We start from the raw sequence: 54,495 nt of genomic DNA on the forward strand, positions 1-54,495 counted from the left end.
TTCGATGCCTTCATGCGTTTCCGCTCCTCTCCCAGCCAGGAAAGATTAGCCGAAAACTCCAGCTTCAAACGGTCCAGTTTTCAGGGAACAGAGCACACGCTGTATGAAGATTATCCCGCTCAACACCCGTCGGTCATCGATCCAGGGCGTCCCGCGGGAGTTCGGGAGTTTGGAGGGTCAGAAAACAGTCCGGGGGACTGTTTTCCCGACAAACGGACGCAGCCGCGCCATCTGCGCTTCTGTCAGCCGGAAAAGCTCGCTCATGATCCCTCCCGAAATCGGAAGATGGAATCACGCGGCGAGCCCGCGCTCAAGCGGATTAATGTGTCCTGACTCTAGGACAGGCCGATCCGGGTCAGGCCCCAGACAAGTGCGATCAACAGCGGCTGATGGATCAGATAGATCGCAAGGCTGTTCCGTCCGGGCCAGGCAAGCCAGCGGGTCAGGCGGCCGGGCGACCCCGAGAGCCGGTCCCAGAGCCCGTGGCGGCGGCCCAGCCCGGCCAGCGCCATTCCGGCAAGGAAGGCGGCCGCCCAGGGAAAGAGGGGCTCGAAATCGACGCTCGGGCGCGGGGTCGCGGTCAGCCCGGTCCAGTCGAGCCAGCCCAGGTCGGGGATCGGGGCCGGGCGGGGAGCCAGCAGGACCGCAAGCGCCAGCAGGGCAGGGACGAAAGGCGGCAGGCGCAGCAGCAAAAGCCCCAGAAGGCTGGCGGCCGCAATGGCATGCAGGATGCCGAAATAGACGAAGGCGGCCGGAAACACGGCCCAGGTCCCGAGGCTGACCGCCCCGGCTGCGGCCGCGATCCGCAGCAGGCGGCGCAGGACGGCGCGGGGGCGGACGCGCGCGCCATGGGCCAGCTGCAGGCTGACCCCGGCCAGCGCCAGAAAGGCCGCCGCGACCGTGACCGACAGCACCCGGAAGCCGCCCGAGACGACCGTGCCCGGGGGCAGATGGCCGAACATCTCGAGATCGTAGCTGAAATGAAAGACCACCATCCCGGCCAGAGCCGCGCTGCGGGCGAGGTCGATGGCGGCAATGCGGGGCAGGGGGCGGGCCGGGCCGGTCAATCGGGCTGGAACCCCGCGATCAGCCGGCGCAGCCCGAAGACCGCCCCCGCCGAAATCGCCGCCAGCGTCACCGGCGCCGACCAGGCCAGGGTCGCGAAGGCGGTGATCCCCTGGCCCACCGAACAGCCCAGCGCCACCACGCCGCCGACCCCCATCAGCGCCGCGCCGCCGACCTGACGGCCCAGCTCGCGCGGGTCTTCGCAGGCCTCCCAGCGGAACGAGCGTTTGCGGCGCGACCCGAGCCAGGCGCCCGCCAGAACCCCCAGAACCGAGCCGACGGAAAACGACAGCCCGCCCGCCGAGGAGGTCATCATCCACAAAAGCGTGCGGCCCAGCGGGGCGGTGAAGGTATGGCCCTCGACCGCGACCGCGCCGAGCGTCGCGTGGCTGATCGCCGAGGTCCCCCACAGCGCCGCCGTCACCGCCAGCCCGACCGCGACCGCCCAGCCGATCCGGTGCGGCTCGGCCCGCATCGGGCGGTGCAGGATGCCCCAGCCGAAGGCCGCGGCGGCCAGCGTCAGCGCCACGGCCAGCGCGGGCAGGCCTGTCAGTTCGGCGGTCGAGACCGCCAGGCTTTGCAGCCCGTCCGAGGGCTCTTGCGGGAAGGCCAGATCGCGCAAGGGCGCCAGCGGGCCCGACAGGGTGACGAAGCCGCAGATCGAGATCACCACCACGATCACCAGCGATCTGAGGTCGCCGCCGCCGAACCGCGCCAGCGCGCCAAAGCCGCAATTGCCCGCCAGCGCCATGCCATAGCCGAAGGCCAGCCCGCCCAGCACGCTGGCAGCCGGGTTCCAGCGGATCGCGTGATAGATGGTGGCGCCGGTGTCGATCTGGCCCGCGGCGGCCAGCAGCGAGGTCGCGGCGATGGCGGTGCCGAGGATCACGCCCCACATCCGCAGCCGCCGCTGGTCGCCGCCCCAGATCGCGGTCTCGAGCGCGCCGAGCGTGCAGAAATCGCCCAGCCTGGCGGCAAGCCCCAGCACCGAGCCGGTGACAAGGCCGATCAGCGCGGCCCAGGCGCCCGGCGGTATCGTCTCCATCGCGTCTTCCCCCCTCGGCGGGACCGCCTCTGCGGGCGCCCGCCCCCTTCGTCAGTCGCGCGCCTCCGCCGCCCGGGGCGGCGCCTTGGCAGTGCAGAACATGTCATGCATCAGCTCGAGCAGCCGACGCGCCTTTTCGTCGGCCAGCGAATAGTAGATCGCCTTGCCCTCGCGCCGGTAGGACACGAGCCCTTCCAGCCGCAGCCGCGCCAGCTGCTGGCTGACCGCCGCCTGGCGCGAGGACAGAAGCGTTTCCAGCTCGGTCACCGATTTCTCGCCGGTCGACAGGTGGCACAGGATCATCAGCCGGCCCTCATGCGACAGCGCTTTCAGAAAGCTCGACGCGGTTTCGGCATGCTGGACCATATCCTCGGCCTGCACCTCATCCATCGACGGCACGGGGCCGTCCCGGCCGCCGTCGCGGCCATCGTCCTCTGGCGGGGCAGCCTCTGTCGTCATCGCATCACGGGGCATCAGCACCACCCCGTCTTCTCCCCGGTTGCGGCCGCGCCCGCCGCGCGTCGGGGTCCGGCCTGCCTGTTGCACATCCTCACTCACCCTCGTCCGTCTGTGCCCATTCGGGCTGTCCCTGCACCATGGCTCCGATCAGGCCCCAGAAGAAATCCTCGCCCGGATAGCCTTCGAGACGACCGATTTCCACCCCGTCGCGCAACAGCACGAAGGTCGGCGTGAATTGGGGTCTGGAGACAAGCCGCACGTCCTCTGGCAGCTTGGCGTCCAGATCGATCCGGCGCAAGGGGGCGGTGCGGCCTTCGCGGGTCTTCGGCCAGATCGGCGCGATTTCGCGGTTCCACATCACGCAATAGGCGCAGCCCGTGCGCTCGACCATGCCCAGCACCAGATCGGCGCGCGCCGACGCTCCGGCGATCAGCGCCAGCCCCGCCGCGCAGATCCATGCCGCAAGGTCAGGTTTCATTTTGGGCTATCCTATCACATAGACAAATCGTAATATGTTTTCGCGTCATCGGCAAGGGAGGGCTGGGATGCTGGAGATTTCCTACGGGGGTGCGGCGCTGGCGGGGCTTTTGTCCTTTCTGTCGCCCTGCATCCTGCCGATCGTTCCGTTCTACCTGTGCTACATGGCGGGCATCTCGATGACCGAGCTGCGCGGGTCCGACCGGATCCCGCCCGGCGCGGTCCGCCGCCTGGTGGTGTCGGCCATCGCCTTCGCGCTGGGGGTGACCTCGATCTTCGTGCTTCTGGGCATGGGGGCGACGGCGCTGGGGCAGGGCTTCCGCGAATGGAAGGACGAACTCAGCTATGTCGCCGCTGCGATGCTGTTCCTGTTCGGGCTGCATTTCCTGGGTGTGCTGCGCATTCCGCTGCTCTATCGCGAGGCGCGGATCGAAAGCCGGGCCGAGCCGACGACGGTTCTGGGCGCCTATCTGATGGGGCTGGCCTTCGGCTTTGGCTGGACGCCCTGCGTGGGCCCGGCGCTGGCGGCGATCCTGATGGTGGCCAGCGGCATGGGCGACATTGCCCGAGGGGCGCTGCTGCTGCTGGTCTACGGGCTGGCGATGACGCTGCCCTTCGTGCTGGCCGCGGCCTTCGCCCGGCCGTTCCTGGCCTGGATGCAGCGCAACCGCCGGCATCTGGGCCATGTCGAAAAGGCGATGGGGGTGATGCTGGTCGTCTTCGCCGTGCTCATCGCCACCAATTCGGTCGGCTACCTCGCGCAGGTGCTGATCGACACCGTGCCGTGGTTCACCACGCTCGGCTGACCGTTCTGCAGGGAGGACAACCATGAAACTGACGACGCTTCTGGCCGCAGGCTTTGCGGCCCTTGCAGCCCCGGTGCTGGCCTCGCCGATGGGCGATGACGGGTTGCACAAGCCCGACTGGCTGCGCGAGACCTTCCGCGACATGCGCGAGGATCTGGGCGAGGCGCAGGCCGAGAACCGGCGGATGCTGGTGATCTGGGAACAGCGCGGCTGCATCTACTGCACGAAGATGCATGAAGAGGTGTTTCCCGATCCCGAGATCGAGGCGCTGATCCGGAAGAACTATTTCGTCGTCCAGATGAACCTGTTCGGCGATGTCGAGGTCACCGATTTCGACGGCACCGTGCTGCCCGAGAAGGAGATGGCGGCGCGCTGGGGGGTGATGTTCACGCCCACGCTGATGTTCATGCCCGAGACCGTGCCCGAGGGCGGCACCGCGGCCCAGGCGGCGGTGGCGACCATGCCCGGCGCCTTCGGCAAGGGCACGACCCGGGCGCTGCTGCAATGGGTGCTCGACCGCGGCTATGAGGGCGACGAGCATTTCCAGAAATACGTGGCCCGGACCATGGCCGACCCGTCCAACTGACCGGGGCAGGGGGTGCCGGAAAGTCGTATGCAAAAAACTATATTTGTTGTTGCGTCGCGCCGGGCCGCTCCGCTACAGTCGGGTCAAGGGAGAGAAAAGGGAGGAGTCTCAGCAATGGGAAAGGTGGGTCTGACCGCCTTCTGCCTCGCCGTCTGGGCGGGCGCAGGGCTGGCATCCGAGGTGGCGCCGGGCGACGTCGCGATCGACGGGCAGGGCCATGTGGCCGCGCCCCTGACCGATGCGCCGGGCGATCCGGCGGCCGGGCGCAGCCTGATGACGAACCGGGCTGTGGCCAATTGCATCGCCTGTCACCAGGTCACCGAAATGTCCGACGCGCCGTTCCCCGGCACGGTCGGCCCGTCGCTCGACGGGGTCGCCGCGCGCTATTCCGAGGCGATGATCCGGGGCATCCTGGTCAATTCCAAGAACGTGTTCCCCGATACCGTGATGCCCGCCTATTACCGGGTCGAGGGCTTCAACCGCCCGGGCATCGAGTTCACCTCGAAACCCATAGAGGGCGAGATCCAGCCGCTGATGACGGCCGCGCAGATCGAGGATGTCGTCGCCTATCTGATGACGCTGACGCAATGAGCGCCCCGGCCGCCGGGCGCGCCTGAGCAAGGAGGAAGAGATGGAGTTCACCAGACGAGGCGCGATGGCTCTGGGCGCGGGGCTCGCCGCGGCGCTGATGCTGCCGGCGCAGGCGCTGCGCGCGGCTGCCGATGACAAGATCGCCGAATTCACCGGCGGCGCCGCGATGGGCGAGGGCGGGATCACCCTGACCACGCCCGAGATCGCCGAGAACGGCAACACCGTCCCGATCGAGGTCAGCGCCCCCGGCGCGGTCGAGATCCTGGTTCTGGCCTCGGCCAACCCGACGCCCGACGTGGCACGGGTCAGCTTCGGCCCGCTCGCGGGCGCGCAGCGCCTGTCGACCCGCATCCGGCTGGGCGGCACGCAGGACGTGATCGCCATCGCGAAGATGGCCGATGGCAGCTTCCAGCGCGCGGCGAATACCGTGAAGGTCACCATCGGCGGCTGCGGCGGCTGAGACGAGAGGAGAAAGACACATGGCAGAAGGCGTCAAACCCCGCGTCAAGGCCCCGAAGACGGCCGCTGCGGGCGAAACCGTGGTCATCAAGACCCTGATCAGCCACCAGATGGAATCCGGCCAGCGCAAGGACAGCGACGGCACCCCCATTCCGCGCTCGATCATCAACCGCTTCAGCGTGGCCTTCAACGGCCAGAACGTGATCGATGTGGCGCTGGCCCCGGCGATCTCGACCAATCCCTATTTCGAGTTCGAGGCGGTGATCCCGGAAGCGGGCGACATGGTGTTCACCTGGTACGACGACGACGGGTCGGTCTACGAGGACGTGAAGTCGATCGCCATCGGCTGAGCCGCCCGCGCCTCAGGCGCGCTGTTTCGAGGGAGGGGAGCAGATGAAGACCAACAGACTGACAGGCATGGCTGCGGCACTGGCCTGCGGCGCCCTGCTGGGCGGCGGGGTCGCCTCGGCCGGGCCGGACGATCCGCTGATCATCAACGGCGATCTCGAGATCGTCACCCGCACCGCGGCGCCGCCGCATCTCGAAGGCCATCTCGACGAGATCCGGTCCGGCTGGACCTTCCGCAGCGACGATACCCAGGCGCTGGAGCTGGACGATTTCGACAATCCGGGCATGATCTTCGTCGAGGCCGCGCGCGAGGTCTGGGACACGCCCGAGGGCAGCGCCGGCAAGTCCTGCGCCGACTGCCATGGCACGGTCGACGAGGGCATGCTGGGGGTCCGCGCGCATTACCCGAAATGGGTCGAAAGCGCGGGCGAGGTCCGCACGGTCGAGCAGATGATCAATGCCTGCCGCACCTCGCGCATGGGTGCCGACGAGTGGAAATACATCGGCAGCGACATGACCCAGATGGTCGCGCTGATCGCCTCGGTCTCGCGCGGGATGCCGGTCGATGTGGCCATCGACGGCCCGGCCCGGTCGACCTGGGAGAAGGGCAAGGAAATCTACTATACCCGCTACGGCCAGCTCGACCTGTCCTGCGCCAACTGCCACGAGCAGTATTTCGACCATTACATCCGCGCCGACCATCTGAGCCAGGGCCAGATCAACGGCTTTCCCAGCTACCGGCTGAAGAACACCAAGCTCAATGCCGTGCAGGACCGGTTCAAGGGCTGCATCCGCGACACCCGCGGCGTGCCCTTCGCGGTCGGCTCGCCCGAATTCGTGGCGCTGGAGCTTTACGTCGCCTCGCGCGGCAACGGGCTGTCGGTCGAGGGGCCGTCCGTCCGCAACTGATCCCGGGGCCCGCGCCGCTGACCCGGCGCGGGCCCCGTCGGATCTAAAACATTCGGTTTCGTGCATGTGATGCGCAGGCCGCGATCCGGAAAGGATGCCGAAACGATGATTTCGCGAAGGGATTTCCTGCAGGCCGCGCTGGCCGCCTCGGCGGTCTGGGGCGCGTCCGGCGCGGGCAACTGGGCGCGGCTCGCGGCTCAGCAGGCGCTGACCCAGGACCGGCTGCTGGAGTTCGACACCTTCGGCAACGTGACGCTCATCCATGTCACCGACATCCACGGCCAGCTGGTGCCGCTTTGGTTCCGCGAACCCGAGATCAATATCGGCGTCGGCGCCGCAGCCGGACAGCCGCCCCATGTGACGGGCGCCGATTTCCTCAAGCTTTACGGCATCGCCCCCGGCACGCCCGAGGCCTATGCGCTGAGCTATGTCGATTTCGTCTCGCTGGCCAAAGGCTATGGCCGGATGGGCGGGCTCGACCGGGTGGCGACGGTGATCAACGCCATTCGCGCGGACCGGCCCGAGGCGCTGCTGCTCGATGGCGGCGACACCTGGCACGGGTCCTATACCTGCCTGCGCTCGGATGCGCAGGACATGGTCAACGCCATGAACCTGCTGAAACCCGACGCGATGACCAGCCACTGGGAATTCACCCTCGGCGTCGACCGCGTGACCGAGATCGTGGACGGGCTCGACTTCGCCTTCCTCGGCGCCAACATCTTCGATGCCGAATGGGACGAGCCCGCCTACGAGCCCTACAGGATGTTCGAGCGGGGTGGCGCGCAGATCGCGGTGATCGGCCAGGCCTTCCCCTACCTGCCCATCGCCAACCCGAAATGGATGTTCCCCGGCCTCAGCTTCGGCGTCCGCGAAGAGCGCATGGCCGAGGTGGTGCAGGAAGTCCGCGGCAAGGGCGCCGATCTTGTCGTTCTGCTCAGCCATAACGGCTTCGATGTCGACCGCAAGATGGCCGGCAACGTCCCTGGCATCGACGTGATCCTGACCGGGCACACCCATGACGCGCTGCCCGAGCCGGTGATGGTGGGCCAGACCCTTCTGATCGCCTCGGGCTCGAACGGCAAGTTCGTCACCCGGCTCGATCTCGATGTGCGCGAGGGACGGATGATGGGCTTCCGCCACAAGCTGATCCCGGTCTTTTCGGACGCGATCGCCCCCGATCCCGAGATGGCCGCCCTGATCGACCGCGAGCGCGCGCCCTACCGCGACGAGATGGCCGAGGTTCTGGGCACGACCGACAGCCTGCTTTACCGGCGGGGCAATTTCAACGGCACCTGGGACGATCTGATCTGCAATGCGCTGATCGACGAGCGCGAGGCCGATATCGCGCTCAGCCCCGGGTTCCGCTGGGGGCCGAGCCTGCTGCCGGGCGATCCGATCACCCGCGAGGATCTGTATAGCGCCACCGCCATGACCTATCCGAACGCCTACCGCTCCGAGATGACGGGCGAGATGCTGCACACCATCCTCGAGGACGTGGCTGACAACCTCTTCAACCCCGATCCCTATTACCAGCAGGGCGGCGACATGGTCCGGGTCGGCGGCATGGGCTACCGGATCGACGTCACCAAACCCCAGGGCAGCCGCATCACCGACATGACGCTGCTGAAGACCGGCGAAGCGGTCGATCCGGCCCGGTCCTACGTGGTCTCGGGCTGGGCCAGCGTGGGCGAGGGCACCGAAGGGCCGCCGATCTGGGAGGTGGTCGAAAGCTACGTCAAGCGTCAGGGCACGGTCCGCGTCGACCCAAACACGTCGGTCGTGGTCAGCGGCGCATGAGCGGCACGAAGGAGGAGACACCGATGACCGACCGGCCGGGCGCCCCCACGCGGCGCGGATTTCTGAAGGCGGGACTGGCGGGCGGCGGCGCGCTGGTCGCGGGCGGCGCCGTGGCGCAGGAACCCGATCCGCTGATCACCGAGAAACAGCCCTGGGCGCAGATGTGGGGCGACGGGGTCGACGTGACCCCTTACGGGATGCCCATCGAATACGAAGCCGACGTGATCCGGCGCAATGTCGGCTGGCTGACCGCCGACACGATTTCCTCGGTCAACTTTTCGCCGATCCACGCGCTTGACGGTACCATCACGCCGCAGGGCTGCGCCTTCGAGCGGCATCATTCCGGCGCCATCGACCTGCCCAAGGAAGATTACCGGCTGATGATCAACGGGCTGGTCGAGACGCCGCTGGTCTTCACCTATGCCGATCTCGAACGCTTCCCGCGGGTGAACCACACCTATTTCCTCGAATGCGCGGCCAATTCCGGGATGGAATGGGCGGGGGCGCAGCTGAATGGCGCGCAGTTCACCCATGGCATGATCCACAACATGGAATATTCCGGCGTGCCGCTGCGCACCCTGCTGGAAGAGGCGGGCGTCAAGCCCGAGGGCAAATGGATCTATGTCGAGGGGGCCGATGCCTCCTCGAACGGCCGCTCGATCCCGCTCGACAAGGCGCTCGACGATTGCCTGGTGGCGTTCAAGGCCAATGGCGAGGCGCTGCGCAAGGAGCATGGCTATCCGGTCCGGCTGTGTGTGCCGGGCTGGGAAGGCAACATGTGGATCAAGTGGCTGCGCCGGGTCGAGGTCACGACCGAGGCCGTCCAAAGCCGCGAGGAGACCTCGAAATACACCGACACGCTGGCCGACGGCACCTCGCGCAAATGGACCTGGGTGATGGATGCGAAATCGGTCATCACCTCGCCCAGCCCGCAATCGCCCATCACCCACGGGCCGGGGCCGCTGGTCATCACCGGGCTCGCCTGGTCGGGGCGGGGCGCGATCTCGCGGGTCGATGTCTCGCTTGATGGCGGCACGTCCTGGCAGACCGCGCGGCTGGCGCAGCCCGGGCAGAAGATGGCGCTCAGCCGCTTCTATCTGGATATCGACTGGGACGGCTCCGAGATGCTGCTGCAATCGCGCGCGATGGACGAGACCGGCTATGTCCAGCCGACCAAGAACGCGCTGCGCGAAATCCGCGGGCTGAACTCGATCTATCACAACAACGGCATCCAGACCTGGTGGGTCAAGGCCAACGGGGAGGCGGAAAATGTCGAAGTCTCGTAACCTGTCCGCGGTCGCCCTGCTGCTGGCCCTGACCGGTCCGGCCCAGGCGGACCGTTTCGGGCTGGGCCGTCCGGCGCTGCCCGAAGAGGTCGCGGCCTGGAACGTCGATGTGGCCCCCGACGGGGTGGGCCTGCCCGAAGGCTCGGGCTCGGTCGAGGATGGCGAAGAGATCTTTTCGGCCAATTGCGCGATCTGCCATGGCGAATTCGCCGAGGGCGTGGGCAATTACCCCAAGCTTGCGGGCGGCGACGGCACGCTTGACCGCGACGACCCGCTCAAGACCGTGGGGTCCTACTGGCCCTATCTTTCGACCGTCTGGGACTATGTCCACCGCTCGATGCCCTTCGGCGCGGCGCAGGTGCTGACGGTCGACGAGGTCTATGCCATCACCGCCTACATCCTTTATTCGAACGATCTGGTCGACGACGATTTCGTGCTGTCGAACGAGAACTTCCTCGAGGTCGCGATGCCCAATGCCGACGGCTTCATCGTCGACGACCGCGAGACGACCGAACTGCCGCGCTTCTCGCAGCCGCCCTGCATGACCGACTGCAAGCCGGAGGTTAAGATCACCATGCGCGCCGCCGTGCTGGACGTGACCCCGGACGAAGGTCACTAGCGACGCGATCTGCGGGCAGGGGATATGGGGCGGCCGTCGGGTCGCCCCTTTTCCGTTTCAGGGTCCGCCCGCGTCATTCCGTCCCTGCCCTTGGGCGAGTCGAGGGGTCGAATCATCTTGCTAGACGCATAGCGGAATTGCATTATTTGCATATGAGGGAGGAACTAAGTCTGGTCCTCGCGCTCGCCTTGGGAGGGGCGGGCGCGGGGCGGGCCGAGACGCATGTCGAGGCCATCGGCGACCCGGTGCGCGGCGCCGAGATTTGGGTCTATTGCAGCGGTTGCCATGAAATCGGTCCCGAGGCGCAGGCCAGCATCGGGCCGCCGCTGACAGGGCTTTTCGGACGGCGCGCGGCGACGGTCGCGGGCTTTCCCTATTCGAGGTCGATGCAGCGGGCGGGCCAGGACGGGCTGACCTGGACGTTCGAGACGCTCGATGCCTATCTGGAAAATCCGGTGGTGCTGGTCTCGGGCACCAGGATGAGCTTTCCGGGGCTCGAGGATGCGGGCGAGCGGGCCGATCTGCTGGCCTTCCTGCGCCAGTATTCCGACAAGCCCTCGAACATCCCCGAGGCGGCGCCGACCGCGCGCGCGGGCGATCCGGAGCTGAGCGAGGCGACGCTGGCGCTGGCGGGCGACCCGGGCTGGGGCGAATACCTGTCGAGCGAATGCACGACCTGCCATCAGCGCGACGGGTCCGATCAGGGCATCCCTTCGATCACGCTCTGGCCCGAGCGCAAGTTCGTGCTGGCGATGCATGCCTACAAGCAGCATCTGCGCCCGCATCCGGTGATGCAGATGATGGCCGGGCGGCTGTCGGACGAGGAAATCGCGGCGCTGGCGGCCTATTTCGGGGCGCTCGGCCTCTGACGGCCCGCCGTCATTCACGAAAACGACCGGAGACGCGCGAAATCATGTCCAGGGAGGAGACAGAGACATGAGCCTGAACAGACGAAGCTTTCTGGGAACCGGGCTGGCGCTGGGCGCGGCCCTGTCGGCGCCCTCTGCCCTCGGCCAGGCCCGGCCGAGGGTGGTGATCGTGGGCGGCGGCGCGGGGGGCGCCACGGCCGCGCGCTACATCGCCAAGGACAGCGGCGGCGCCATCGACGTGGTGCTGATCGAGCCCGGCAAGACCTATTACACCTGCTTCTTCTCGAACCTCTATCTGGGCGGGTTCCGCGACCTCGCCTCGATCGCCCATGACTACGGGCGGCTTGCCAGCCAGTACGGCATCAACGTGATCCACGATCTCGCCGTCGATATCGACCGCGAGGCCCGGTCGGTCGCGCTCGCCTCGGGCCATGCGCTGGGCTATGACCGGCTGATCGTGTCGCCGGGCATCGACTTCGTCGACGGTGCGGTGCCGGGCTGGGATCTGACGGTTCAGAACCGCATGCCCCATGCCTGGAAGGCGGGCAGCCAGACCCAGCTGCTGAAGGCGCAGATCGAGGCGATGCGCGAGGGCGGCGTCTTCTGCATGGTGGCCCCGCCCGACCCCTATCGTTGCCCCCCCGGCCCTTACGAGCGGATCTCGATGGTGGCCCATGTCCTGAAGGAACGGAACCCGACCGCCAAGATCCTGATCGTGGACCCCAAGGAGAAGTTCTCGAAGCAGGCGCTGTTCGAGGAGGGCTGGGGGCGGCACTATCCCGGCATGATCGAGCGGATCGGCCCCGATTTCGGCGCCGCCAATGTCGAGGTGCGGCCGGACAGCATGGAGGTCGTGATCGACGGCACACCCGAGACGGTCGATGTCTGCAACGTGATCCCGGCGCAGAAGGCGGGTCATATCGCGGGTATCGCGGGGCTTGCCAATGACAGCGGCTTCTGCCCCATCGTGCCGGGGACGATGCAAAGCCGGATCGACGAGAATATCTACATTCTGGGCGACGCGACCATCGCGGGCGACATGCCGAAATCGGCCTTCTCGGCCAACAGCCAGGCCAAGGTGGCGGCGATGCAGGTGCGCGCGGCGCTGATCGGGGCACGGGCCTTCCCGGCGAAATACTCGAACACCTGCTGGTCGCTGATCGACACCGGGGACGGCGTCAAGGTCGGCGCCTCCTATCAGGCCGCCGAGGACAAGATCGCCAAGGTCGACGGCTTCGTCAGCCAGACCGGCGAGGATGCGGCGCTGAGAAAGGCGACCTTCGAGGAAAGCCTCGGCTGGTATGCGGGCATCACTGCCGACATCTTCGGCTAGGTTCGGAGGGGCGCCCCCGGACGGTCCGAAGGGCCGCCCGGGGGGCGCCTTGCGGGCCAGGCGTGGCTCCCAAGATGCTGTGGTGCAGCGTAATGCTGCGGCGCGGTGTGGCGAAATCCCGCCGGCGAGTCGCGGAAAGGTTGTCGTCAAGAGGAGAAAATTCCCTGAGGACGTGGTATATCTTTCCGTAGGGTCGCCCGTCGTCCTGCCAGGCGATGAGGACGGCCCGTACGGCAGGGACGAATTGGGAGGAGTCGGCCGTGAACATGATTCAGGAACCCAGAAACACCGCCCGCCGGCTGGCGATGCGCCCGCGTGTGCATCCCGTCTTCGGCAAGCTCGGCCCGATGCCGGCGGCCTCGCTGCGCGCGATGGTCGGCTACGGCCTGAACGAGGCCGAGATCGGCCGCTATTTCGGAGTGACGCCGTCTTCGGTGCGGCGGCTCAAGCGCAGCCTCGGGGTCTGTGACGCGGCGGCGGACTGATCGTCCGCCCCGCCGTCAGGGGCGCCTGCCAAGCCATCGCCATTGCCAGCGCCAGCGCAACCCGGTCCGGTCCGGGCCTTGCCTTCGGGGAGGCCCTCCGGCCGGGCGCCCGGAGGGCGGCTCAGCCCAGCGGGCTGAAATCGCCATAGGCCCCGCCCGCGAAAACCAGCGGCGGGCCTTCGCGCCGGGCGCAGTCCTCGACATGACCGACCACGATGGCGTGGTCCCCGGCCTCGTGCAGCGCGACCCGGCGGCAGACAAAGCGCGCGATCCAGCCCTGCTCCAGCAGCGGCGGGTCGTCCCCGCTCTCGGGGCCGAGCCCCTCGAAATCGGCGCCCGACCGGGCAAAGCGCGCGGCGAGGTTCTCTTCGCCCGCGCCCAGTACATGGATCGCGAAACGCTCTGCGCCCGACATCGCCGGATAGCGCGTCGAGGCGCGCGCGGGCGACCACAGCACCAGCGGCGGGTCGAGCGAGACCGAGGAAAAGCTGTTCGCGGTCATGCCGACCGGACCGTGTGACCCGAGCGCCGTGACCACCGTCACGCCGGTCGCAAAGCTGCCCAGCGCGTCGCGATAAAGCCGCTGGGTGTCCGGGCCGGGAATGAATCGTTCCATGCGTCCTGCCGTCTTTTCCGGTCTGTTGCGGGCCGCACAATGCGCCAGATGGCGGGCGGCGGCAACCTCGGCCCGGCGGCTGTTACCGGTCGGCCCCGGTCGTTCCCGGTTCGGGCCGTGTCACCAAAGCTTCACCCCGTCGCAACATTTCCGTTTCCCTCCGCCTCTACCCACCCCGGCAAGGACCAGCACCCGGGGGGCAGATGCTGCTTAGCGTTGACAATCTGACACGGCATTTCGGCCGGATCGCCGCCGTCGACCGCGTCAGCTTTTCGGTCGAGCGTCCGGCCTTCATCGGAATCATCGGCCGGTCCGGCGCGGGCAAGTCGACCTTGCTGCGCATGCTCAACCGCCTGACCGACGCCACCGCGGGCGAGATCCGCTTCGAGGGCCGCAACGTACTGGCGCTGAAGGGCGCGGCCAAGCGCGCCTGGCAATCGGACTGCGCGATGATCTTCCAGCAGTTCAACCTGGTGCCGCGGCTCGATGTGGTCTCGAACGTGCTGCACGGCACGCTGAACCGCCGCTCGGCGCTGGCCACGGTCTTCAACCTCTATCCGCGCGCCGACATTTACCGCGCCATCGACATTCTCGACCGGCTGGGCATCGCCGAACAGGCGGCGAAGCGCGCCGAGGCGTTGTCGGGCGGCCAGCAGCAGCGCGTGGCCATTGCCCGCGCCCTGATGCAGGACCCGAAGATCATCCTCGCGGACGAGCCCATCGCCAGCCTCGATCCGATGAATGCCCAGGTGGTGATGGATGCGCTGCGCCGCATCCACGAGGAGGACGGCCGCATGGTGATCGCCAACCTGCACACGCTGGACACCGCGCGGCGCTATTGCGACCGGGTGATCGGCATGCGCGAGGGCCGCATGGTGTTCGACGGCCGCCCCGAACAGCTGACCACCGGCGTCGCCCGCGACATCTACGGCGCCGACGCCACGTTCTCGGAACAGGCGACTTCGACCTCGATCGAGGCGCTGGACCGGGTCGCGCGCGCGGCGATGGCCGAGACCGAACTGATCTGACAGCTTTCCCGCCCCCCGGGCCTGACCGACGGGGCATTTCAACCGAAAGAAAGAGTAAGACCATGACCCGACTGCTTGCCGCTCTCGTCGCGACCTCCGCGCTGGCCGCGCCCGCCTTCGCGCAGGACAAGATCGACGAATTCCGCATCGGCATCCTCGGCGGCGAGAACGCCCAGGACCGGCTGAATTCCTACGAATGCCTGCGCGTCAAGTCCGAGGACCTGCTGGGCGTGCCGACCAAGCTGTTCGCGCCCGCCGATTATGACGGCGTGATCCAGGGCCTTCTGGGCGGCACCATCGACATGGCGTGGCTGGGCGCCTCGGGCTATGCCAAGATCTATCTGGAAGACCCGACCGCGGTCGAGCCGGTGCTGGTCAAGGTCAACACCGACGGGTCCTACGGCTATTACGCCATCGGCTTTGCCCGCAAGGACAGCGGCATCGCCTCGCTCGACGACATGCAGGGCAAGAAATTCGGCTTCGGCGATCCGAACTCGACCAGCGGCTATCTGATCCCCTCGATCGAGATCCCGGCCCAGACTGGCCATTCGATGCAGTCGGGCGACTTCTTTGGCGAGGTCGTCTTCACCGGCGGCCACGAACAGACCATCGTCGCGGTCAGCAACGGCGATGTCGATGCGGGCGTGACCTGGGCCGACGGCCAGGGCAACTGGGAAGACGGCTACAACTCGGGCGCGCTCCGCAAGGCCGTCGATGCGGGCATCGTCGACATGAATGACATGGTCGAGATCTGGCGGTCCAAGCAGATCCCGGAAGGCCCGATCGTGCTGCGCACCGCGCTGCCGGAAGATGCCAAGGTGAAGATGACCGCCCTGGTGGCGTCGCTGGCCTCGATGGACCCCGACTGTTCCTATGGCGTGCTGGCGGGCGAGGCGAAGGGCGTGATGCCGATCACCCATGACGCCTATCTGTCGATCGTCGAGGCCCGCAAGGCGCAATCGAACTGAGCCGGATCACCGGCGGCGGCGGACCCCTGTCCGGGTCCGCCGCCTTCACGTGAAAGCACCCCCGTCATGGCCGACAGCTTCCCCGCCTCCCGGACCGATCCGATCCGCAGCCGCTATCTCGATCTGGTGCGGCGCCGGCAGCTTTATTCGGGCCTGACGCTGACCATCTTCGCGGTGCTGATGGCGTCGGGCTTCGGGCTTGCGAATGACCGCAATGCCGGCGGGTTCCTGGACGGGATCGGCAACATCTTCGCCTTTCCGGCCAATGTGATCGAAGAGGCCGCCGCCAAGATCGCCGACATGCCCGCCAACCTGCTGCGGTTCTTTCCGGCACTGGTCGAGACGGTCAATATCGCCGCGGTCTCGACCCTTGTGGGCGGGACGGCAGGCTTTGCGCTGGCGCTTTTGTCGACCCGGGGGCTGGCGCCCTGGGCGCTGGCGATCCCGCTCTTTCGCCGGGCGATGGACGTGATGCGGGCAGTGCCCGAGATCGTCATCGCGCTGGTGCTGATCTACGTGCTGGGCGGCGGGCCGGTGCCCGCGATGATCGCCATCGCCTTTCATACCGCGGGCGCGCTGGGCAAGCTGTTCTCGGAGGTCAACGAGAATGCCGACCTGAAGCCGGTCGAGGGGCTCGCCTCGGTCGGCGCGGGCTGGGCGCAGCGGATGTGGCTGGGGGTCGTGCCGCAGGTCGCGCCGAATTACCTCAGCTATGCGCTGTTGCGCTTCGAGATCAATATCCGCGCCTCGGCGATCCTGGGCTTCGTCGGCGCGGGGGGGCTCGGCTACGAGCTGAAGAACGCGATGTCCTGGGGGCAGGGGCGGTTCGACCAGGCGGCGGCGATCTTCCTGCTGCTCTTCGCGGCCATCGTCGTCTTCGACCAGGTGTCGAGCCATGTCCGCGACCGCCTGACAAAGGGAGCCGCCGCATGAGCGATACCGCCCTGCTGAAACGGGGCGCGGTCGGCCTGATCGGGCGCAAGCGCCTGACAGCCTTCGCGTTTCCGGGGCTGGTGCTGGCCTATCTGGCCTATGTCGCCATCGCCTTCGACGTGGCCGGGCTGGCCGAGAGGGCGCGGCTTGACAATGGCCGGACGCTGCTGGCCGACAGCTACAGCTACAAGACCCATGTCACCCGCGACAACCGCTCGGGCGAGGTCACCGTCGCGATCGAGGGCGAACGGAAGGGCACCTATGCCCCCGATGCGCCGCCCGACTGGGTCGAGCGCAAGGGCGCGCGCACCGAAATCGACCTGGGCGATGGCCATCTGGTCAGTTTCGGGCCGGAGATGGTGAGCTATAGCGTCCCGGGCTACGGGCTGATCGAGGCGCGGCCGAGCCCGTCCGCCGGGGTCGAGACCAACCTGACCGGGCCGCTGCCGGACTGGATCAGCCTGTCGCGCAACCGGCTTGCGGTGACGACCGAGGCCGGGCGGCTGACCGTGACCCGCAACCGCACCGAGGTGTTCCGGTATTTCGTCGGATGGGAGCTGTTCTTCTTCACCCTCGACAGCCCCTATCACGGGCACTCGGCAGCAAGCCTTCTGTTCGGGCCGCAGATCGATCCTGATCGCAGCAATCTCGCGGGCGCTTGGCACGATTTCTGGCGCAACCCGATGTGGCGCCATGCGGACGTCGCCTGGGCGCTGTTCGAAACCGTGCTGATGGCCTTTCTCGGCACCATGGGGGCCGCGCTGGTGGCGCTGCCGCTGGCCTTTCTGGCGGCGCGGAACTTCACGCCTGTGATGGCGATCCGCTTCGGCATAAGGCGGGTCTTCGACTTCGTGCGCGGGGTCGACGGGCTGATCTGGACCATCGTTCTGGCGCGTGCCTTCGGGCCGGGGCCGATGACCGGGGCGCTGGCGATCCTGTTCACCGACAGCGGCACCTTCGGCAAGATGTTCTCGGAGGCGCTGGAAAATGTCGACCGGCGGCAGATAGAAGGCGTGCAGTCGACCGGGGCGCCGCTCTTGGCGCGCTACCGCTTCGGGGTGATCCCGCAGATCACGCCGGTGCTGCTGTCGCAGGCGCTGTACTATCTGGAATCGAATACCCGCAGCGCCACCGTGATCGGCGCCATCACCGGCGGCGGCATCGGGCTTTTGCTGACCCAGGCGATCATCACCCAGAAGGACTGGGAAGAGGTCAGCTATTACATCGTTCTGATCGTGCTGATGGTGTCGGCGATGGACTGGATCTCGGGGATCCTCCGCCGCCGCCTGATCCGCGGCGCCTGATCCCGCACCTTCCCCGCGGGGACGATGCGTCCCGCTTTCCGAGGAGCCCGCCGATGCCCCGCCTGTCCGCCGAGACGCCGGTCGTTCATCCCGAGTGTTCGGTCACGGGCTGTACCCTTGGCCGCTATGTCGAGATCGGGCAGGGCGCGCGGCTGCTCAACGTCGCCATGGGCGATTATTCCTATTGCGACCGCTATGCCGACATCGCCAATGCCGATCTGGGCAAGTTCGCCAATATCGCCGCCTTCACCCGGATCGGGCCCACCGATCACCCGATGCAGCGCGCGAGCCTGCACCATTTCCTGTATCGCTCGGCCGATTACTGGGAGGATGCCGGGGACGACCCGGCCTTCTTCGCCCATCGTGCCAGCCGCCGCGCCCGGATCGGACATGATACCTGGATCGGTCATGGCGCCATCGTCCGCCCCGAGGTGACGGTGGGCGACGGAGCGGTGGTGGGGGCGGGCGCCGTGGTGACCCGCGATGTGGCGCCCTATACCATCGTGGCCGGGGTCCCGGCGGTGCCGATCCGCGACCGCTTTGCCCCCGCCATCGCCCGGCGGCTGCAGGCGCTGGCCTGGTGGGACTGGGACCATGCGGCGCTGCGGCGCGCGCTGGAAGACTTCCGCACCCTCTCTGTCGAGGCCTTCCTCGAGGCCCATGGCGGCTGAGCCCGCCGCGCGGGCCGCCGGACAGCAAAAGGGGGACGGGCCGAAGCCGCGTCCCCCTGAGCCTGCTGAAATCGAAACTGAAATCCCCGGTCGCCTGACGGCGGAACAACCTCTACCGAAAACCCCGATCACACCGTTTAACGGTTTTTAGTATAGCTCGTCTTTGTGGCGAAAGCCCATGGAATTGGTTGCCGGTAGGTGAATTTTCTGCGACGCGGCTATAAATTTTGCTGCGTTGCGGCTATTCCGCCGCCATATCCAGCGCATGGATGCGATGGGCGAAGCGATGCGCCGCCTCGCCGGCCAGATAGGTCAGCCGCCCGCCCGCAATGGTCATCTCGACCGCGCGAGTCTCTTCGTTGATCACGCACAGATCCGCCCGGCGTCCGAAATCGAGCCGGCCGCGGTCGGGCAGGCGCAGGATCTCGGCCGGGTGCTGCGAGATCATCGCCCAGGCCTGCGGCAGCGACCTGAGACCCAGATCGACGAGCCGCCAGACCGCATGGGGCAGCGCCGGATAATAGAAGTCGGACACCAGCGCGTCGCAAAGCCCCTGGGCGATCAGATCGGTCGCCGAGGCGTTGCCCGCCTGCGAGCCGCCCCGCGCCACATTGGGCGCACCCAGCAGCACCGGATCGTTCATCGCCTTGGCGGCGGCGGCGGCGCGGCGGGTGGTCGGGAACTCGGCGATCCGGGCCCCGATCATCGAAAACCGCTCGCGGGTCTCGCCGTCGGGGTCGTCATGCGACCCGTAAAGCACACCCATCGCGTCGAACGCCTCGGCCAGCCGGCACAGATAGCGCGGCACGTCGGGCGCCATTGCCTGCGCGGCGGCGACCGCGGCCATGTGATCCCGCACGGACCGGCCGTTTTCGGTCGCCCAGTGGTGCAGCCGCTCGGGCCGCGCGCGCGCCAGCTCTTCGGCCTCTTCGAGGTGGTTGTTGAAGACGACATAGTCGATGCCGTGCCGTTCGACCGCCTCGAGCAGGCGTTGGGCGGTGCCCACGGTATGGGTTTCGCAGCGCAGCTGGATGCGCAGGTCGGTCAGCATCCGCGGCCGGTAGGCGTCGAGCGCGGCCATCAAGGCCTCGGCCTGATCGGGGGCACGGCGTCCGCCCTCCCAGGACCAGCCCTGCGCAAGCCAGCCGGTGGTGATGCCGTTCGCGGCCGCCTCGCGGTCGGTCGCGGCCAGCCCGACCTCCAGCGCGAAGGGCGCGGCAGGGCGGGGCGCGATATGCCGTTCGAAGGCGTCGCCATGCAGATCGACGATGCCCGGCAGGATCAGATAGCCCGACAGATCGACCTCGGGCAGCGGGCCCTTGGTGATCCGGCCATCGGCAATGGCAAGCGAGCGCCGCTGCAGCTCGCCGTCGCGCAGGATGGTGGCGCCGGTAAAGCGCAGGGGCTGAAGGTACTGGGGCATGTCGCTGCTCGGGCGGTTATGAGGTGACGTAGCGAGCGAAATACCCCGTCACTGTATCGCCGGTATGACAAGGGTTGCAGCTCTGCCCTCAATTCGATCAAATGCGGTACTCAATCGGGCGCGACGATCAGGCTGACGCGGTCGCCCGCGAACCAGGTGCGGCCGTATTCGACCGGTTGGCCCCCGGCATCGACATTGACCGACACGCTGCGCAGGATCGGGTCGCCCGGGCGCAGGTCCAGATGCAGGGCCTGGGTCGGCGTCGCGCGCTTGGCGGTCAGCCGGGTCGAGGCGCGGGTGTAGTCCGCGACGCCCGCGCGCGCCAGCGCCCGGGTCACCGACGGGTCCTCGGCCAGCGCGTCGAGCAGCCCGGGCAGCCGGTCGGCCGGGAACACGCTGCGGAAAAGCGCGAGCGGCTGGCCATCGGCCAGCGAGATGCCCTCGTAGACATGAACGGCCGCGCCTTCGGGCAGGGCCAGCGCCTCGGCCTCGCGCCGGTCGGCCTTGCCGGTCGTGCGCAGCAGCACCTTGCGGTCGGCGCTGCGCCCGGCCGCGGCGAGGTTCTGGTGAAACCGCACCCGGCGGCCCAGCGGATAGTCGGTCGGCCGGGCCGCGACATAGACGCCCGAGCCGCGCCGGGCATGCACCAGCCGCGCCTCGGCCAGATCGGCCAGCGCCCGCCGGACGGTGTGGCGGTTGACCCCGAACCGGCGCGCCAGGTCGGCCTCGGTCGGCAGCTTGTCGCCCGGCCGGTAGCGGCCCGCGGCGATTTCGTCGCGAAGCGTCGCGGCGATCGAGATCCAGAGCGCGGTCGGGGTCATGTCATCGAAACTTCATCCAGGTGCCGCTTGCGCGACTCGGGAAGCGCGCGTAGGGATTTGTCTAGTTGTATAGTGTCTGTGTAGAGATCGGACAAGCCTGTGGACAAATCGGCAAGCAGTCGGATGACCGAACCGGGAACGCGTCGCGAATGGATGGGTCTGTTGGCCCGCGCGCCTGCGGCGACGCTGGAGCGCCTGTGGATAAGTCTGGGGCCAGATCCCGAATTCGCATGGCTTCGACCCCCCGAAACCGGAGGGGTGATGGTGCGCGGCCGGATGGGGGGCACGGGCGCGCCCTTCAACCTCGGGGAGGTGACGGTTACCCGCTGTGCGCTGCGGCTGCAAGAGGGGCGCGCGGTCGGCCATGCCTGGGTGCAGGGGCGCGACAAGGCCAAGGCGCGCCGGGCCGCGCTGGCCGATGCGCTGATGCAGACCGGGCGGGCGGACGATGTGCGCGCCCGGCTGCTGGACCCGCTGGCCGAAGAGATGGCGGCGGCCGAAACGGCGCGGGCGGCGCGGGCCGCCGCGACCCGGGTCGAGTTCTTCACCATGGTGCGCGGAGAGGATTGAGGCGATGGACGTTCAGGCCCTGTCAGGCGGCTTTGCCGACACCCCGCGCGAGGCGGCGCAGGCGTTTCGCGCGGCGCTGACCGCGATGGCCCGGCCCGGGCGCATCGAGGACGTCGCGGGCGCGCGGCCGCCCGCGCCGCTGTCGGTTGCCGCCGGCACGCTTTTGCTGGTGCTGGCCGATCCCGCGACCCCGGTGCATCTGGCCGGGCCGCTCGACCGGCCCGAAATCCGCGACTGGCTGCGGTTTCACACCGGGGCGCCGCTTTCGGACCGCGCGGGCGCCGTCTTTGCCGTCGGGCGCTGGGCCGATCTGCTGCCGCTCGATGCCTACAGCCTCGGGACGCCCGATTATCCCGACCGCTCGGCCACGCTGATCGTCGAGATGGACGCGCTTGACGCCACGGGGGCGCGGCTGACCGGCCCCGGCATCGAGACCAGCCATGGGCTGTCGCTGCCCGAGATCTCGGCCTTCCGGGCCAATCGGGCGCGGTTTCCGCTGGGGCTCGACTTCTTCTTTACCGCGGGCGTCCGGCTGGCCGCGCTGCCCCGCAGCACGCATGTGGAGGCCGTCTGATGTATGTTGCCGTCAAGGGGGGCGAGCGGGCGATCGACAATGCCCATGCCTGGCTGGCCGAGGAACGCCGGGGCGATGCGGCGGTCCCGGAACTCGCCGTCGCCCAGATCCGCGAACAGATGACGCTGGCGGTCAACCGGGTGATGGCCGAGGGGTCGCTGTACGATCCCGATCTGGCGGCGCTGGCGATCAAGCAGGCGCGCGGCGATCTGATCGAGGCGATCTTCCTGATCCGCGCCTATCGCACCACCCTGCCGCGTCTGGGCGCGTCCGAACCGGTCGAGACCGGCGCGATGCGCTGCGACCGCCGGATCTCGGCCACCTTCAAGGACGTCCCCGGCGGGCAGGTGCTGGGGCCGACCTTCGATTATACCCACCGGCTGCTGGATTTCGCGCTGGCCGCCGAGGGCGAGGTGCCGGAGGCCGCGACCGCCGCCCCGGACCCGGCGCCGAAGCCCCGGATCACCGGGCTTCTGGACCGCGACGGGTTGATCGAGACGGAACCGGCCTCGGACGAGACCCCGCCCGACCTGACCCGCGAACCGCTGGGCTTTCCCGCGGGCCGCGCGCTGCGGCTGCAGGCGCTGACCCGCAGCGACGAGGGCTTTGCGCTGGGCATGGCCTATTCGACCCAGCGGGGTTACGGGCGGAACCACCCCTTCGTGGGCGAGCTGCGTCTTGGCCGGGTCGGCGTCGAGGTCGAGATCCCCGAACTGGGCTTTGCCGTCGAGATTGCCGAGATCGAGCTGACCGAATGCGAGACCGTGAACCAGTTCGCGGGCTCGAAGACCGAGCCGCCGCAATTCACCCGGGGCTATGGCCTGGTCTTCGGCCAGTCCGAGCGCAAGGCGATTTCGATGGCGCTGGTCGACCGGGCGCTGCGCTGGGAGGACCTGGGCGAGGATTTCACGGGCGCCCCGGCGCAGGATGCCGAATTCGTCATCTCGCATGGCGACAACATCCAGGCCTCGGGGTTTCTGGAACATATCAAGCTGCCGCATTACGTGGATTTCCAGTCCGAGCTGGAGCTGGTGCGGCGGATCCGGGCCGAAGCCGCAGCCAGCGCGGCCGAGCGGGAGGCGGCGGAATGACCCAGGCGGAAATCCGGGGCGAGGCCCCCGGGGCGGACTACACCTTCGCCTATCTCGACGAACAGACCAAGCGGATGATCCGGCGGGCGCTTTTGAAGGCGCTGGCAGTGCCGGGCTATCAGGTGCCCTTCGCCAGCCGCGAGATGCCGATGCCCTATGGCTGGGGCACCGGGGGCGTGCAGGTCTCGGCCGCGGTGCTGACGCCCGAGGATACGCTGAAGGTGATCGACCAAGGCGCCGACGACACCACCAACGCCGTCTCGATCCGCAAGTTCTTCCAGAAGACGGCGGGTATTGCCGTGACCGAGCATACCGGCGAGGCGACGGTGATCCAGACCCGTCACCGCATCCCCGAAGCGCCGCTGACCGAGGGGCAGATCCTTGTCTATCAGGTGCCGATCCCGGAACCCTTGCGGTTTCTGGAACCGCGCGAGACCGAGACCCGCAGGATGCATGCGCTGGAAGAGTACGGGCTGATGCATGTGAAGCTTTACGAGGACATCGCCCGCCATGGCGAGATCGCGACCGCCTATGCCTATCCGGTGAAAATCGAGGGGCGCTATGTGATGGACCCCTCGCCGATCCCGAAATTCGACAACCCCAAGCTGAGGATGGCGGCGATCCAGCTGTTCGGCGCCGGGCGCGAGCAGCGGATCTATGCGCTGCCGCCCTACACGGAGGTGGTGAGCCTCGATTTCGAGGATCATCCCTTCGTGCCGGGCAAGGCCGAAGGGGCCTGCGCGCTGTGCGGGTCGGAGACAAGCTATCTGGACGAGGTGATCGTCGATGACCGGGGCGGGCGGATGTTCGTCTGTTCCGACACCGATTACTGCGCCGGGCGGCGGGCCGCAGGATATCGCGGTGAGATGGCCGCAGAGGAGGGCGGGGCATGAGGGCGGGTGCTTTCCGGGCCGAGGCGCCGGTGGCGCCGATCCTGTCGGTCAGGGGGCTGACGAAACGCTATGGCGGGCGGGTCGGCTGCGAGGATGTGGGCTTCGATCTTTATCCCGGCGAGGTGATGGGGATCGTCGGCGAAAGCGGATCGGGCAAGTCGACGCTTCTGAACTGTCTGGCCGGCCATCTGCGGCCCGATGCGGGCGAGGTGCTGTTCGATCTGGGCAAGGACGGAATGCGCGACACGCTGGCCCTGTCCGAGCCCGAGCGGCGGCGGCTTGCGCGCACCGACTGGGCCTTCGTGCATCAGAACCCGCGCGACGGGCTGAGGATGACGGTCTCGGCGGGCGGCAATGTCGGCGAGCGGCTGATGGCGGTCGGTGCGCGGAACTACGGGGCGATCCGGGCCTCGGCGCTGGACTGGCTGGGCCGGGTCGAGATCGCGGCCGACCGGATCGACGACCGGCCCGCGGCCTTTTCCGGCGGCATGCAGCAGCGGCTGCAGATCGCGCGCAATCTGGTGACGGGGCCGCGGCTGGTGTTCATGGACGAACCGACCGGCGGGCTCGATGTCAGCGTGCAGGCGCGGCTTCTGGATCTGTTGCGCGGGCTCGTGCGGGACATGGGGCTGTCGGCGGTGATCGTGACCCATGATCTGGCCGTGGTGCGGCTGCTGGCGCATCGGCTGATGGTGATGAAGGGCGGGCGGGTGGTCGAGACCGGGCTGACCGATCAGGTGCTGGACGATCCGCAGCATGGCTATACCCAGCTTCTGGTGAGTTCGGTGCTTCAGGTCTGAGGGTGCGCCCATGGCGGGCGGCGCGGCAATGGGTATTTGGGCCAAGAAGAAGGACCAAGCGATGATCGAGCTTTCGGGCGTGGCCAAGAGTTTCACGCTGTATAATCAGGGGGGCGCCGCGATCCCGGTGATGGCGGGGGCGGCGCTGTCGGTGGCGCCCGGCGAGTGCGTGGCGCTGACCGGGGCCTCGGGCGCGGGCAAGTCGACCCTGATGCGGATGATCCATGGCAATTACCTGGCCGCCTCGGGGCGGATCGTCGTCGGCGGGCTCGATGTGGCGGCGGCCGAGCCGCGCGAGATCCTGGCGCTGCGGCGCCATGTGCTGGGCTATGTCAGCCAGTTCCTGCGGGTGGTGCCGCGGGTGCCGACGCTCGATGTCGTGGCCGAGCCCTTGCTGGCGGTGGGCGTGCCGGTCGAGGCCGCGCGGGACCGGGCGGCGGCCCTGCTGGCGCGGCTGAACATCCCGCGCCCGCTTTGGGATCTGAGCCCGACCACGTTTTCGGGCGGCGAACAGCAGCGGGTCAATATCGCGCGCGGCTTTGCCCATGACTATCCGGCGCTTTTGCTGGACGAGCCGACGGCGAGCCTCGATCCCGGCAACCGCGAGGTGGTGCTGGAGCTGATCGAGGCGGCCAAGGCGCGGGGCGCCGCGATCCTCGGGATCTTTCATGACGCGGGCGCGCGCGCGCGGGTCTGCGACCGCGAGGTCGATGTCTCGGCCTTTGCGGTGGCGCCATGAGCGGGGTTGGGCCGGGGCGGCTGTTCGCGGTGGTCGGCCCCTCGGGCGCCGGCAAGGACACGCTGATGGCGGCGGCCTGGCTGCGCCGGCCCGATCTGCATCTGGTCCGCCGGGTGGTGACCCGGGCGCCCGGGGCCGGGGGCGAGGACTGCGATTGCGTCAGCGCGGCCGCGTTCGAGCGGATGCGCGACGAGGGTGCCTTTGCGCTGTGGTGGCGCGCGCACGGGCTGAGCTATGGCATCCCGCGCAGCGTCGACGAGGCGCTTTGGGAGGGGGAGGACGTGATCTTCAACGGGTCGCGCGCGATGCTGGCCGAGGCGCAGGCGCGGTTTCCCGATCTGACCGTGCTGCATGTCACCGCCCGGCCCGAGACGCTGGCGGCGCGGCTTGCCGGGCGCGGGCGCGAAAGCGCCGAGGAAATCGCGGCGCGGCTGGGGCGCGCGGGCTATGCGCTGCCCGAGGGGATCGTGGCGGTCCGCATCGACAATGACGGCGCGCTTGACGACGCCGTCGCCGCGTTTCTGGCCGCGCTTCAGCCCGACAGGCGATAGCGGTGCAGGTTGTGAAACTTCCCGTCCTCGGCCTCGCCGAAGAGGCACAGGCTTCTGATGCGGATCGGCCGGTCGATCAGCGGGTCGAGCACCGGACCCAGCACCATCCGCGTCGCCTCGGCTTCGGGCGGCTTCAGCGGGCCGGTCAGGGTCAGATGGAAGCGGTATTCCTCCATCACGTAGGGATAGCCCCATTTTTCAAGGAGCTTGCGCTGGCGGGCGCTCAGCCGGTCGGGATTGCGGCGGGCGAGGTCTGCGGCGGTGGGCGGCGCCCGGAAGCCGTCGAGCGCCTCGACCACGCTGCCCGCCAGCGCCGCCAGAGCGCGGGTGTCGCCGCGCGGGGTCAGGGCCAGGAAGCCGCTCAGAAGCGAGAGCCGCAGCCCTTCGATCAGCACCGGCCGCAGCTGGCCCGAGAGCGCCACGGCCGAGGCATGCAAGAGCCCGATATCGCTGCCCGTGGCCAGCCGGAACGGCGCCTTGACGGTGGCGTGGAACCCGTATTTGCGCGGCACCTCGGTCAGATCCTCGACCGGCCGCGGCAGCCCGCGCAGCCGGGGATGCGCCCGCGGCGCCCCGGCCTCGGCATCCCAGCCGAGCCAGGCCTTGCCGAAATCACCAAGCGCGCCCTCTTCGGGCGCATAGTAGATCGCGTAGCGCCGGTAGCCTTCCATTGCCCCCTCCGCACTGGGATGCCGCGCCGTTTCCCCCCTTGTCCTGCCCCAATCCTCCCCGCGCATCAAGAAGGAGGCGCCCATGTCCCCGGTTTCCGAGACCGTTCTTGCCAATGCCACGCTGGTTCTGCCCGATGAGACGCTGACCGGATCGGTCCGCGTCGCGGACGGGCGCATCGCCGGGATCGACGCGGGCGCGGCGGTGCCCGCGGGGGCCATCGATTGCGGCGGCGATCTGGTGATGCCGGGGCTGATCGAGCTGCATACCGACAATCTGGAGCGGCATATCCAGCCGCGCCCCTCGGTCGACTGGCCCCATGCCAGCGCCATCGTCGCCCATGATGCCGAACTGGCCGGGGTCGGCATCACCACCGTCTTCGATGCGATGCGGGTGGGCTCGATCCCGTCCGGCAAGGCGCGCTACCGGGCCTATGCGCGCGGACTGGCCAGCGAGATGCTGGATCTGAGGGCGCGGGGCGCGCTGCGGATCAGCCATTTCCTGCATCTGCGCGCCGAGGTCTGTTCCGAGACCCTGGCCGAGGAGATGGCCGAATTCGGTCCCGAGGACCGGGTCGGCATCGTCAGCCTGATGGACCACACCCCCGGCCAGCGGCAGTTCCGCGATCTGGACAAGCTGAAGGCCTATGTGATGGGCAAGAACAACTTTTCCGAGGCCGATTTCGAGGCCCATGTCGCGACGCTGAAGGCGTTGCGCGACCGTCATGGCGAGCGCCACGAAGAGGTCGCCGTGGCCGAGGCCCGGCGCTGCGGGGCGATCCTTGCCAGCCATGACGACACCACCGAGGCCCATGTCGCGGTTTCGGCCGGGCATGGTATCCGGCTGGCCGAGTTTCCGACCACGCTCGAGGCGGCCCGGGCCTGCCGGGAACAGGGGATCGCGGTGATGATGGGCGCGCCCAACCTGATCCGGGGCGGGTCGCATTCGGGCAATGTGGCGGCGGCCGAGCTGGCCGGTCTGGGGCTTCTCGACATCCTTTCGTCGGATTACGTGCCCTCGGCCTTGCTGATGGCCGGGGTGATGCTGGGCGATCTCTGGGACGACATGGCGCGGGGCATCGCGACGGTGACCCGGGCGCCCGCCGATGCGGTAGGGCTGAGGGATCGCGGCCGGATCGCGCCCGGCGCGCGGGCCGATCTGATCCGGGTGGCGCGGATCGACGGCGTGCCGGTGGTGCGCGGCGCCTGGGTGCAGGGGACCCGTGTCGCCTGACGTCGGGACTGCGGGTCGGGGACGGCGGCGCGGTTGCGCCGCAGTCCGGGCCTTTGACCCGGCCCCCGGTTGTTCCTATTTTCAGATCCGTACCACCCGGTTTGCGTGTGAGGAGATCCGCCATGCCCAAGACCCCCGAGACGCCGTCTGCCGCCGCCGCGCTTGAGGCGGCCTTGCGTGCCCAGGCCGAGGGCTGGGGGCTGATGGCCTGGGTGAGTGCCACCATGGTCGATCACGTCCGCCGCACCAGCAGCGAGATGGCGGCCTTTGCCCGCGACGAGGCCCGGCGCAACGCCGACGCGATGCAGCGCCTGGCCGCCTGCCGCACGCCCGAAAGCCTGACCGACTGGCAGGGCGACTATCTGGGCGAGACGGTCGCGGTCTGCCGCGACGAGGCCGAGCGGCTGGCGCGGATGAATGCCGAGGTCTGCGACCAGACCCTGACCCGGATGACCTCCTGGCGCGACTGAGGCAGGCGCGTCCAGACGAAAGCCGGGCGCGCGACCGGCGGGGCCGCGCCCGGCCGGACGCGATGCGGCAAGGCCGATCCCGCTGGCCACGAAGATCCCGCCCGTCGTCTTGTGGATCCGCGTCACCGCGCGTTGCGACAGCTCCAGCCGCCGCAGCCAGGCGCCGAGACCGCCGTAGATGGTGGCAACGGCAAAGGCGCTGAGGCAGACCACCGCGACCATGCCCGCCAGTTGCCCGACGCCCGTGCCCTCCGGCGACAGGAATTGCGGGAAGAGCGCCGTGAAGAAGGCGATGGCCTTGGGGTTGCTCGCGGCCACGGTGAAGCCCCCGGCGAACAGCTTGCGCGCGGGCTCGGGGAGGTTGTGGGTTCTATCGGAGAGGCTGACGCGCCGGGCGGCGCTGCGTCAGAGCTGGATGTCGACATAGGCCAGATAGGCCGCCCCGGCATAGTTCAGCGTCAGGAACAGCGTTGCCGACCCGGTGAGGACCTGCCCCGGTCCGGCCGAGGCCGCGATGGCCTGACAGGCAGAGGCCACGGCATTTCCGCTGGCCGTGATCGTGCTGCGCAGCCAGCCATGGCTTGCCCCATGCGAAAAGGCGATCAGGGTACTCGGCCCCGGAATCATCGAGACGGCGATGACGGTCCCGGCAAAGACGGCCCAATAGGTCAGGTCCATTTCCTGCGCTCCGCTGCGATGGGGGCACAGGACCCTGGGCCGAGGCCCCCGTTGCGGCAAAGGGGGGCTGCGCGGACCATTTGCCGTTCCGGCGCCGGTCTTTCGACAGGAAGGGCCTGCGGACTGTCCCGGCGGATGTCAGGCCCCGTTGCGTCAAGCCGTTGCCCGACCGCTCCTTTTCCCGTGTCGTAAAGGTTTTGTTTACCTTTGACGCTGCGTTGACGGCGGTCCGCGATCCTCGAGTCGTTGAGGGAAAACGGTCAGGGAGTCGAGGGAAGATGTTGCCGCTTCAAAGCCAAGAATGCCCCGCGACCCGTGCGCGACCCGCCCCCGATGAGGCGGGAACCGCCTGCCTCCGGAGCGCCACCATCGATGCGTTTTCCTATCCGGTCTGGCCCGAGGCCCCGCATGGCCCGTTCGGCTATCTTTTTCCCGACGCGGCCGAGGCGCGGGGCGGGGTGGCGGCGGCCGCCGCGCTGCGCGATCTGGCCTCGGCGATGGCGGGCCGGGGGACGGGCGGCGGGGACGATTCCGGCATGCCCGCGATCTATACCTATCTGGGTCAGGTCATCGCCCGGGAACTGGCCGCCGGGACCGACCCCGAGGGCGGGCTGTCGGGGCTCGACCTCGACCGTGTCGATCCGCTGCCGCGCCGCCGGGCGATGGCCGATCTCCGCAATGACAGAAGCGGCCGGTTGAGCCTCGAGAGCCTCTATGGCGCCGAGGCGGGCGGATGGCGGCGCGATCCGGCGGCCCCGGCCCGGCTCTGGTCGGGCGTGACCGGTCCGTCCGGGAGCATGGGGGAGGGGGTCCGGATCGATCCGGCGCGGCGGAACCGCTTGCCGAAACCGGCCCTGGCCGAGCAGGACAAGGCCTATATCGGCGCTCCGCAGACCGATGCGGGCCTGGCGACGGCCGAGGTCCATCTGGTTCTGGCGCGGTTTCACAATGCGGTTGTCGCCCGGGCGCCGGGGATCGGCGGCCCCCCGGCCGAGGCGGGCGATGCCGCCTTCGACTTCGCCCGGGACGAGGTGCGCAAGCACTTCCAGTGGCTTGTGGTCAACGACTACCTGCGCCGGATCTGTTTGCCCGAGGTTCTGGACGCGGTCATGGCCGAAGAGGCGCCGGTCTATCGCGATCTGCTGCAGCGCTGTCCCGGCCTGCCCGAGGGGCGGCTTCCGCTGCCCTTCGAGTTCCAGGCCGCCGCCATCCGTCTGGGCGAGACCATGGCCCGGCCGAGCTATGACTGGTCGGCGCGCCATGGCTTTGGCTGCGGCGCGGCATCAGTCGCCGGGCCGCCGGGATGGCGGCGGGCGCCGGGGCGGATGGATTTCTCGCGCCTGACCGATGAAAGCGGCACCCGTCCCGACCGCCATGCGCGCGGCATCAACACCCGGATCACGCCGGATCTGCTGTGCCTGCATGACGAGCCGCCGGGGCTGCACGGGCGGATGCGCCAGCTGGCCGAGCGCACGCTGCGCCGGGGGCTGCGGCTGAACCTGGCCTCGGGGCAGGACTGTTTGCGCGGGATGGCGCGGCTTGGGGTGCGGATCGCGCCGCTGAGCGCGGCCGAGCTGGCCGAGGGCCCCGGCGGCGGGGTGCTGGCGCGGGCCGGGATGATCGAGGCGACGCCGCTTTGGTATTACATCCTGCGCGAGGCCGAAGCGCGGACCGGCGGGCGCCGTCTGGGCCCGCTGGGCAGCCGGATCGTGGCCGAGACCCTGGTGGGGCTGTGTGTCTGCGATCCCGACAGTTACTGGCACCATCTGGGGTCGGATCACGGCCGCTGGCATCCCCGCGACGGGGTCCGGCCGGCGGGCGAACCGGTCACGACGGTGGCAGCCCTGATCCGGGCGGCGGGCATGCGCGCCTGACGCCGGATGCCTGTGTCGAGATCCTCCCTCGCACCCTCGGCACAGGCCAGCCTTTCGGACGCTCCAAAGGGGGGAGCGGGCGAAAGGTGGCTCGCGTGCTCCGGCGGCGTCCTGCCGCCGGAGACCGGAGGCGGGGGCGGATGCGCAGTGCCTGGGGGTTGGTGACGAGGTCCAATGTCAGGTTTTTCGTCCGACGGCACGACTTGCGCATCCCGCCTCCGGCCACCGGCGCGCCTTGCGGCCCCGGCGGCTCCGCATTGCCAGACCGGCACCGGCCGGGCGGGCCGAGCGGGGACCGTCAGGCGCCGCGGCCGGGTTTGGTCGCCCGTTGCGGCGCGGCCGGAGCACGCCTTTTCACGCCGGTCCCGCCGGGAGCGGGGCAGGAAAACGGATCTGTGGGCAGGGGGTACCGCCCGCGGACGGTCTTGTGCGATGCCGGTTCGCCATGGGCGGCGGTCGCGCAGGGTGGGGACCGTCCGCAGGCGGCGGGGCGCCCGGCAACGGGCGCCCCTTTTTGCGGTCAGGCCCTGGTATAGCGGTAGGGTCGGCCCGCCTTCTGCATGTCTTCGTTGTATTTCTTGAAGATGCCGACGATCCTGGCCTTGGTCTCGGATTCCTCGGCAATCTCGTCCCAGAAGGTCCGGGCGGCGGTCTCGACCTTGTCCCAGTCCTCGTCGGGGATCGAGGTCAGTTCCATCTTGGTGCCCTCGACGCGCAGCCGCGCCTCGCCGCCCCAGTACCACCATTGCCGGTAGTAGTGCGACTGGTCCATGCAGACCCGCAGCAGCTCCTGCAGCCGTTCCGGCACCTCGTTCCAGCGGTCCATGTTGGCGAAGAAATGGCCGATCCAGGCGCCCGAGATGTTGTTGGTCAGGAAATACCTGGCAGGCCCGGCCCAGCCCACGGTGTAATCCTCGGTGATGCCCGACCAGGCGACGCCGTCCAGCTCGCCGGTCTGCATCGCGACCTCGACATCCTCGTAAGGCAGCGTCACCGGCACGACGCCGAATTGTGCGAGGAACCGGCCCGCGGTCGGGAAGGTGAAGACGCGCTTGCCCTTCAGATCGTCAAGCGACCGGATCGGGCTGATCGTGGCGAAGTTGCAGGGGTCCCAGGACCCGGCCGAGATGTGCTTGACGCCGACCTTTTCATATTCGGCGCCCCAGATCTCGTTCAGGCCGTACTGGTTGAACAGCACCGGCACATCCAGCGAATAGCGCGAGGCGAAGGGGAAATAGCCGCCGAAGACGGTGACCTCGGTCGGCGAGGCCATGGAATCGTCGTCGGACTGCACCGCGTCGATGGTGCCCTGCTGCATGGCGCGGAACAGCTCGCCCGTGGGGACAAGCTGGTCGGCGGTGAACAGCTCGATCTCCATCTCGTCGCCGGCGATCTTGTTGAAGCTTTCGATGGCGGGCCGGATCACGTGATCGGCCAGGGCGACGCCCGCATAGGTCTGCATCCGCCAGCGGATCTTGGACTGGGCGAGCGCCGGGGCGGCCAGACCGGCGGCGGCGGCTCCGACCCCGGCAGAGGCCAGGAACTTGCGTCTTGTGGTCATCGTCTTCTCTCCTTGTTGGCAGAGGGCTTTTGCCCCCGGTTTTCCGGGCCCCGCGACCCGGGGCTCCGTTTTTTTAAGGGCCGTCTTCAGAGGCCGTAGACCTGATGCGGCAGCCAGAGCGCGATCTGCGGAAAGGCCATGACGATGGCCAGCGCCGCGATCATCACCATGACGAAGGGCACGATCGAGGCGTAGATGTCCTTCAGCCCGATCTCTTTCGGGGCCATCGCCTTCATCAGGAAGAGGTTATAGCCGAAGGGCGGTGTCATGTAGGCGATCTGGGTGGTGATGGTGTAAAGCACCCCGTACCAGATCAGGTCGAACCCCAGCGCCTTGACCAGCGGGATGTAAAGCGGCGCCACGATCACCAGCATCGCGGTATCGTCGAGGAAGGTCCCCATCAGGATGAAGCTCAGCTGCATCAGGATCAGGATCATCCAGGGGTCGAGGCCCAGCTTTTCGGTAAACAGGCTCTCGATCGCCTTGACCGCGCCCAGCCCGTCGAAGACCGCGCCGAAGGCCATGGCGGCGACGATGATCCACATGAACATGCAGGACACCGCCAGCGTCTGGCGCACCGAGGTCTCGAACACCGCGCGGGTCATCCGCCCCTTCAGCACCGCCGCGACGAAGGCCGCCAGCGCGCCGATGGCCGAGCTTTCCACAAGCGAGGTCCAGCCGTTGACGAAGGGCACCATCATCGTGGCGAAGATCACCAGCGGCAGCACGCCCGCACCCAGCAGCCGGACTTTCTCGGCGAAGGCGATCCCGGCGCGTTCCCCGGGCGGCAGGACCGGCCCCAGCGCGGGCGAGATCCGGCAGCGCAGGTAGATATAGAGGATGAAGAGCCCGGCCATCAGCAGCCCGGGCAGGATGCCCGCCAGCCAGAGCTGACCGACCGGCTGGCGCGCGATCATGGCATACAGCACCAGCACCACCGAGGGCGGCACCAGAATGCCCAGCGACGACCCGGCCTGGATCACCCCCGTGACCATCCGCTTGTCATAGCCGCGCCTCAGCAGTTCCGGCAGCGCGATGGTCGCGCCGATGGCCATGCCCGCGACCGACAGCCCGTTCATCGCCGAGATCAGCACCATCAGCCCGATGGTGCCGATGGCCAGCCCGCCGGGCACCGGCCCCATCCAGACATGGAACATCTTGTAAAGATCGTCGGCGATGCGGCTTTCGCTCAGCACATAGCCCATGAAGATGAACATCGGCAGCGTCAGCAGCGGATACCATTTCATCAGCTTCATGCTGGCCGAGAACGGAATGACCGACCCGCCCGTGCCCCACAGCGCCAGCGCCGCCAGCGCCGCCACCGCCCCGATGGCGCCGAAGACCCGTTGCCCGGTCATCAGCATCAGCATCATCGAGGCGAACATCAGGATTGCGATCATCTCGTAGGACATGGGCTAAAGCTCCTCGCCGCGGATATGGGCGATGTCCTTGAACAGCTCGGAGACGGCCTGCAGGATCATCAGGAAGAGGCCTAGGCACATGACCGACTTGATCGGCCAGAGCACCGGGCGCCAGGCGGTCGGGCTGCGCTCGTTGTACTGGATCGCGTAGATCAGGCTGTCGATGCCGCCATAAAGCAGCACGCCCAGGAAGAAGATCAGGAAGAGCACGGTAAAGCTGTCGACCCAGGCCCGCGTCTGCACCGACCAGCGGCCGTAGAACAGGTCCATCCGCACGTTCGACCCCAGCTGGATCGAATAGGGCCCGCCCATGATGTAATAGGCGACCATCGCGAACTGGGCCATTTCCAGCGTCCAGAGCGAGGGCAGGAAGAAGGTCTTCGAGATCGAGGACCACAGCAGGATCCCCATCATCACGAAGATCCCGTACATCATCACCCGGCCGATATGATAGTTCACCCCGTCGACCGTGCGCACATAGCCGCGCATGAACCCGGTCATGGCGCCGCCTTTCGCGCGGGCGCGCCGATCCTTGTGGCTGTCATGCCGTCACCATTTCCCTGTTGCCCCGTCATCCTGCCGCGAGTGTTGTCCCGCGTGCGCTTTGGGGTCCATTCCTGGTCTCCGGCGGCCGGGCTGGCGCCGCCCGCCGGTGTCTTTCAGGGCGCGTCTGCCCGTTTCAGAGGCAGTCCTCCAACAGACGGCGCGTGTTCTCTTCCGTCATCTCGACCGGATTGCCGCCGGTCGAGGGGTCCTTCAGTGCCGAGGCGGTCAGCGCATCGAGATCGGGGTCGGTCACCCCCAGCGCGGTCAGGTTGGCGGGGATGCCAAGTTCGGCATTCAGACGGCCGACCAGCGCATAGAAGGCGTCGAAATCGCTGCCGATGCCCAGATAGGCGGCGGCGCGGGCCAGACGGTCCTCGATGGCGGGGCGGTTCATCCGCAGGACGGGCTGCATCACGGTCGCGTTGGTGGTGCCGTGATGGGTGTTGTGCACCGCGCCGATGGGATGCGAGATCGCATGGATCGCGCCCAGCCCCTTCTGGAAGGCGACCGCCCCCATCATCGCCGCCGACATCATCTGCGCGCGGGCCTCAAGGTCGGTGCCGTCGGCATAGGCGCGGGGCAGGTACTCGGTCACGAGGCGCAGCCCCTCTAGCGCGATGCCCTGCGACATCGGGTGGTAATGCGGCGAGCAATAGGCCTCGAGGCAATGGGCGAAGGCATCCATGCCGGTGCCCGCGGTGATCGCTTTCGGCATGCCGACGGTCAGCTCGGGGTCGCAGATCACGACGCTGGGCAGCACCTTCGGGTGGAAGATGATCTTCTTCTCGTGGGTTTCGGAATTGGTCAGCACGCTGGCGCGGCCGACCTCGGACCCGGTGCCCGCCGTGGTCGGCACCGCCACGATGGGGGCGATGGCATCGGCATCGGCGCGGGTCCACCAGTCGCCGATATCCTCGAAATCCCAGACCGGGCGGGTCTGGCCTGCCATGAAGGCGACCATCTTGCCCAGATCGAGCCCCGAGCCGCCGCCGAAGGCGATCACCCCGTCATGGCCCCCGGCCCTGTAGGCCTCGAGCCCGAGCGCGAGGTTCAGCTCGGTCGGGTTCGCGTCGACCTCGGCAAAGACCGCGCGGCCCAGCCCCGCGGCGTCGAGGATGTCCAGCGCGCGGGCGGTGATCGGCAGCCCCGCAAGCCCCTTGTCGGTCACCAAGAGCGGCCGGGTCAGCCCCGCCGCGGCGCAGGCGGCGGGCAGTTCGGCGATGCGGCCTGCGCCGAAGCGGATGGCGGTGGGATAGGACCAGTTGGCGTTCGGCGTCATTCAGAGTTTCCTCAGGTGATAGGATTTCGGACGGGTCAGGTTGTGGAAGCCGATCACCGACAGCCCGCCGCCGCGCCCGGTATCCTTGCAGCCGGTCCAGCACAGCGCGGGGTCGAGATAGTCGGCGCGGTTCAGGAAGACGGTGCCGGTCTCGATCCGCCGGCCGATCCGCTCGGCCCGCGCCACATCCGCCGTCCAGAGCGAACAGGTCAGCCCGTAATCGCTGTCATTCATCAGCCGGATCGCCTCGTCGTCGTCCTTCACCGGCATGATGCCGACCACGGGGCCGAAGCTTTCCTCGCGCATCACCCGCATTTCGTGGGTCACGCCGGTCAGGATCTGCGGCATCAGGTAGGTGCCGCCATCCTGCGGGAACAGCGCGGGGTCGATCATCGCCGTCGCGCCTGCGGCCACGGCTTCGGAGGTCTGGGCGCGGACCAGATCGGCAAAGCGCGCCTGCGCCATCGGGCCGATGGTGGTCTCGGGGTCGAGCGGGTCGCCCAGCCGGTAGCCCTCGACCAGTTTCACCGCCTTCTCGACGAAGCTGTCGTAAAGGCTTTCGGCCACGTAGATCCGCTCGATCCCGCAGCAGCACTGGCCCGAATTGTACATCGCCCCGTCGATCAGCACCTCGACCGCCATGTCGAGATTGCAGTCCTCCATCACATAGCCCGGGTCCTTGCCGCCCAGTTCCAGCCCCAGCGGCGTGAAGGTGCCGGCCGCCGCGCGCTCGATGGCGCGCCCGCCGCCGACCGAGCCGGTGAAGTTGACGAAGCCGAAGGCGCGTTCGGCGATTAGCGCCGAGGTGGTGTCGTGATCGAGGAAGACGTTCATGAAGACGTCCTCGGGCACGCCCGCCTCGTGGAAGGCGCGCGCCATCCGTTCGCCGACCAGAAGCGTCTGGGTCGCGTGTTTCAGCATCACCGTGTTGCCCGCGATCAGCGCAGGCGCGACGGTGTTGATCGCGGTCATGTAGGGATAGTTCCAGGGCGCGATCACCAGTACCACGCCATGCGGATCGCGGGCGACATAGCGCCTGAAGCTGCCGCTGTCCTCGGCCTCGATCGGCGCAAGCGCGGTCTCGGCGATCCGGGCCATGTATTTCGCGCGCTCTTCGAAGCCGCGGAATTCGCCGCCATAGCGGACGGGCCGGCCCATCTGGCGCGCGAGTTCGGGCACGATGGCGTCGTTCATCGCGCCGACATTGGCGACGCCTTTCAGAACCAGGTCGATGCGTTCGGCCAGCGGCCGCGCGGCCCAGGCGGCCTGGGCTGCGCGGGCGCGCGCCACAGCGGCGCGGGCGGCTTCGGGCGCGAGCGCCTGGCGTTCGGCCAGAACCGATCCGTCGATGGGAGAGATGCAGGTCAATGTGGTCATCGGAGGGTCTTCCGTTGTGAAAGGTCCGGGCCCGTGCGGCGCCTGTCCGCGCCAAGGGCCGATCTTCGTTGGAGGCGGTTCGGGCGCATCAGGCGCGCTCGAAGCCGCGGGCGAGTTCCCAGTCGGTCACCGCCATGTCGAAGGCTTCCTGTTCGACCTCGGCGGCGCGGGTGTAGTGGTCGACGACGAAATCGCCCATCGCCGCGCGCAGCATGGCCGAGGCGCGGAGCGTTTCCGTCGCCTCGCGCAGGGTGCGCGGAATTTCCGGCACGTCGGCGCTTTCGTAGATGTCGCCCCGGGTGGGCGGGGCCAGGTCCAGCTTTTCCTCGATGCCCCTGAGCCCGGCGGCCAGCAGGGCTGCCAGCGCCAGATAGGGGTTGATGTCGGACCCGGCGATCCGGCATTCGATCCGCACGCCCGGGGTGTTCTCGCCGCACAGCCGGAACCCGGCGGTGCGATTGTCGACCGACCAGACCGTCTTCGTCGGCGCGAAGGTGCCCTTGACGAAGCGCTTGTAGCTGTTGACGTAGGGCGCGAGGAACACGGTCAGATCGGCGGCATATCTGATCTGGCCCGCCACATACTGGCGCATCAGCCCGGACATGCCGTGATCGGCGCCCTTCTCGAAAAACGCGTTCCGGCCGTCCTTCCACAGCGACTGGTGCACATGCGCGGCGCTGCCGACCCGGTCCTTGTGCCATTTCGGCAGGAAGGTCACGGCATGCCCCTGGGCCCAGGCGATCTCCTTGGTCGCGTGCTTGGCGATGGTGTGGTAATCGGCCGCCAGCAGGGCCGGGCCGTACTTGATGTTCAGCTCTTCCTGCCCGGCCTCGGCCTCGCCCTTCGAGTTCTCGACCGGAATGCCCGCGGCCCACAGATGGTTGCGCAGGGGCCGCATCACCGCCTCTTCCTTGGTGGTCTGGAAGATGTTGTAGTCCTCGTTATAGGCGCTGATCGGCGTCAGGTCGCGAAAGCCCGAGGCGGCGATCTCGCGCAGGCTCTTCTCGAAGAGGAAGAATTCAAGCTCGGTCGCCATGACCGGGGTCAGGCCCATCGCCTCGGCCCGCGCGACCTGCGTTTTCAGCACCTGGCGGGGCGCATGGGGCACGGGGTCGTGGCTGTGATGATCGAGCAGGTCGCACAGCACCAGCGCCGTCCCGTCCAGCCAGGGCACCGGGCGGATCGTGTCGAGGTCGGGCTTCATCACGTAGTCGCCATAGCCCGCGCGCCAGGAGGTCGAGGCATAGCCGTCGGGCGTTGCCATTTCCAGATCGGTGGCCAGCAGGTAGTTGCAGCAATGGGTCTCTTCCCAGGCGCTGTCGACGAAATGCTGCGCGACGAAGCGCTTGCCCATCAGCCGACCCTGCATGTCGATCAGGCAAACCAGAACCGTGTCGATCCCGCCCTCGGCCACGGCCCTCTTCAACGCGTCGAAACTCATCTGGCCGGGCATCGGGTGGTCTCCTGTTGTTGGGTGTCGGACCGGTGTCCGTTATCGGGCGGCTTTGCCATCCCGTTCTTTTCTCTGCCTTCCGGTGAAGATCAGAATGCGCCGGATTTCAAGCTCGTCTTTGGGACAGGGGTCCCGGCGCGGCGGGTCACAGCGCCGCTGTCAGGGCCGATTTCAACTTATCCGCGATCTCCGATACATGGGTGTCGTCCAGGATGAAGGGCGGGGCCAGCAGCACATGATCGCCCCGCCGCCCGTCGACCGTGCCGCCCATCGGATAGCAGAGCAGCCCGGCCTCGAAGGCGGCGGCCTTCAGCCGCGCATGGACCCGAAGGTCTGGCGCAAAGGGGCGGCGGCTGGCGCGGTCCGCGACCAGTTCGAGCCCGAGGAGAAGCCCGCGCCCGCGAATGTCGCCGATATGGGGATGCTCGGCGAAGGCCGCGCGCAGGGCCGCGTCGAGCCTGTCGCCCATGATCCGCGCCCGGTCGACCAGTCCGTCCCGGGTCAACCGGGTCAGCACCGCCAGCGCCGCGGCGGCGACGGTCGGATGGCCCATATAGGTATGGCCGTGCTGGAAGGCGCCGCTGCCCGCCTCGATGGCGTCATGGATGCGACCGGTACACAGCATCGCGCCCACCGGCTGATAGCCCGCCCCCAGCCCCTTGGCGATGGCGGCGATGTCGGGGGCGATGCCGTCCTGTTCGCAGGCGAAAAGCGTCCCTGTCCAGCCCATGCCGCACATCACCTCGTCGAGGACCAGCAGCACCCCGTGGCGGTCGCAGATCTCGCGGATGCGGCGGAAATAGCCCGGAACCGCCGGAACCGCGCCCAGCGTCGCGCCCACGACCGGCTCGGCGACGAAGGCCATCACCGTCTCGGGGCCGAGCCGCTCGATCTCGGTGTCCAGCTCGTCCGCCACGCGCAGCCCATAGGCCGCCTCGCTTTCGCCCTCGGCCCGGTCGCGATAGGCATGGCAGGGCGCGATATGCGAGGTCTCGATCAGCAGCGGCGCGAAGGGCGCGCGCCGCCAGACGTTGCCGCCGGTTGCCAGCGCCCCCAGCGTGGTGCCGTGATAGCTCCGGCGCCGGGCGATCACCCGGTGGCGCCCGGGCTGGCCGGTTTCCAGCATGTATTGCCGCGCGAGCTTCAGCGCCGCCTCCATCGCCTCGGACCCGCCCGAGACCAGACAGACCCGGTCGATCCCCGCAGGCGCATGGGCGATCAGCAGATCGGCCAGCCGCTCGGCGGGCTCCGAGGTGAAAAAGCCGGTATGGGCGAAAGCGACCCGGTCGAGCTGGGCCTTGATCGCGGCGATGACCGCCGGGTCGGAATGGCCAAGGCACGAGACCGCAGCCCCGCCCGAGGCATCGAGATAGCGCTTGCCGCTCCGGTCGATGAGATAGACGCCCTCGCCGCGGTCGACCATGGGCCGGACCGCGCCCGGAGCACGGGGGATGAGACGAGACATGGGGCCTCCGGACAGACGAGTCGCCTGGTGCGGCGCCTCTGTCCGAACTGAACCAGAGCCCGCCCGTCCTGAAAACGCTCAAGTGGGCCGAACCGTCCCTATAGGGGAAAGGGACCCGACGGTCCCTTCTTCTTGGCTCAAATACCCATCTTCAGACGCTGGCCCAGGGGCGCGCGGCCGGGGTCAGCCGCGCTGGCCGGCAAAGCGCGCCTGCCAGTCCTCGCGCTCCTCGTCCGAGATCTTGCGGAACAGCATCTCGGGGGTGGTGAAGGCCTGACCGGGGGCGAGCCGCTCCATCGCATGGGTCATCTGGGCGGGCCAGGTGTCGTCCTCGCAGCCCATCGCGTCCATCATCGCCTTGGCGGCATCGGGGATGAAGGGTGCGGACAGCACCGCGTAAAGCCGGATCAGGTTCAGCGAAAAGCGGATGATCGCCGCCGCCTGATCGGGGTCTTCCTTGTAGACCGACCAGGGCGCGGCCGATTGCAGGTATTCGTTGCCCGCGACCCAGATCGCGCGCAGCTCGGCCGCGGCCTTGCGGATCTCCATCGCCTCCATATGCGCGTCATAGGCGCGGATGCGGATATAGAGATCGTCGTTCAGTTCCTGCTCGCGGTCGCCATAGCTGCCGCCCTCGGGCACCACCTCGCCGAATTTCGACCGGCAGAACTTGGTCACGCGGCTGACGAAATTGCCCAGAACGTCGGCCAGGTCCTTGTTCACGGAGGCCTGGAAATTCTCCCAGGTGAATTCGCTGTCCGAGCTTTCGGGGGCGTGCGACAGCAGCCACCAGCGCCAGTAATCGGCGGGCAGGATCGACAGCGCCTGATCCATGAAGACGCCACGCCCCTGGCTGGTCGAGAACTGGCCGCCATCGTAGTTCAGGTAGTTGAACGACTTGATGTAGTCGACCAGCTTCCAGGGGTCGCCCGAGCCCATGATCGTCGCCGGGAAGCTCAGCGTATGGAAGGGCACGTTGTCCTTGCCCATGAACTGGACATAGCGCACGTCCTCGGCGCCCTCGTCCAGCCGCCACCAGCGCCGCCAGTCGGCCTCGGGGCGGCCGTTCTTCTCGGCCCATTCGGCCGAGGCCGCGATATATTCGATGGGGGCATCGAACCAGACATAGAAGACCTTGCCCTCCATGCCGGGCCAGTCCTCCTCGCCCTTCTTCACCGGGATGCCCCAGTTCAGATCGCGGGTGATGCCGCGGTCCTGCAGCCCGTCGCCGTCATTCAGCCATTTCTTCGCGATCGAGGTGGTCAGCACCGGCCAGTCGGTCTTGCTGTCGATCCAGGCCTCGAGATCGCCCCTCAGCGAGCGCTGCTTGAGATACAGGTGCTTGGTCTCGCGCACCTCCAGATCGGTGGACCCCGAGATCGCCGAGCGCGGGTTGATCAGGTCGGTCGGGTCGAGCTGCTTGGTGCAGTTCTCGCACTGGTCGCCGCGCGCCTTCTCGTAGCCGCAATTGGGGCAGGTGCCCTCGATATAGCGGTCGGGCAGGAAGCGACCGTCGGCATTGGAATAGACCTGACGCTCGCTGACTTCCTCGATCAGCCCGTTCTCGGCCAGACGGCCTGCGAAATACTGAGTCAGCCTGTGGTTCTGCGGGCTTGAAGACCGGCCGAAATGGTCGAAGGACAGCCGGAAGCCGCGCGCCAGATCCGCCTGCACCTCGTGCATCTCGGCGCAGTAGTCCGCCACCGGCTTGCCGGCCTTGGCCGCGGCCAGTTCGGCGGGGGTGCCATGTTCATCGGTGGCGCAGAGGAACAGGACCTCATGGCCGCGGGCGCGGCAGTAGCGGGCGTAAAGATCGGCCGGAAGCTGGCTGCCGACGAGGTTGCCCAGGTGCTTGATCCCGTTGATATAGGGGATCGCCGAGGTGATCAGGATGCGTGCCATCTGCCGTTGCCTTCTTGCCGGATCTTGAGGCCCGTTTATCGCGCCATGCGCCCGAGGGCCAGAGCCTCGTGGGGCTCTGGCGCGGCCTTTGGGGCCCTATTGCGCGGTATATCCGCCATCCGCCAGGTGATAGCTGCCGGTGACAAAGCTCGCGCGGTCCGACAGAAGGAAGGCCACCAGCCCCGAAATCTCGTCCGACCGGCCCATCCGCCCGACCGGATGCAGTGCCGTCACCCGGGCCTGGGTCTCGGCGTCGAGCCCGTCATCGATCATCGGCGTCCGGACGAAGGCGGGGCCGACCGCGTTGATGCGGATGCCGCGCGTTGCATAGGCCAGAGCCGCCGATTTCGTCAGGCCCAGCAGCGCGTGCTTGGCCGCGACATAGGCGGGGGCCGTGGCCATGCCGACGCTGCCAAGGATCGAGCTCATGTTGACCACGGCGCCGCCGCCCGAGGCCTCGATCGCGGGCAGGCCGAAGCGCAGGCCGTAGAAGACGCCGTTGAGGTTGGTGTCGATGACCTCGCGCCAGCCGTCCAGCGGATAGGCCCCGATATCGGCCGAGGGCCCCGAGATCCCGGCATTGTTGACCAGCAGGTGCAGCCCGCCGGTGGTCTCGACGGTACGCGCGACCAGCGCCTCGACGGCGCCCGGGTCGGACACGTCGCAGGGCATGGCATAGGCCTTGCCGCCCGCCGCGGCGATCCGGTCGACCACCGGCGTCAGCTTCGAGGCCGTGCGCGCGGCCAGGCAGACCGTGGCCCCCGAGGCGGCCAGCTCGCAGGCGATGGCGGCGCCGATCCCGGTGCTGCCGCCGGTGACCAGAGCGATTTTCCCGTCGAAGCGGATTTCCATTTTCTTTCCTCCGGTTGCGCGCGATCCCCGGTCGAGATCGGGACCGGGGCAGGGCGGCGCAAGCCGGGGTGCGCTCGGGTCGCAGGGGGACACGCGCGCACAGGCATCCGCAGAGTCGGGCATCCGTAGAGTCAGGCGCCAGCCGTTTCGGGCTCCAGCAGGGCGGGGTCCAGCGACAGGCGGCCGTCCGCGTCCCGGCTCAGCCGCCAGGCGCGGGGCGGGTCCAGCCGGGCGCGGCGGCGTTCCAGATGCCAGGCGGTGACGCCGGGGCCGTGGCGCGAGGCCATGTGCCAGCGGGTCTCGACCCCGGCGGCGCCACCCGACCCGGTCGAGAGGATCAGCCCCAGCGGCGCGCAGCGGCCGAGGCTTGCGCCGGTCTCGGCCGCCAGATGCAGCCGCCGGACCGGGGTCAGCGGCGGCGGCGCGGGCAGTTCGGCCACCACCACGGGCACGACGCCCGCGCGCAGCGCCTCTTCCATGCACCACAGCAGGTCTTCGGCCCGCTTGGGCGTGGCCTGGATCAGCCGCCCCGGCTCGATCCATTCGGCCACGCTGTCGGGATAAAGCCGTCCGGGCGCCCAGGCGGGCACGATCCAGAGCACCGGCCCCTCGGTCGCGGCGGCCAGCAGCAAGGCCAGCGCATGGCGGGACGATCCCGTCAGTTCATGGGCGCGCGCCAGCGGCAGCGACAGCGCGCCAAGCGCGGTCAGCGCCGGGCGGGGGCGGCCCGTGCGGAACGCCTCGGAGGCAAGCGAAAGCGGGGAACCGGACATGGCGAAACTCTATGATGTTCTTTATATGTTCTCAACACGTTTTCTCCAGCATGCCAGCGGACCGATCTGCTAGAGTAACGGCGCGAACAGGGAGGACCGGGCCTGCGGCATGCCATCGGAAAGTCCGTTCGGCCGGGACGGGACAGGGGGTGTCGTGTCGGCCATGCCCTTGCGGCCGAGGCCGCGCCCGTGCCGGGGGTCGGTCCGGCGGCCGGGGCGTTGCCGCTTTCGCTCCGGACTACCGATCACGGCCAAATCCGCCTTGCACCCGGCGGGCGGCAGGATACCCTCCCTTCCAGATCGAAACGAGGAACAGAAGACCATGAGAAAAGTGAAGCTGGGCCGGACCGGCCTGGATGTGTCCTGCCTGTGCCTGGGAACGATGACCTGGGGCAGCCAGAACGACCAGGACGAGGCCCATGCCCAGATCGACCTCGCCTATGAGACGGGCGTGCATTTCATGGACACCGCCGAGATGTATCCGGTGGCGCCGGTCCTGGCCGAAACCGTCGGGCGCACCGAAAGGATCATCGGCAACTGGTTCCGGGATACCGGCCGCCGCAAGGACTGGATCGTCGCCACCAAGATGACCGGCGAGGGCCTGAAGGCGGTGCGCGAGGGCGAGCCGATCTGCCGCAAGTCCCTGATCACCGCGGTCGAGGGGTCGCTTCGGCGGCTGCGCACCGACTATATCGACCTTTACCAGCTGCACTGGCCGAACCGCGGGTCCTACCATTTCCGCAAGAACTGGCGCTACGACCCCTCGCATCAGGACCGTGCCGCGACCCTTGCGCATATGCACGAGGTGCTCGAGACGCTGGACGGGCTGGTCAAGGCGGGCAAGATCCGCCATTTCGGCCTGTCGAACGAAAGCGCCTGGGGCATGGCGCAATGGCTGCGTCTGGCTGAGGACAAGGGCCTGCCGCGGGCCGAGACGCTTCAGAACGAATATTCGCTGCTCTGCCGGCTGTACGACACCGATCTGGCCGAACTCGGTGTCAACGAGGACGTCACGCTGCTGGCCTACAGCCCGCTGGCCGCGGGCCTTCTCAGCGGCAAATATGCGGGCGATGTCACGCCCGAGGGGTCGCGCCGGTCGCGCAGCCCCGATCTTGGCGGCCGGATCACGCCCCGGGTCTGGGAGGCGGTGTCGGGCTATCTGGCGATTGCCAAGGCGCATGGGCTCGATCCGGTGCAGATGGCCATCGCCTTCGTGGCCAGCCGTCCCTTCCCGGTGATCCCGATTATCGGCGCCACCTCGACCGCGCAGCTGGAAACCGCGCTGGGCGCGGCCGACCTCACCCTGTCGCCCGAGGTCGAGGCCGAGATCGCGGCGATGCACAAGGCCTATCCGTTGCCCTTCTGACGCGATCGCCTCTCGCCGGTCCGTTGCATCTCTGGCACGGCCGGCATCCATCGCGCGCGTCCTTCCCTTCGGCCCTTGCCCCCGCGGGCGGGGGGGACATTATGGGCGCTGCGGATGGGGGAAATGCATGAACGTTCAGACGGATCGCGGGCCGGGGCGGGGCCTTGCCAAGACGGGCGGAAGACCGTGACCGGTGCCGTGGCCATACTGGGCGCCGGGGTCGTGGGTGCGGGCTGGGCCGCGCGCTTTGCCCTGATGGGCTGGACCGTGCGCGTCTTCGACCCCGACCCCGAGGCGGCCGGGCGTGTGGCTGCGGTGCTGGACAATGCCCGCCGCGCACTGCCGGGCCTGTCGGACCGCCCCTTGCCCGCCGAGGGCGCGGTGATCCAGGCTGCCACCATCTCGCAGGCGGTGTCGGGGGCGGACTGGATCCAGGAAAGCGTGCTCGAGCGGCTCGATCTCAAGCGCACGCTTTATCAGAAGGTGCAGGAACACGCGGCCGACGAGGCGATCATCGCCTCCTCGACCGCAGGTTTCACGCCCACGGCGCTTTACGGGCAAAGCGCCCGGCGCTGTCAGATCCTGGTCGCGCATCCGTTCAACCCGGTCTATCTGCTGCCGCTGGTCGAGTTGGTCGTGGCCGAAGACACGCCCGGCTGGGCGCTCGACCGCGCGCATGAGGTGCTGCGCGGCATCGGCATGATGCCCCTTCCGGTCCGGCGCGAGATCGACGGCCATATCGCCGACCGGCTGATGGAGGCGGTCTGGCGCGAGGCGCTGTGGCTCGTGCATGACGGGGTCGCGACCACGGCCGAGATCGACGACGCGGTGCGGATGGGCTTCGGGTTGAACTGGGCGCAGATGGGGCCGTTCGAATCCGCGCTGCTGGCGGGCGGCGCGGCCGGGGTCGACGAGGTGGTGTCGCGGATCGGGCCCGGGCTCGATCTGCCGCGCACCCATCTGACCGAGATGCCCGAGGCGACCGAGGCGCTGGCCCGCACCGTGGCCGAACAGACCGGCGCGCAGGCGGGCGACCGGCCGCTGGAAGAGCTGGAACAGGTGCGCGACAAGAACCTGGTCGCGGTGTTGCGCGCGCTGAAATGGGCGGGCTGGGGCGCGGGCGCGCATCTGCGCGGCTTCGATGCGCGCCTCGACGGCGGCGAGATCGACCTGGCCGGGCCGATCCGCACCGTGGCGCGGACCGTGCCGCTGGACTGGACCGACTATAACGGCCACATGACCGAGCCGCGCTACATGCAGGTCTTTTCCGACGCGACCGACCGGATGATGGAACTGGTCGGCTGCGACGCGGCCTATGTCGCGGGCGGGGCGAGCTTTTTCACAGCCGAATCCCATATCCGCCATCTGGCCGAGGCCAGGGTCGGCGACGCGCTTCGGGTCGAAAGCCTGTGCCTGGGGGCGGGCGGGCGCAAGATGCATCTGTTCCACCGGCTGTTTTCGGACGGCCGCGAGATCGCCACCGGCGAGGCGCTGCTGGTGCATGTCAGCCTCGAGACCCGGCAGGCCTCGGAGCCCGGGCCGGATGTCGCCCGCCGGATGTCCGAGATCGCCAGCGCCCATGCAACCCTGCCCCGCCCCGAGGGCATCGGCCGCGCGGTCGGGCAGAAACCGGGCTGACGCAAGGGCTGGCTCAGGCCAGCCGCTGGAACCGCGAGACACTGTCGCGATTGTCGAAGAACGGCACGCTGGCCGGGGGCAGGCCGCCGCGGATCAGCTGGCTGACCTCGGCCAGCACCACCTCGGTGATGAAGGGCAGGTTGAACCGGCGCACCTCGGCCAGCGGGATCCATTGCAACTGGCTGAGCTCGTCCTCGGCGAGCGAGAAATCGTCGGGGTCGCTGGCCAGCGCCTCGGCCTCGACCAGGAAGAACCGCGCGTCGAACCGGCGCGGCCGCCCCGGCGGGGTGATCGCGCGGAAGATGAAGTGAAAGCCTTCGGGCGAGGGCAGGTGGCCCGAGGCGGCGAAGCCGCGCCAGCCCTTCGGCGCCGGGCCCGGCCAGGCCCCCGGGCGCCCGAGGATCAACCCGGTCTCTTCCCAGAGCTCGCGGATCGCGGCCGCCGCCAGCGCCCCGGCCAGCGCCGGATCGGCCTCGGCCGTCAGCCGCCGGGCACAGGCGGGCGACAGCGGGCAGGCCAGCGGCACGTCCCGGTCGGCCGCGTCGACCGCGCCCCCCGGAAACACCACCTTGTTGGGCATGAAGGCAGCACTTTCGCCGCGCTGGCCCATCAGCACGCGCGGGCCGGTCGCGGCATCGCGCACCACGATCACCGTGGCCGCGTCGCGGATCGGTTGGTCGTCTATTCCGCCGGATGGCCGAAGCCGTGCATCCGTTTCGCCCATTGCAGCGCCACCATTACTCCTGTCAGTCGGGGCAGAAGGTATAGGGCAAGCGCGACGCAGCCAACGGAAAAGACCGAGGTCAGCACCAGCGGGTCGGGCCGGAATGCCGTCACCGCCCCCGCCACCAGAGGGGCGGTCAGCAAGCCCACGATCAGCACCGTCAGATAGGCCGGGCCGTCGTCGGAGTGATGGTGGTGCAATTCCTCCATGCAGACCGGGCAGTGTTCGCGCACCGTGAGATAGTCCGACAGCATCGGGCCTGCGCCGCAATTCGGGCAGCGCTTGCACCAGCCGCGCAGAACGGCCGCACCAAGGGGCCTGGCATGAGATCCCATCATGTCCTGTTTCCGTGTGTCCCAACCGCACGCCGTCCCCGGGCGCGCTGGTCTGAACCTAGTCAAGCATGGAACGGTTAAAAAGATGGCCGTCTGTCCTTGCGGCGGGATGTCGCAAAACGCCGCCGGGCGGCGCGACTCGGGGCGCTGCGACGGAAACCGGCGCGGGCCCCGTAAGAGACGAGGAAGGCGGGCGGCACGGGGTCGTCCGGAAGCAACGACCGAAGGAGACCGAGATGGCATGGACTGTGACGAAGATGTCGACCGCGGCGCTGGCGATCGGGACGGCGGCGATCCTGGGGCTGGCCGGGCCGGCGATGGCGCAACAGGGGCCGGGGACCGACGCCGGGGCCGAAGCGAGTGCAGGGGCAGGGGCAGGGGCTGGCGCGGGCCGTCAGGGCAGGATGTTCGACCGCATGGATGCCAATGACGACGGCACGATCTCGCTTGAGGAATTCACCGCCCGCGCGCGGACCCGCTTTGCCGATCTCGATACCGACGGCGACGGCAAGATTTCCGCAGAGGAAGCGCAAAAGCTCGGTCCGGCCGGGCGTCATGCGCGGGCGGCCGGTCAGGGTGGCGGTCAGGGCGGCGGTCAGGGTGGCGGTCCGGGCGGGGCGGGCTGTGGCATGCAGCCCGGTGGCGGCGGCCAGGGGATGCAGGGCATGCCCGGCGGCCACGGCATGCATCGCGGCGCCGGGATGCAGGGCGGCTGCGGCACGAACCACGGAATGGGCTCTGGAATGGGCCCTGGAATGGGAATGGGCCAGGCTATGGGGCCGGGTATGGGCCAGGGCATGGGCATGCCCGGGGCCTGTGGCGGGCGCGGTGCCGGGACGGAGGGGCCGGGGCCGATGGGCGGCGGCTACGGCATGTTCGGCGGGCTCGAGGGCACCGGGCCGATGGGCTATGGCGGCTTCGGCGATCCGACGCTCAGCCCCGAGGACCGCGCCGAGCGGGCCCAGCGGCTGGTCGACATGATGGATGCCGATGGCGACGGCCTGCTCAGCCCCGAGGAACTGGCCCAGCGGCCGGGGCCGGCGATGATGTTCAACCGGATCGACGCCGATGGCGACGGGGTGCTGACGCAGGAGGAATTCGAGACCGCTCTGGAAAAGTTCCGCAGCTTCATGCGCGACCAGCGTCAGGCCCCCGCGCAGTAAGGCGTTGATGCGGCGCGGGCGGGGCGAACCCGCCCGCTTGCCGCGCGCCGTGCCACGGAGTAGGCCAGAGGCAGGATGCAGATGCCCTTCGATGCCGCAGATCAGGACACGGACGAGGCGTTGCTTCTGGCCTACGGCCGGGGCGATGCGCGGGCCGCGCGTGTGCTGACGCTGCGATTGGCGCCCTGGGTTTTGGCCTATGCGCGCAGGCTTCTGCGCGACGCGGCCGAGGCCGAGGACGTGGCGCAGGAGGCGATGCTGCGGCTCTGGCGGATCGCGCCCGACTGGCGGACGGGCGAAGCCAAGGTGACGACCTGGCTCTATCGCGTCGTCACCAACCTGTGCACCGACCGGCTGCGGCGGCGGCGGCGGGGGGCGGCGCTCGACGAGGTGCCGGAACCGGCCGATGACAGCCCGGGGGCCGAGACCCGGCTGCAGCAGGCGGCGCGGGTGGCGGCGCTGGACGCGGCGCTGGCCAGGCTGCCGGACCGTCAGCGGCAGGCGGTGATCCTGAGGCATATCGAGGGGCTTTCCAATCCCGAGATCGCCGCCATTCTCGAGATCGGCACCGAGGCGGTCGAAAGCCTGACCGCGCGGGGCAAGCGGGCGCTGGCCCAGGCTCTGGCCGGGCGGCGCGAGGAATTGGGGTTCGACGATGACTGACCCGAGGATGAACGACCATGAGATCGAGGCGCTGTTCGCGGCCGCCCGCGCCGAGCGGGCCGAGCCCTCGGCGGCGCTGATGGCGCGGATCATGGACGACGCGATGATCGCGGCGGCGGAGGCTGCCGCGCCGCGTCCGGTCGCGGCACGTCCGGTCGCGGCGCAGACGGGGCGGCGCGGGCTGGTGGCGGTTCTGGTCGCCGCGATCGGCGGCTGGCCGGCGCTGGCCGGGGTCGCGACCGCCGGGGTTTTCGGGCTCTGGATCGGCTATGCCGGGCCGGGCGATGTCGGCACGCTGACCGCCACGATCCTGGGTTCGGCCTATGGGCCGAACGACCTGGTCCCAAGTCTCGACACCTATCTGACGGAGGGATGAGCATGTCCGATCCTACCGCATCCGCAGCGCCGCGGCGCCGAAGCTGGCTGCGCCCGGCGCTGGGCCTGAGCCTGGCGCTGAACGTGCTGCTTCTGGGGCTGATCTGCGGCGCCCTGCTGGGGCACCGGCCGGGCGGCGGTCCCGACGATCCCGGGGCGATGATGGCGCTTGGTCCCTACGGGCGGGCGTTGGACGAGGCCGACCGCGCGGCGATCCGCGAGGCGCTGCGCACCGAGGCGCCGCGCTTCCGGCAGGAACGGCGCGAGGTCCGCCAAAGCTTCCGCGATCTGCTGGCGGCGCTGCGGGCCGAGCCGTTCGATGCGGCGCAGGTGTCGAGCCTGCTCGACCGGCAGGAGCGGCGGGTGCAGTCCCATGTCGATCTGGTGCGGCAATTGATGCTCGACCGCGTCTCAACGATGAGCCAGGCCGAGCGCGCGGCCTTCGCCGACCGGCTGGAGGCGGTGCTGCGGCGCGGTCCCCCGCGCCATGACCACAGGGACAGAGACCGGGGCGGTCCGCCCTCCGATCCCTGAGACGTCGGCGTTTCGGAGCCTTCCGGTCGTGAGCCGGGTCGCGCGGAGCCAACACGGGACCCCGGGCTCGGCCTCGGCCCGGCGCGCCTTTCGGCATGCATCCCCGCGCGCGCGGCCTCAGGCGGCGCTTCGCGACATCTCGACCGTGTTGCGCCCGGCGGCCTTGGCGCCGTAAAGCGCCCGGTCGGCCTGATCCATCAGCCCGCGCACCTGCGCCTCGATATCGGGCGCGCCGGACATCAGGCTGCGGCCATCGCCCAGCGCGACGCCCACGCTGATCGTCACCCGGATCTCGCCCGCCCCGCCCGGCAGCGCCACGGGACGGCATTCGATCGCCTGACGCAGCCGCTCGGCGGCGGTGCAGGCGCGGTCGGCGTCGGTCTCGGGCAGGGCCACCAGAAATTCCTCGCCGCCGATCCGGGCCACCAGATCGACCGCGCGCAGGTTCTCTTTCAGCCGCCGCGCCACCTCGACCAGCACCGCGTCGCCCGAGCCGTGGCCGTAGCGGTCGTTGACCAGCTTGAAGCGGTCGATGTCGAGGATCATCAGCGCAAAGCTGCGCCCGGTCTCGGCCGCGCGTTCGGCGATCCGCGCCAGATGGGGCAGCGCGTAGCGGCGGTTGAAAAGCCCGGTCAGCGGGTCGGTCACGGCCAGCCGGAGGCCATCTTCCAGCGTCGCCCTCAGCCGGTCCGACTGGGTCTTGCGGCGGATCTGCATCTTGATCCGAAGCGCCAGTTCCTGCGCGTCCATCGGGTCGGCGATCAGGTCGTTGGCCCCAAGATCGAGCGCCATCGCCGCAGTCTCGCGCGCCGATTCCGGCACCACGATCAGGATTGCGGCATCGCGCGACACGGGATGGGCGCGCAATTCGCTGACCAGCCGCAGCCCGGCGCCCTCGGGCGACAGATCGGCATCGACGACATAGACATCGGGCTTGGGCGCCCCGGGCAGCGGGTTCAGCGCCTCGGCCCGGCTGAGCACCGTCAGGCTGTCCGAGATCTGCGGCACCAGCGCCGCGCGCCAGGCCCGCGCCCGGCGCGGGTCGCTGGCGATCAGCGCCACCAGCCCGGGCGGGATAAAGCCGGGGGCTGCCTCGCCGAAGCCCAGAACCTGTTCGGTCCCGTTCCGGAGTGCCAGTTCCTCGGCGGTTTCCCGCGCCCGGAGCAGGCTGCGCACCCGCGCCAGCAGGATCATTTCGTCCAGCGGTTTCGACAGGAACTCGTCGGCCCCGGCCTCCAGCGCGCGCATCTTGGTTTCGGGCGCCCGGCCCGCGGTCACCACGATCAGCGGGATCGAGGCGGTCTCGCGGCCGGATTTCAGCATCCGGCAAAGGTCGGTTCCGTCGATGTCGGGCAGCCCCATGTCCAGCAGGATCAGGTCCGGCCGTTCGGCGCGCGCCACCTCAAGGGCCGTCCGGCCGTCGCTGGCCTGGAGGACCTGGTAATGGGCGTTGCGAAGCCGGACCTTCATCACGATCCGGTTTGTCGCTACGTCATCCACGATCAGTATTCGGCGGGACATTGGCTCTCCACAGCAAAGGCTCTCCGCGGGACTGGCGTTTGGGAACCATTTACTCTGTTTTCGGGGTTCATCTTTGAGACGTATTCGTTAACAAACCCTTTAACCTTCTGCAGAGTGTGATCCCATGCAAGTTTTTGCCGAGACTGTGGCCCTTGAGGCGCTGGCCTGGCTGGTCGGCGACGACGATCTGTTGCCGGTTTTCCTTGGGGCAACCGGAGCGAGCGCTGAAGATCTGCGCAGCCGGGCGTCGGAAACCGACTTTCTGGCGTCGGTTCTGGACTTTATCTTGCTGGACGATGCCTGGGTCCTGCGATTCTGTCAGGCCGCGGGCCTGCCGGGCGAGGCGGTGCTGAAGGCGCGTGCCGGGCTCCCGGGCGGTGCCGATCCGCACTGGACCTGACGGCAGGGTTTTTTCATTGCTTTTGCGTCCGGAAATGCTTGCGGCCGGGCTTTTGGACCCGCAGAACGGGCCGGGGCAGACAGGAACCGGCATGGGCAAGATTTCGGCAGTCCTTTTCGACAAGGACGGGACGCTTTTCGATTTCCAGCGCAGCTGGGCGGGCTGGGCTCTGGATCTTCTGACCGAGCTTTCGGGCGGCAATCCGGCGCGCCGCGCGGCGCTGGCCGGTACGCTGGGCTTCGATCTTTGCGCGGCGCGGTTCCGGCCTGAAAGCCCGGTGGTCGCGGGCACGGCCGACGATGTGGTGCGGTTGATGCGGCCCTATCTGCCGGGCTGGACCGATGCGGCGCTGGGCGCCTATCTGACCGAGGCCTCGGCCCAGGCGCCGATGGTGCCGGCGGTCGATCTGGGGCCGCTGTTGTCGGGACTGGCGGCGCGCGGCCTGGCGCTTGGGGTCGCGACCAACGATGCCGAGGCCCCGGCGCTGGCCCAGCTCGAGGCGGCGGGCGTGCGCCGGGCCTTCGATTTCGTCGCGGGGTTCGACAGCGGGCACGGGGCCAAGCCCGGGCCGGGGCAGGTGCTGGCCTTTGCCGAGGCGACGGGCCGCCGCCCGGCCGAGGTGCTCATGGTGGGCGACAGCCGCTTCGATCTGGCCGCCGGGCGCGCCGCGGGCGCCGCGACCGCCGCGGTGCTGACCGGCACCGCCTGCGCCGAGGATCTCAGCGATCTTGCGGGCGTCGTGCTGCCCGATATCGGCGCCTTGCCCGCCTATCTGGACCGGCTGGGCGCCGGGTCCGCCTGAGCGGCGGGGCTGCGTCCGGCGGTGCTGCGTCCGGCGGTCTGGCCGGGGGCAGGGGGCGGCGCTATGCTCGCCCGACAGTCTGAACGGAGGCAGCGATGGCAGAAGCGGCAGAGGCCAGTCAGGGGCGGTGGATGCTGGGCGGTCTGGGCGCCTTGGCCGGGCTTGCGGCCTGGGTCCTCTTCGGCGTCCTGCCTCAGCCCATGGCGGCGATGGGGCTCGCCCGGCTGCATCTGTTTCTGGCGGCCTTCGGGACGGTCTTCTTCGGGGCGGGGCTGGCGATGGTCGGGGCGCTGCGGCCGGGGCGGGCGCTGGGCGCAGCCGCCGGTCTGGGGCTGCCGCTGGCGGGGCTGCTGACCTGGGCGAGCCTCCGCTTCGATACGGTCGCGGCCTTTCTGGGAGACGCTGTGGCGGTGCCCGCTTTCGCGGCGCTGCTGGTGCTGGCGACGCCCTTCGCGATCGCGGGGCTGTCGCCCGGGGGGCGCTGGTTCGACTATGCGGCGCTGTTCACCCGGGCCTGGCAGATCGTGGTGCGGATGGCCGCGGCCTGGCTTTTCGTCGGCCTGGTCTGGGGCATCCTTTTTCTGTCGAATGCGTTGTTCGGGCTGGTCGGCATCGGGGTCATCGAGTGGCTGCTCGATTTCGAGGCGGTGCCTTATCTGGTAACCGGGCTGACGCTGGGGGTTGCGCTGGCGGTGGTGGGCGAGCGGTCCGATTACGTCTCGCCCGATCTGGTGCTGGGCCTCTTCCGGCTGCTGCTGCCGGTGGTTCTGGCGGTGGTCGCGGTGTTTCTGGCAGCACTTCCGGCGCGGGGGATCGGGCAGCTGTTCGGAGGGCTTTCGGCGGCCTCGATCCTGATGGCGATGGTCTTCGGATCGGTCACGCTGATCTCGTCGGCCGCCGATGCCGCCGACGACCGGCTGCGCCTTGGCGCCGTGACCGGCTGGAGCGCGCGGCTTCTGGCGCTGCTGCTGCCGTTTCTTGCCGGGCTTGCGGGCATCGCCATCGCGATGCGGCTGCGCCAGTACGGCGCGACGCCGGACCGGCTGCTGGCGGCCGCGCTGGCGGTGCTGGCGATGGGCTACGGGCTGGGCCATGCGGGGGCCGTGCTCAGGGCGCCGGGCTGGGCGGCCCGGGTGCGGCGGGTCAATGTAGGCATGGCGCTGGCGGCGGCGGCACTGGCGGCGGCGCTTCTGACGCCCGTGTTCGACCCGCAGCGGATCTCGGCCGCGAACCAGCTGGCGCGGTATGACAGCGGCCGGGTCGCGGCCGACGGGCTCGATCTCTGGACTCTGGGCCATGACTGGG

At 68.9% G+C, this 54,495-nt stretch carries 57 protein-coding genes and 2 pseudogenes (1 of these 59 only partly in view); 37 read left to right on the top strand and 22 right to left on the bottom strand.

The window, feature by feature from the left end; genetic code table 11:
• Positions 1-333, top strand: a 333-nt coding sequence (locus EV657_RS21880; protein ID WP_208323257.1) for a hypothetical protein, incomplete at its 5' end; no start/stop codon positions are given.
• A gap of 2 nt (positions 334-335) precedes the next feature.
• Here the strand turns inward: EV657_RS21880 and EV657_RS11125 are convergent.
• From EV657_RS11125 to EV657_RS11140, 4 genes are all read right to left on the bottom strand, one after another.
• Positions 336-1,067 carry a heparan-alpha-glucosaminide N-acetyltransferase gene (locus EV657_RS11125; RefSeq protein ID WP_243837562.1) on the bottom strand — a complete coding sequence of 244 codons (732 nt, stop codon included), beginning with the start codon at positions 1,065-1,067 and terminating at the stop codon, positions 336-338.
• Complete coding sequence (locus EV657_RS11130) at positions 1,064-2,110, bottom strand: YeeE/YedE family protein (protein WP_134077915.1); 1,047 nt, start codon at positions 2,108-2,110, stop codon at positions 1,064-1,066. The genes EV657_RS11125 and EV657_RS11130 overlap by 4 nt, the downstream gene beginning before the upstream one ends.
• A 51-nt stretch (positions 2,111-2,161) precedes the next feature.
• The gene (locus tag EV657_RS11135) at positions 2,162-2,500 is read right to left on the bottom strand and encodes an ArsR/SmtB family transcription factor (protein WP_075787539.1); all 339 of its coding nucleotides are present in this window, start codon (positions 2,498-2,500) and stop codon (positions 2,162-2,164) included.
• A gap of 160 nt (positions 2,501-2,660) precedes the next feature.
• Positions 2,661-3,047: a thioredoxin domain-containing protein gene (locus EV657_RS11140; RefSeq protein ID WP_113670468.1), complete on the bottom strand. Its 387-nt coding sequence runs from the start codon at positions 3,045-3,047 to the stop codon at positions 2,661-2,663.
• Positions 3,048-3,114: 67 nt separating this feature from the next.
• Between EV657_RS11140 and EV657_RS11145 the strand changes: the two genes are divergently transcribed.
• The 12 genes and pseudogenes from EV657_RS11145 to EV657_RS11200 all read left to right on the top strand — a co-directional run bounded on the left by EV657_RS11145 (position 3,115) and on the right by EV657_RS11200 (position 13,134).
• The gene (locus EV657_RS11145) at positions 3,115-3,852 is read left to right on the top strand and encodes a cytochrome c biogenesis CcdA family protein (protein WP_113670469.1); all 738 of its coding nucleotides are present in this window, start codon (positions 3,115-3,117) and stop codon (positions 3,850-3,852) included.
• A 22-nt stretch (positions 3,853-3,874) separates the two neighbouring features.
• Positions 3,875-4,438 carry a thioredoxin family protein gene (locus EV657_RS11150; protein WP_134077916.1) on the top strand — a complete coding sequence of 188 codons (564 nt, stop codon included), beginning with the start codon at positions 3,875-3,877 and terminating at the stop codon, positions 4,436-4,438.
• A 114-nt stretch (positions 4,439-4,552) separates the two neighbouring features.
• Positions 4,553-5,029, top strand: a complete 477-nt coding sequence (gene soxX / locus EV657_RS11155) for a sulfur oxidation c-type cytochrome SoxX (protein ID WP_134077917.1) — start codon at positions 4,553-4,555, stop codon at positions 5,027-5,029.
• A 40-nt stretch (positions 5,030-5,069) separates the two neighbouring features.
• The gene (gene soxY / locus EV657_RS11160) at positions 5,070-5,489 is read left to right on the top strand and encodes a thiosulfate oxidation carrier protein SoxY (protein ID WP_134077918.1); all 420 of its coding nucleotides are present in this window, start codon (positions 5,070-5,072) and stop codon (positions 5,487-5,489) included.
• Between the two features lie 19 nt (positions 5,490-5,508).
• Positions 5,509-5,838: a thiosulfate oxidation carrier complex protein SoxZ gene (gene soxZ / locus EV657_RS11165; protein WP_113670472.1), complete on the top strand. Its 330-nt coding sequence runs from the start codon at positions 5,509-5,511 to the stop codon at positions 5,836-5,838.
• Positions 5,839-5,881: 43 nt separating this feature from the next.
• Entirely contained in the window at positions 5,882-6,745 is an 864-nt protein-coding gene (gene soxA, locus EV657_RS11170; protein ID WP_134077919.1) for a sulfur oxidation c-type cytochrome SoxA, read from the top strand.
• 105 nt (positions 6,746-6,850) lie between these two features.
• On the top strand, positions 6,851-8,542 hold the full coding sequence (gene soxB / locus EV657_RS11175) for a thiosulfohydrolase SoxB (protein WP_134077920.1): 1,692 nt from the start codon (positions 6,851-6,853) through the stop codon (positions 8,540-8,542).
• A gap of 23 nt (positions 8,543-8,565) precedes the next feature.
• Positions 8,566-9,828, top strand: a complete 1,263-nt coding sequence (soxC, locus tag EV657_RS11180) for a sulfite dehydrogenase (RefSeq protein WP_134077921.1) — start codon at positions 8,566-8,568, stop codon at positions 9,826-9,828.
• Positions 9,812-10,438: pseudogene (locus EV657_RS11185) on the top strand (c-type cytochrome); the annotation flags it as partial. The gene soxC and the pseudogene EV657_RS11185, both read left to right, overlap by 17 nt.
• A gap of 161 nt (positions 10,439-10,599) precedes the next feature.
• Entirely contained in the window at positions 10,600-11,316 is a 717-nt protein-coding gene (locus EV657_RS11190; RefSeq protein WP_113670475.1) for a c-type cytochrome, read from the top strand.
• A gap of 67 nt (positions 11,317-11,383) precedes the next feature.
• Positions 11,384-12,649, top strand: a complete 1,266-nt coding sequence (locus tag EV657_RS11195) for an NAD(P)/FAD-dependent oxidoreductase (RefSeq protein ID WP_134077922.1) — start codon at positions 11,384-11,386, stop codon at positions 12,647-12,649.
• Positions 12,650-12,909: 260 nt separating this feature from the next.
• Entirely contained in the window at positions 12,910-13,134 is a 225-nt protein-coding gene (locus EV657_RS11200) for a hypothetical protein (RefSeq protein WP_075785487.1), read from the top strand.
• Between the two features lie 121 nt (positions 13,135-13,255).
• Here EV657_RS11200 and EV657_RS11205 read toward each other — a convergent pair whose 3' ends face one another.
• A complete protein-coding gene (locus tag EV657_RS11205) occupies positions 13,256-13,750 on the bottom strand; it encodes a flavin reductase family protein (RefSeq protein WP_075785488.1) in 495 nt (164 codons plus the stop codon).
• A 206-nt stretch (positions 13,751-13,956) separates the two neighbouring features.
• Here EV657_RS11205 and phnC point away from each other — a divergent pair, with 206 nt between their 5' ends.
• The 5 genes from phnC to EV657_RS11230 all read left to right on the top strand — a co-directional run bounded on the left by phnC (position 13,957) and on the right by EV657_RS11230 (position 18,654).
• Positions 13,957-14,778: a phosphonate ABC transporter ATP-binding protein gene (gene phnC, locus EV657_RS11210; protein ID WP_134077987.1), complete on the top strand. Its 822-nt coding sequence runs from the start codon at positions 13,957-13,959 to the stop codon at positions 14,776-14,778.
• Positions 14,779-14,840: 62 nt separating this feature from the next.
• Positions 14,841-15,746: a phosphonate ABC transporter substrate-binding protein gene (gene phnD / locus EV657_RS11215; protein WP_134077923.1), complete on the top strand. Its 906-nt coding sequence runs from the start codon at positions 14,841-14,843 to the stop codon at positions 15,744-15,746.
• A gap of 66 nt (positions 15,747-15,812) precedes the next feature.
• Positions 15,813-16,679 carry a phosphonate ABC transporter, permease protein PhnE gene (phnE, locus tag EV657_RS11220; protein ID WP_134077924.1) on the top strand — a complete coding sequence of 289 codons (867 nt, stop codon included), beginning with the start codon at positions 15,813-15,815 and terminating at the stop codon, positions 16,677-16,679.
• Positions 16,676-17,983, top strand: a complete 1,308-nt coding sequence (gene phnE / locus EV657_RS11225; protein WP_075785491.1) for a phosphonate ABC transporter, permease protein PhnE — start codon at positions 16,676-16,678, stop codon at positions 17,981-17,983. Before phnE (EV657_RS11220) ends, phnE (EV657_RS11225) begins: the two co-directional genes overlap by 4 nt.
• 53 nt (positions 17,984-18,036) lie before the next feature.
• Complete coding sequence (locus tag EV657_RS11230) at positions 18,037-18,654, top strand: DapH/DapD/GlmU-related protein (protein ID WP_113670480.1); 618 nt, start codon at positions 18,037-18,039, stop codon at positions 18,652-18,654.
• Positions 18,655-18,895: 241 nt separating this feature from the next.
• On the opposite strand, the gene EV657_RS11235 is transcribed toward EV657_RS11230, so the two are convergent.
• Positions 18,896-20,077 carry an alpha-D-ribose 1-methylphosphonate 5-triphosphate diphosphatase gene (locus EV657_RS11235; protein ID WP_134077925.1) on the bottom strand — a complete coding sequence of 394 codons (1,182 nt, stop codon included), beginning with the start codon at positions 20,075-20,077 and terminating at the stop codon, positions 18,896-18,898.
• Between the two features lie 110 nt (positions 20,078-20,187).
• Complete coding sequence (gene phnF / locus EV657_RS11240) at positions 20,188-20,898, bottom strand: phosphonate metabolism transcriptional regulator PhnF (RefSeq protein WP_075785494.1); 711 nt, start codon at positions 20,896-20,898, stop codon at positions 20,188-20,190.
• A gap of 123 nt (positions 20,899-21,021) precedes the next feature.
• Between phnF and phnG the strand changes: the two genes are divergently transcribed.
• From phnG to phnN, 7 genes are all read left to right on the top strand, one after another.
• The gene (gene phnG / locus EV657_RS11245; RefSeq protein ID WP_075785495.1) at positions 21,022-21,468 is read left to right on the top strand and encodes a phosphonate C-P lyase system protein PhnG; all 447 of its coding nucleotides are present in this window, start codon (positions 21,022-21,024) and stop codon (positions 21,466-21,468) included.
• 4 nt (positions 21,469-21,472) lie between these two features.
• Positions 21,473-22,042: a phosphonate C-P lyase system protein PhnH gene (gene phnH, locus EV657_RS11250; protein ID WP_134077926.1), complete on the top strand. Its 570-nt coding sequence runs from the start codon at positions 21,473-21,475 to the stop codon at positions 22,040-22,042.
• Complete coding sequence (locus EV657_RS11255) at positions 22,042-23,133, top strand: carbon-phosphorus lyase complex subunit (protein WP_134077927.1); 1,092 nt, start codon at positions 22,042-22,044, stop codon at positions 23,131-23,133. The genes phnH and EV657_RS11255 overlap by 1 nt, the downstream gene beginning before the upstream one ends.
• The gene (locus tag EV657_RS11260) at positions 23,130-24,026 is read left to right on the top strand and encodes an alpha-D-ribose 1-methylphosphonate 5-phosphate C-P-lyase PhnJ (RefSeq protein WP_134077928.1); all 897 of its coding nucleotides are present in this window, start codon (positions 23,130-23,132) and stop codon (positions 24,024-24,026) included. The genes EV657_RS11255 and EV657_RS11260 overlap by 4 nt, the downstream gene beginning before the upstream one ends.
• A gap of 29 nt (positions 24,027-24,055) precedes the next feature.
• Positions 24,056-24,826, top strand: a complete 771-nt coding sequence (gene phnK, locus EV657_RS11265) for a phosphonate C-P lyase system protein PhnK (protein WP_134077988.1) — start codon at positions 24,056-24,058, stop codon at positions 24,824-24,826.
• A gap of 61 nt (positions 24,827-24,887) precedes the next feature.
• Positions 24,888-25,565 (top strand): phosphonate C-P lyase system protein PhnL, encoded by a 678-nt coding sequence (gene phnL, locus EV657_RS11270; RefSeq protein ID WP_075785499.1) that lies wholly within the window; start codon positions 24,888-24,890, stop codon positions 25,563-25,565.
• The gene (gene phnN / locus EV657_RS11275) at positions 25,562-26,116 is read left to right on the top strand and encodes a phosphonate metabolism protein/1,5-bisphosphokinase (PRPP-forming) PhnN (protein WP_113670485.1); all 555 of its coding nucleotides are present in this window, start codon (positions 25,562-25,564) and stop codon (positions 26,114-26,116) included. Before phnL ends, phnN begins: the two co-directional genes overlap by 4 nt.
• Here phnN and EV657_RS11280 read toward each other — a convergent pair.
• On the bottom strand, positions 26,098-26,787 hold the full coding sequence (locus tag EV657_RS11280) for a DUF1045 domain-containing protein (protein WP_134077929.1): 690 nt from the start codon (positions 26,785-26,787) through the stop codon (positions 26,098-26,100). The genes phnN and EV657_RS11280 overlap by 19 nt on opposite strands.
• Positions 26,788-26,869: 82 nt before the next feature.
• Here EV657_RS11280 and EV657_RS11285 point away from each other — a divergent pair, with 82 nt between their 5' ends.
• Positions 26,870-28,018, top strand: coding sequence for an alpha-D-ribose 1-methylphosphonate 5-triphosphate diphosphatase (locus tag EV657_RS11285; protein ID WP_134077930.1), 1,149 nt, complete (start codon positions 26,870-26,872; stop codon positions 28,016-28,018).
• Positions 28,019-28,140: 122 nt separating this feature from the next.
• Positions 28,141-28,488, top strand: coding sequence for a phasin family protein (locus EV657_RS21570; RefSeq protein ID WP_166673693.1), 348 nt, complete (start codon positions 28,141-28,143; stop codon positions 28,486-28,488).
• A gap of 78 nt (positions 28,489-28,566) precedes the next feature.
• On the opposite strand, the pseudogene EV657_RS11290 reads toward EV657_RS21570, so the two are convergent.
• Positions 28,567-29,166, bottom strand: a pseudogene (locus tag EV657_RS11290) (LysE family translocator); the annotation flags it as partial.
• A gap of 278 nt (positions 29,167-29,444) precedes the next feature.
• On the opposite strand from EV657_RS11290, the gene EV657_RS11295 reads away from it, so the two are divergent.
• The gene (locus tag EV657_RS11295; protein WP_134077931.1) at positions 29,445-31,040 is read left to right on the top strand and encodes a peroxidase family protein; all 1,596 of its coding nucleotides are present in this window, start codon (positions 29,445-29,447) and stop codon (positions 31,038-31,040) included.
• Positions 31,041-31,560: 520 nt separating this feature from the next.
• Here the strand turns inward: EV657_RS11295 and EV657_RS11300 are convergent.
• From EV657_RS11300 to EV657_RS11345, 10 genes are all read right to left on the bottom strand, one after another.
• The gene (locus EV657_RS11300; RefSeq protein WP_075785506.1) at positions 31,561-32,601 is read right to left on the bottom strand and encodes a TRAP transporter substrate-binding protein; all 1,041 of its coding nucleotides are present in this window, start codon (positions 32,599-32,601) and stop codon (positions 31,561-31,563) included.
• An 86-nt stretch (positions 32,602-32,687) separates the two neighbouring features.
• On the bottom strand, positions 32,688-34,013 hold the full coding sequence (locus EV657_RS11305) for a TRAP transporter large permease (protein WP_134077932.1): 1,326 nt from the start codon (positions 34,011-34,013) through the stop codon (positions 32,688-32,690).
• A gap of 3 nt (positions 34,014-34,016) precedes the next feature.
• Positions 34,017-34,523 (bottom strand): TRAP transporter small permease subunit, encoded by a 507-nt coding sequence (locus tag EV657_RS11310; protein WP_075785508.1) that lies wholly within the window; start codon positions 34,521-34,523, stop codon positions 34,017-34,019.
• Positions 34,524-34,701: 178 nt separating this feature from the next.
• Positions 34,702-35,847, bottom strand: coding sequence for an iron-containing alcohol dehydrogenase (locus EV657_RS11315; protein ID WP_113670490.1), 1,146 nt, complete (start codon positions 35,845-35,847; stop codon positions 34,702-34,704).
• Positions 35,848-37,224, bottom strand: a complete 1,377-nt coding sequence (locus EV657_RS11320; protein ID WP_134077933.1) for an aldehyde dehydrogenase family protein — start codon at positions 37,222-37,224, stop codon at positions 35,848-35,850.
• 88 nt (positions 37,225-37,312) lie between these two features.
• Complete coding sequence (locus tag EV657_RS11325) at positions 37,313-38,677, bottom strand: glutamine synthetase family protein (RefSeq protein WP_113670492.1); 1,365 nt, start codon at positions 38,675-38,677, stop codon at positions 37,313-37,315.
• Between the two features lie 145 nt (positions 38,678-38,822).
• Positions 38,823-40,142: an aspartate aminotransferase family protein gene (locus tag EV657_RS11330; RefSeq protein ID WP_134077934.1), complete on the bottom strand. Its 1,320-nt coding sequence runs from the start codon at positions 40,140-40,142 to the stop codon at positions 38,823-38,825.
• A gap of 183 nt (positions 40,143-40,325) precedes the next feature.
• Complete coding sequence (gene metG, locus EV657_RS11335) at positions 40,326-42,044, bottom strand: methionine--tRNA ligase (RefSeq protein ID WP_134077935.1); 1,719 nt, start codon at positions 42,042-42,044, stop codon at positions 40,326-40,328.
• 96 nt (positions 42,045-42,140) lie between these two features.
• Positions 42,141-42,896 (bottom strand): SDR family NAD(P)-dependent oxidoreductase, encoded by a 756-nt coding sequence (locus tag EV657_RS11340; RefSeq protein WP_134077936.1) that lies wholly within the window; start codon positions 42,894-42,896, stop codon positions 42,141-42,143.
• A gap of 131 nt (positions 42,897-43,027) precedes the next feature.
• A complete protein-coding gene (locus EV657_RS11345; RefSeq protein ID WP_243628090.1) occupies positions 43,028-43,669 on the bottom strand; it encodes an ImuA family protein in 642 nt (213 codons plus the stop codon).
• 322 nt (positions 43,670-43,991) lie between these two features.
• On the opposite strand from EV657_RS11345, the gene EV657_RS11350 reads away from it, so the two are divergent.
• The gene (locus EV657_RS11350; protein WP_113670496.1) at positions 43,992-45,035 is read left to right on the top strand and encodes an aldo/keto reductase; all 1,044 of its coding nucleotides are present in this window, start codon (positions 43,992-43,994) and stop codon (positions 45,033-45,035) included.
• A 186-nt stretch (positions 45,036-45,221) separates the two neighbouring features.
• Complete coding sequence (locus EV657_RS11355; RefSeq protein ID WP_134077937.1) at positions 45,222-46,673, top strand: carnitine 3-dehydrogenase; 1,452 nt, start codon at positions 45,222-45,224, stop codon at positions 46,671-46,673.
• 13 nt (positions 46,674-46,686) lie between these two features.
• Here the strand turns inward: EV657_RS11355 and EV657_RS11360 are convergent, their stop codons facing one another.
• Positions 46,687-47,397: an NUDIX hydrolase gene (locus EV657_RS11360; RefSeq protein WP_134077938.1), complete on the bottom strand. Its 711-nt coding sequence runs from the start codon at positions 47,395-47,397 to the stop codon at positions 46,687-46,689.
• Complete coding sequence (locus EV657_RS11365; RefSeq protein WP_113670498.1) at positions 47,355-47,735, bottom strand: DUF983 domain-containing protein; 381 nt, start codon at positions 47,733-47,735, stop codon at positions 47,355-47,357. Before EV657_RS11365 ends, EV657_RS11360 begins: the two co-directional genes overlap by 43 nt.
• A gap of 233 nt (positions 47,736-47,968) precedes the next feature.
• On the opposite strand from EV657_RS11365, the gene EV657_RS11370 reads away from it, so the two are divergent.
• From EV657_RS11370 to EV657_RS11385, 4 genes are all read left to right on the top strand, one after another.
• On the top strand, positions 47,969-48,895 hold the full coding sequence (locus EV657_RS11370) for an EF-hand domain-containing protein (RefSeq protein WP_134077939.1): 927 nt from the start codon (positions 47,969-47,971) through the stop codon (positions 48,893-48,895).
• A 75-nt stretch (positions 48,896-48,970) separates the two neighbouring features.
• The gene (locus tag EV657_RS11375) at positions 48,971-49,558 is read left to right on the top strand and encodes an RNA polymerase sigma factor (protein WP_075785521.1); all 588 of its coding nucleotides are present in this window, start codon (positions 48,971-48,973) and stop codon (positions 49,556-49,558) included.
• Complete coding sequence (locus EV657_RS11380) at positions 49,551-49,934, top strand: dihydroorotate dehydrogenase (RefSeq protein WP_133260460.1); 384 nt, start codon at positions 49,551-49,553, stop codon at positions 49,932-49,934. The genes EV657_RS11375 and EV657_RS11380 overlap by 8 nt, the downstream gene beginning before the upstream one ends.
• A gap of 2 nt (positions 49,935-49,936) precedes the next feature.
• The gene (locus EV657_RS11385) at positions 49,937-50,467 is read left to right on the top strand and encodes a periplasmic heavy metal sensor (RefSeq protein WP_166673694.1); all 531 of its coding nucleotides are present in this window, start codon (positions 49,937-49,939) and stop codon (positions 50,465-50,467) included.
• 117 nt (positions 50,468-50,584) lie between these two features.
• Here the strand turns inward: EV657_RS11385 and EV657_RS11390 are convergent, their stop codons facing one another.
• Positions 50,585-51,988 carry a diguanylate cyclase gene (locus tag EV657_RS11390; RefSeq protein WP_113670502.1) on the bottom strand — a complete coding sequence of 468 codons (1,404 nt, stop codon included), beginning with the start codon at positions 51,986-51,988 and terminating at the stop codon, positions 50,585-50,587.
• A 124-nt stretch (positions 51,989-52,112) separates the two neighbouring features.
• On the opposite strand from EV657_RS11390, the gene EV657_RS11395 reads away from it, so the two are divergent.
• From EV657_RS11395 to EV657_RS11405, 3 genes are all read left to right on the top strand, one after another.
• Complete coding sequence (locus EV657_RS11395; protein ID WP_075785525.1) at positions 52,113-52,388, top strand: DUF3572 domain-containing protein; 276 nt, start codon at positions 52,113-52,115, stop codon at positions 52,386-52,388.
• Positions 52,389-52,479: 91 nt separating this feature from the next.
• Positions 52,480-53,190: an HAD family hydrolase gene (locus tag EV657_RS11400; RefSeq protein ID WP_134077941.1), complete on the top strand. Its 711-nt coding sequence runs from the start codon at positions 52,480-52,482 to the stop codon at positions 53,188-53,190.
• Between the two features lie 95 nt (positions 53,191-53,285).
• Positions 53,286-54,495: the 5' portion of a DUF4153 domain-containing protein gene (locus EV657_RS11405; protein WP_134077942.1), read on the top strand. The gene runs 560 nt beyond the window's last position; 1,210 of the gene's 1,770 nt are visible here — the first part of the coding sequence; its start codon is at positions 53,286-53,288; its stop codon lies beyond the right edge, outside the window.

The organism is Rhodovulum visakhapatnamense (assembly GCF_004365965.1).
Taxonomy (GTDB): Bacteria; Pseudomonadota; Alphaproteobacteria; order Rhodobacterales; family Rhodobacteraceae; genus Rhodovulum; species Rhodovulum visakhapatnamense.

What these genes read in the sequence shown, in the direction of transcription:
- EV657_RS11130 (WP_134077915.1), bottom strand. Translation starts at nt 2,110, where the DNA reads ATGGAGACGATACCGCCGGGCGCCTGGGCCGCGCTGATCGGCCTTGTC.
- EV657_RS11135 (WP_075787539.1), bottom strand. Translation starts at nt 2,500, where the DNA reads ATGGATGAGGTGCAGGCCGAGGATATGGTCCAGCATGCCGAAACCGCG.
- EV657_RS11140 (WP_113670468.1), bottom strand. Translation starts at nt 3,047, where the DNA reads ATGAAACCTGACCTTGCGGCATGGATCTGCGCGGCGGGGCTGGCGCTG.
- EV657_RS11145 (WP_113670469.1), top strand. Translation starts at nt 3,115, where the DNA reads ATGCTGGAGATTTCCTACGGGGGTGCGGCGCTGGCGGGGCTTTTGTCC.
- EV657_RS11150 (WP_134077916.1), top strand. Translation starts at nt 3,875, where the DNA reads ATGAAACTGACGACGCTTCTGGCCGCAGGCTTTGCGGCCCTTGCAGCC.
- soxX (WP_134077917.1), top strand. Translation starts at nt 4,553, where the DNA reads ATGGGAAAGGTGGGTCTGACCGCCTTCTGCCTCGCCGTCTGGGCGGGC.
- soxY (WP_134077918.1), top strand. Translation starts at nt 5,070, where the DNA reads ATGGAGTTCACCAGACGAGGCGCGATGGCTCTGGGCGCGGGGCTCGCC.
- soxZ (WP_113670472.1), top strand. Translation starts at nt 5,509, where the DNA reads ATGGCAGAAGGCGTCAAACCCCGCGTCAAGGCCCCGAAGACGGCCGCT.
- soxA (WP_134077919.1), top strand. Translation starts at nt 5,882, where the DNA reads ATGAAGACCAACAGACTGACAGGCATGGCTGCGGCACTGGCCTGCGGC.
- soxB (WP_134077920.1), top strand. Translation starts at nt 6,851, where the DNA reads ATGATTTCGCGAAGGGATTTCCTGCAGGCCGCGCTGGCCGCCTCGGCG.
- soxC (WP_134077921.1), top strand. Translation starts at nt 8,566, where the DNA reads ATGACCGACCGGCCGGGCGCCCCCACGCGGCGCGGATTTCTGAAGGCG.
- EV657_RS11190 (WP_113670475.1), top strand. Translation starts at nt 10,600, where the DNA reads ATGAGGGAGGAACTAAGTCTGGTCCTCGCGCTCGCCTTGGGAGGGGCG.
- EV657_RS11195 (WP_134077922.1), top strand. Translation starts at nt 11,384, where the DNA reads ATGAGCCTGAACAGACGAAGCTTTCTGGGAACCGGGCTGGCGCTGGGC.
- EV657_RS11205 (WP_075785488.1), bottom strand. Translation starts at nt 13,750, where the DNA reads ATGGAACGATTCATTCCCGGCCCGGACACCCAGCGGCTTTATCGCGAC.
- phnD (WP_134077923.1), top strand. Translation starts at nt 14,841, where the DNA reads ATGACCCGACTGCTTGCCGCTCTCGTCGCGACCTCCGCGCTGGCCGCG.
- phnE (WP_134077924.1), top strand. Translation starts at nt 15,813, where the DNA reads ATGGCCGACAGCTTCCCCGCCTCCCGGACCGATCCGATCCGCAGCCGC.
- phnE (WP_075785491.1), top strand. Translation starts at nt 16,676, where the DNA reads ATGAGCGATACCGCCCTGCTGAAACGGGGCGCGGTCGGCCTGATCGGG.
- EV657_RS11230 (WP_113670480.1), top strand. Translation starts at nt 18,037, where the DNA reads ATGCCCCGCCTGTCCGCCGAGACGCCGGTCGTTCATCCCGAGTGTTCG.
- EV657_RS11235 (WP_134077925.1), bottom strand. Translation starts at nt 20,077, where the DNA reads ATGCCCCAGTACCTTCAGCCCCTGCGCTTTACCGGCGCCACCATCCTG.
- phnF (WP_075785494.1), bottom strand. Translation starts at nt 20,898, where the DNA reads ATGACCCCGACCGCGCTCTGGATCTCGATCGCCGCGACGCTTCGCGAC.
- phnG (WP_075785495.1), top strand. Translation starts at nt 21,022, where the DNA reads ATGACCGAACCGGGAACGCGTCGCGAATGGATGGGTCTGTTGGCCCGC.
- phnH (WP_134077926.1), top strand. Translation starts at nt 21,473, where the DNA reads ATGGACGTTCAGGCCCTGTCAGGCGGCTTTGCCGACACCCCGCGCGAG.
- EV657_RS11255 (WP_134077927.1), top strand. Translation starts at nt 22,042, where the DNA reads ATGTATGTTGCCGTCAAGGGGGGCGAGCGGGCGATCGACAATGCCCAT.
- EV657_RS11260 (WP_134077928.1), top strand. Translation starts at nt 23,130, where the DNA reads ATGACCCAGGCGGAAATCCGGGGCGAGGCCCCCGGGGCGGACTACACC.
- phnL (WP_075785499.1), top strand. Translation starts at nt 24,888, where the DNA reads ATGATCGAGCTTTCGGGCGTGGCCAAGAGTTTCACGCTGTATAATCAG.
- phnN (WP_113670485.1), top strand. Translation starts at nt 25,562, where the DNA reads ATGAGCGGGGTTGGGCCGGGGCGGCTGTTCGCGGTGGTCGGCCCCTCG.
- EV657_RS11280 (WP_134077929.1), bottom strand. Translation starts at nt 26,787, where the DNA reads ATGGAAGGCTACCGGCGCTACGCGATCTACTATGCGCCCGAAGAGGGC.
- EV657_RS11285 (WP_134077930.1), top strand. Translation starts at nt 26,870, where the DNA reads ATGTCCCCGGTTTCCGAGACCGTTCTTGCCAATGCCACGCTGGTTCTG.
- EV657_RS21570 (WP_166673693.1), top strand. Translation starts at nt 28,141, where the DNA reads ATGCCCAAGACCCCCGAGACGCCGTCTGCCGCCGCCGCGCTTGAGGCG.
- EV657_RS11295 (WP_134077931.1), top strand. Translation starts at nt 29,445, where the DNA reads ATGTTGCCGCTTCAAAGCCAAGAATGCCCCGCGACCCGTGCGCGACCC.
- EV657_RS11300 (WP_075785506.1), bottom strand. Translation starts at nt 32,601, where the DNA reads ATGACCACAAGACGCAAGTTCCTGGCCTCTGCCGGGGTCGGAGCCGCC.
- EV657_RS11305 (WP_134077932.1), bottom strand. Translation starts at nt 34,013, where the DNA reads ATGTCCTACGAGATGATCGCAATCCTGATGTTCGCCTCGATGATGCTG.
- EV657_RS11310 (WP_075785508.1), bottom strand. Translation starts at nt 34,523, where the DNA reads ATGACCGGGTTCATGCGCGGCTATGTGCGCACGGTCGACGGGGTGAAC.
- EV657_RS11315 (WP_113670490.1), bottom strand. Translation starts at nt 35,847, where the DNA reads ATGACGCCGAACGCCAACTGGTCCTATCCCACCGCCATCCGCTTCGGC.
- EV657_RS11320 (WP_134077933.1), bottom strand. Translation starts at nt 37,224, where the DNA reads ATGACCACATTGACCTGCATCTCTCCCATCGACGGATCGGTTCTGGCC.
- EV657_RS11325 (WP_113670492.1), bottom strand. Translation starts at nt 38,677, where the DNA reads ATGCCCGGCCAGATGAGTTTCGACGCGTTGAAGAGGGCCGTGGCCGAG.
- EV657_RS11330 (WP_134077934.1), bottom strand. Translation starts at nt 40,142, where the DNA reads ATGTCTCGTCTCATCCCCCGTGCTCCGGGCGCGGTCCGGCCCATGGTC.
- metG (WP_134077935.1), bottom strand. Translation starts at nt 42,044, where the DNA reads ATGGCACGCATCCTGATCACCTCGGCGATCCCCTATATCAACGGGATC.
- EV657_RS11340 (WP_134077936.1), bottom strand. Translation starts at nt 42,896, where the DNA reads ATGGAAATCCGCTTCGACGGGAAAATCGCTCTGGTCACCGGCGGCAGC.
- EV657_RS11345 (WP_243628090.1), bottom strand. Translation starts at nt 43,669, where the DNA reads ATGTCCGGTTCCCCGCTTTCGCTTGCCTCCGAGGCGTTCCGCACGGGC.
- EV657_RS11350 (WP_113670496.1), top strand. Translation starts at nt 43,992, where the DNA reads ATGAGAAAAGTGAAGCTGGGCCGGACCGGCCTGGATGTGTCCTGCCTG.
- EV657_RS11360 (WP_134077938.1), bottom strand. Translation starts at nt 47,397, where the DNA reads ATGGGCGAAACGGATGCACGGCTTCGGCCATCCGGCGGAATAGACGAC.
- EV657_RS11365 (WP_113670498.1), bottom strand. Translation starts at nt 47,735, where the DNA reads ATGATGGGATCTCATGCCAGGCCCCTTGGTGCGGCCGTTCTGCGCGGC.
- EV657_RS11370 (WP_134077939.1), top strand. Translation starts at nt 47,969, where the DNA reads ATGGCATGGACTGTGACGAAGATGTCGACCGCGGCGCTGGCGATCGGG.
- EV657_RS11375 (WP_075785521.1), top strand. Translation starts at nt 48,971, where the DNA reads ATGCAGATGCCCTTCGATGCCGCAGATCAGGACACGGACGAGGCGTTG.
- EV657_RS11380 (WP_133260460.1), top strand. Translation starts at nt 49,551, where the DNA reads ATGACTGACCCGAGGATGAACGACCATGAGATCGAGGCGCTGTTCGCG.
- EV657_RS11385 (WP_166673694.1), top strand. Translation starts at nt 49,937, where the DNA reads ATGTCCGATCCTACCGCATCCGCAGCGCCGCGGCGCCGAAGCTGGCTG.
- EV657_RS11390 (WP_113670502.1), bottom strand. Translation starts at nt 51,988, where the DNA reads ATGTCCCGCCGAATACTGATCGTGGATGACGTAGCGACAAACCGGATC.
- EV657_RS11395 (WP_075785525.1), top strand. Translation starts at nt 52,113, where the DNA reads ATGCAAGTTTTTGCCGAGACTGTGGCCCTTGAGGCGCTGGCCTGGCTG.
- EV657_RS11400 (WP_134077941.1), top strand. Translation starts at nt 52,480, where the DNA reads ATGGGCAAGATTTCGGCAGTCCTTTTCGACAAGGACGGGACGCTTTTC.